This is a genomic window from Vibrio olivae (genome assembly GCF_042428525.1).
Lineage (GTDB): Bacteria > Pseudomonadota > Gammaproteobacteria > Enterobacterales > Vibrionaceae > Vibrio > Vibrio olivae.
The window spans coordinates 1-55,306 of sequence record NZ_JBHMEP010000004.1 but is presented as its reverse complement, the minus strand read 5'-3'; the positions used below and the strand labels follow the sequence as shown (position 1 = coordinate 55,306).

Annotated in this window: 47 protein-coding genes and 1 pseudogene; 21 read left to right on the top strand and 27 right to left on the bottom strand. The window is 45.7% G+C overall.

Going from position 1 to position 55,306, the window contains the following annotated elements:
- Positions 1-447, bottom strand: a 447-nt coding sequence (locus tag ACFFUV_RS14210) for a cation diffusion facilitator family transporter (protein ID WP_390194052.1), incomplete at its 3' end; no start/stop codon positions are given.
- 357 nt (positions 448-804) lie between these two features.
- Between ACFFUV_RS14210 and pstS the strand changes: the two genes are divergently transcribed.
- The 4 genes from pstS to pstB all read left to right on the top strand — a co-directional run bounded on the left by pstS (position 805) and on the right by pstB (position 4,495).
- Positions 805-1,842, top strand: coding sequence for a phosphate ABC transporter substrate-binding protein PstS (pstS, locus tag ACFFUV_RS14205; RefSeq protein WP_390194049.1), 1,038 nt, complete (start codon positions 805-807; stop codon positions 1,840-1,842).
- A 63-nt stretch (positions 1,843-1,905) separates the two neighbouring features.
- Complete coding sequence (gene pstC, locus ACFFUV_RS14200) at positions 1,906-2,829, top strand: phosphate ABC transporter permease subunit PstC (RefSeq protein ID WP_390194046.1); 924 nt, start codon at positions 1,906-1,908, stop codon at positions 2,827-2,829.
- 2 nt (positions 2,830-2,831) lie between these two features.
- Positions 2,832-3,671: a phosphate ABC transporter permease PstA gene (gene pstA, locus ACFFUV_RS14195; RefSeq protein WP_390194043.1), complete on the top strand. Its 840-nt coding sequence runs from the start codon at positions 2,832-2,834 to the stop codon at positions 3,669-3,671.
- A complete protein-coding gene (gene pstB / locus ACFFUV_RS14190; protein ID WP_390194040.1) occupies positions 3,668-4,495 on the top strand; it encodes a phosphate ABC transporter ATP-binding protein PstB in 828 nt (275 codons plus the stop codon). The genes pstA and pstB overlap by 4 nt, the downstream gene beginning before the upstream one ends.
- A gap of 142 nt (positions 4,496-4,637) precedes the next feature.
- Here the strand turns inward: pstB and ahpF are convergent, their stop codons facing one another.
- From ahpF to ACFFUV_RS14175, 3 genes are all read right to left on the bottom strand, one after another.
- Positions 4,638-6,206: an alkyl hydroperoxide reductase subunit F gene (gene ahpF / locus ACFFUV_RS14185; RefSeq protein WP_390194036.1), complete on the bottom strand. Its 1,569-nt coding sequence runs from the start codon at positions 6,204-6,206 to the stop codon at positions 4,638-4,640.
- 157 nt (positions 6,207-6,363) lie between these two features.
- Complete coding sequence (gene ahpC, locus ACFFUV_RS14180) at positions 6,364-6,921, bottom strand: alkyl hydroperoxide reductase subunit C (protein ID WP_390194033.1); 558 nt, start codon at positions 6,919-6,921, stop codon at positions 6,364-6,366.
- A gap of 278 nt (positions 6,922-7,199) precedes the next feature.
- Positions 7,200-7,745 carry a DUF3299 domain-containing protein gene (locus ACFFUV_RS14175; protein ID WP_390194030.1) on the bottom strand — a complete coding sequence of 182 codons (546 nt, stop codon included), beginning with the start codon at positions 7,743-7,745 and terminating at the stop codon, positions 7,200-7,202.
- 180 nt (positions 7,746-7,925) lie between these two features.
- Here ACFFUV_RS14175 and ACFFUV_RS14170 point away from each other — a divergent pair, with 180 nt between their 5' ends.
- The 6 genes from ACFFUV_RS14170 to ACFFUV_RS14145 all read left to right on the top strand — a co-directional run bounded on the left by ACFFUV_RS14170 (position 7,926) and on the right by ACFFUV_RS14145 (position 15,649).
- Positions 7,926-9,413 carry an alkaline phosphatase family protein gene (locus tag ACFFUV_RS14170; protein WP_390194027.1) on the top strand — a complete coding sequence of 496 codons (1,488 nt, stop codon included), beginning with the start codon at positions 7,926-7,928 and terminating at the stop codon, positions 9,411-9,413.
- Positions 9,414-9,994: 581 nt separating this feature from the next.
- Complete coding sequence (locus ACFFUV_RS14165) at positions 9,995-10,195, top strand: DUF1656 domain-containing protein (protein WP_390194025.1); 201 nt, start codon at positions 9,995-9,997, stop codon at positions 10,193-10,195.
- A gap of 8 nt (positions 10,196-10,203) precedes the next feature.
- Positions 10,204-11,070 carry an efflux RND transporter periplasmic adaptor subunit gene (locus ACFFUV_RS14160; protein WP_390194022.1) on the top strand — a complete coding sequence of 289 codons (867 nt, stop codon included), beginning with the start codon at positions 10,204-10,206 and terminating at the stop codon, positions 11,068-11,070.
- 2 nt (positions 11,071-11,072) lie between these two features.
- The gene (locus ACFFUV_RS14155) at positions 11,073-13,130 is read left to right on the top strand and encodes an FUSC family protein (RefSeq protein ID WP_390194020.1); all 2,058 of its coding nucleotides are present in this window, start codon (positions 11,073-11,075) and stop codon (positions 13,128-13,130) included.
- A gap of 141 nt (positions 13,131-13,271) precedes the next feature.
- Positions 13,272-13,967: a pirin family protein gene (locus tag ACFFUV_RS14150; RefSeq protein ID WP_390194017.1), complete on the top strand. Its 696-nt coding sequence runs from the start codon at positions 13,272-13,274 to the stop codon at positions 13,965-13,967.
- A 593-nt stretch (positions 13,968-14,560) separates the two neighbouring features.
- Entirely contained in the window at positions 14,561-15,649 is a 1,089-nt protein-coding gene (locus tag ACFFUV_RS14145) for an acyltransferase family protein (RefSeq protein WP_390194014.1), read from the top strand.
- Between the two features lie 71 nt (positions 15,650-15,720).
- Here the strand turns inward: ACFFUV_RS14145 and hutC are convergent, their stop codons facing one another.
- The 3 genes from hutC to ACFFUV_RS14130 form a co-directional block, all read right to left on the bottom strand.
- Entirely contained in the window at positions 15,721-16,485 is a 765-nt protein-coding gene (gene hutC, locus ACFFUV_RS14140) for a histidine utilization transcriptional repressor HutC (protein ID WP_390194011.1), read from the bottom strand.
- A 101-nt stretch (positions 16,486-16,586) separates the two neighbouring features.
- The gene (locus ACFFUV_RS14135; protein ID WP_390194008.1) at positions 16,587-17,249 is read right to left on the bottom strand and encodes a HutD/Ves family protein; all 663 of its coding nucleotides are present in this window, start codon (positions 17,247-17,249) and stop codon (positions 16,587-16,589) included.
- Positions 17,239-18,627: a formimidoylglutamate deiminase gene (locus tag ACFFUV_RS14130; protein WP_390194005.1), complete on the bottom strand. Its 1,389-nt coding sequence runs from the start codon at positions 18,625-18,627 to the stop codon at positions 17,239-17,241. Before ACFFUV_RS14130 ends, ACFFUV_RS14135 begins: the two co-directional genes overlap by 11 nt.
- A gap of 213 nt (positions 18,628-18,840) precedes the next feature.
- Between ACFFUV_RS14130 and hutU the strand changes: the two genes are divergently transcribed.
- Positions 18,841-20,520 carry a urocanate hydratase gene (gene hutU / locus ACFFUV_RS14125; protein ID WP_390194002.1) on the top strand — a complete coding sequence of 560 codons (1,680 nt, stop codon included), beginning with the start codon at positions 18,841-18,843 and terminating at the stop codon, positions 20,518-20,520.
- A gap of 163 nt (positions 20,521-20,683) precedes the next feature.
- The gene (hutG, locus tag ACFFUV_RS14120; protein ID WP_390193999.1) at positions 20,684-21,490 is read left to right on the top strand and encodes an N-formylglutamate deformylase; all 807 of its coding nucleotides are present in this window, start codon (positions 20,684-20,686) and stop codon (positions 21,488-21,490) included.
- Between the two features lie 56 nt (positions 21,491-21,546).
- On the opposite strand, the gene ACFFUV_RS14115 is transcribed toward hutG, so the two are convergent.
- From ACFFUV_RS14115 to arfA, 4 genes are all read right to left on the bottom strand, one after another.
- Positions 21,547-22,443, bottom strand: coding sequence for a DUF2569 domain-containing protein (locus ACFFUV_RS14115; RefSeq protein ID WP_390193996.1), 897 nt, complete (start codon positions 22,441-22,443; stop codon positions 21,547-21,549).
- Between the two features lie 75 nt (positions 22,444-22,518).
- Positions 22,519-22,872: a hypothetical protein gene (locus tag ACFFUV_RS14110; protein WP_390193993.1), complete on the bottom strand. Its 354-nt coding sequence runs from the start codon at positions 22,870-22,872 to the stop codon at positions 22,519-22,521.
- Positions 22,873-23,062: 190 nt separating this feature from the next.
- Entirely contained in the window at positions 23,063-24,160 is a 1,098-nt protein-coding gene (locus ACFFUV_RS14105; RefSeq protein WP_390193990.1) for an alpha/beta hydrolase, read from the bottom strand.
- Between the two features lie 459 nt (positions 24,161-24,619).
- Positions 24,620-26,113, bottom strand: coding sequence for an arabinosylfuranosidase ArfA (gene arfA / locus ACFFUV_RS14100; protein ID WP_390193987.1), 1,494 nt, complete (start codon positions 26,111-26,113; stop codon positions 24,620-24,622).
- Positions 26,114-26,590: 477 nt separating this feature from the next.
- On the opposite strand from arfA, the gene ACFFUV_RS14095 reads away from it, so the two are divergent.
- Positions 26,591-27,214 (top strand): TIGR04219 family outer membrane beta-barrel protein, encoded by a 624-nt coding sequence (locus ACFFUV_RS14095; protein WP_390193984.1) that lies wholly within the window; start codon positions 26,591-26,593, stop codon positions 27,212-27,214.
- 183 nt (positions 27,215-27,397) lie between these two features.
- On the top strand, positions 27,398-28,531 hold the full coding sequence (locus ACFFUV_RS14090) for an HD-GYP domain-containing protein (RefSeq protein WP_390193981.1): 1,134 nt from the start codon (positions 27,398-27,400) through the stop codon (positions 28,529-28,531).
- A 65-nt stretch (positions 28,532-28,596) separates the two neighbouring features.
- Here the strand turns inward: ACFFUV_RS14090 and ACFFUV_RS14085 are convergent, their stop codons facing one another.
- Genes ACFFUV_RS14085 through ACFFUV_RS14075 form a run of 3 tightly spaced genes read right to left on the bottom strand, consistent with a single transcriptional unit; the run spans position 28,597 to position 30,937 of the window.
- Positions 28,597-29,529: a 5-oxoprolinase subunit C family protein gene (locus tag ACFFUV_RS14085; protein ID WP_390193979.1), complete on the bottom strand. Its 933-nt coding sequence runs from the start codon at positions 29,527-29,529 to the stop codon at positions 28,597-28,599.
- Positions 29,526-30,206: a 5-oxoprolinase subunit PxpB gene (gene pxpB / locus ACFFUV_RS14080; protein WP_390194417.1), complete on the bottom strand. Its 681-nt coding sequence runs from the start codon at positions 30,204-30,206 to the stop codon at positions 29,526-29,528. Before pxpB ends, ACFFUV_RS14085 begins: the two co-directional genes overlap by 4 nt.
- Complete coding sequence (locus ACFFUV_RS14075; protein ID WP_390193975.1) at positions 30,206-30,937, bottom strand: 5-oxoprolinase subunit PxpA; 732 nt, start codon at positions 30,935-30,937, stop codon at positions 30,206-30,208. Before ACFFUV_RS14075 ends, pxpB begins: the two co-directional genes overlap by 1 nt.
- A gap of 249 nt (positions 30,938-31,186) precedes the next feature.
- Between ACFFUV_RS14075 and ACFFUV_RS14070 the strand changes: the two genes are divergently transcribed.
- From ACFFUV_RS14070 to ACFFUV_RS14055, 4 genes are read left to right on the top strand one after another with little or no spacing between them, the layout of a single operon-like run.
- On the top strand, positions 31,187-32,173 hold the full coding sequence (locus tag ACFFUV_RS14070) for a TRAP transporter substrate-binding protein (protein ID WP_390193972.1): 987 nt from the start codon (positions 31,187-31,189) through the stop codon (positions 32,171-32,173).
- A gap of 48 nt (positions 32,174-32,221) precedes the next feature.
- A complete protein-coding gene (locus ACFFUV_RS14065) occupies positions 32,222-32,773 on the top strand; it encodes a TRAP transporter small permease (RefSeq protein ID WP_390193967.1) in 552 nt (183 codons plus the stop codon).
- The gene (locus ACFFUV_RS14060) at positions 32,770-34,074 is read left to right on the top strand and encodes a TRAP transporter large permease (RefSeq protein WP_390193964.1); all 1,305 of its coding nucleotides are present in this window, start codon (positions 32,770-32,772) and stop codon (positions 34,072-34,074) included. Before ACFFUV_RS14065 ends, ACFFUV_RS14060 begins: the two co-directional genes overlap by 4 nt.
- Positions 34,075-34,078: 4 nt before the next feature.
- Entirely contained in the window at positions 34,079-34,603 is a 525-nt protein-coding gene (locus tag ACFFUV_RS14055) for a winged helix DNA-binding protein (protein WP_390193961.1), read from the top strand.
- A gap of 57 nt (positions 34,604-34,660) precedes the next feature.
- On the opposite strand, the gene ACFFUV_RS14050 is transcribed toward ACFFUV_RS14055, so the two are convergent.
- Complete coding sequence (locus ACFFUV_RS14050; protein ID WP_390193958.1) at positions 34,661-35,545, bottom strand: AEC family transporter; 885 nt, start codon at positions 35,543-35,545, stop codon at positions 34,661-34,663.
- Positions 35,546-35,714: 169 nt separating this feature from the next.
- The gene (locus tag ACFFUV_RS14045; protein WP_390193956.1) at positions 35,715-36,170 is read right to left on the bottom strand and encodes a DUF2798 domain-containing protein; all 456 of its coding nucleotides are present in this window, start codon (positions 36,168-36,170) and stop codon (positions 35,715-35,717) included.
- Between the two features lie 125 nt (positions 36,171-36,295).
- Between ACFFUV_RS14045 and ACFFUV_RS14040 the strand changes: the two genes are divergently transcribed.
- Together ACFFUV_RS14040 and ACFFUV_RS14035 are read left to right on the top strand one after the other, a co-directional pair.
- A complete protein-coding gene (locus tag ACFFUV_RS14040) occupies positions 36,296-36,664 on the top strand; it encodes a MarR family winged helix-turn-helix transcriptional regulator (protein ID WP_390193953.1) in 369 nt (122 codons plus the stop codon).
- A 102-nt stretch (positions 36,665-36,766) separates the two neighbouring features.
- The gene (locus tag ACFFUV_RS14035) at positions 36,767-37,903 is read left to right on the top strand and encodes a GNAT family N-acetyltransferase (RefSeq protein WP_390193951.1); all 1,137 of its coding nucleotides are present in this window, start codon (positions 36,767-36,769) and stop codon (positions 37,901-37,903) included.
- Positions 37,904-37,932: 29 nt separating this feature from the next.
- Here the strand turns inward: ACFFUV_RS14035 and ACFFUV_RS14030 are convergent, their stop codons facing one another.
- Positions 37,933-39,456 (bottom strand): EAL domain-containing protein, encoded by a 1,524-nt coding sequence (locus ACFFUV_RS14030; RefSeq protein WP_390193948.1) that lies wholly within the window; start codon positions 39,454-39,456, stop codon positions 37,933-37,935.
- 400 nt (positions 39,457-39,856) lie between these two features.
- Here ACFFUV_RS14030 and ACFFUV_RS14025 point away from each other — a divergent pair, with 400 nt between their 5' ends.
- Complete coding sequence (locus ACFFUV_RS14025) at positions 39,857-41,407, top strand: carboxylesterase/lipase family protein (protein WP_390193944.1); 1,551 nt, start codon at positions 39,857-39,859, stop codon at positions 41,405-41,407.
- 63 nt (positions 41,408-41,470) lie between these two features.
- Here the strand turns inward: ACFFUV_RS14025 and ACFFUV_RS14020 are convergent, their stop codons facing one another.
- From ACFFUV_RS14020 to ACFFUV_RS13975, 10 genes and pseudogenes are all read right to left on the bottom strand, one after another.
- Positions 41,471-42,478, bottom strand: a complete 1,008-nt coding sequence (locus ACFFUV_RS14020; protein ID WP_390193941.1) for a family 8 glycosyl hydrolase — start codon at positions 42,476-42,478, stop codon at positions 41,471-41,473.
- Between the two features lie 89 nt (positions 42,479-42,567).
- The gene (locus ACFFUV_RS14015; protein ID WP_390193935.1) at positions 42,568-46,386 is read right to left on the bottom strand and encodes a cellulose synthase subunit BcsC-related outer membrane protein; all 3,819 of its coding nucleotides are present in this window, start codon (positions 46,384-46,386) and stop codon (positions 42,568-42,570) included.
- A gap of 16 nt (positions 46,387-46,402) precedes the next feature.
- Entirely contained in the window at positions 46,403-48,625 is a 2,223-nt protein-coding gene (gene bcsB / locus ACFFUV_RS14010; protein WP_390193930.1) for a cellulose biosynthesis cyclic di-GMP-binding regulatory protein BcsB, read from the bottom strand.
- Entirely contained in the window at positions 48,625-50,730 is a 2,106-nt protein-coding gene (gene bcsA / locus ACFFUV_RS14005; RefSeq protein ID WP_390193927.1) for a UDP-forming cellulose synthase catalytic subunit, read from the bottom strand. The genes bcsB and bcsA overlap by 1 nt, the downstream gene beginning before the upstream one ends.
- Positions 50,731-50,753: 23 nt before the next feature.
- Positions 50,754-51,557 carry a cellulose biosynthesis protein BcsQ gene (bcsQ, locus tag ACFFUV_RS14000; protein WP_390193924.1) on the bottom strand — a complete coding sequence of 268 codons (804 nt, stop codon included), beginning with the start codon at positions 51,555-51,557 and terminating at the stop codon, positions 50,754-50,756.
- The gene (gene bcsO / locus ACFFUV_RS13995; RefSeq protein ID WP_390193922.1) at positions 51,557-51,943 is read right to left on the bottom strand and encodes a cellulose biosynthesis protein BcsO; all 387 of its coding nucleotides are present in this window, start codon (positions 51,941-51,943) and stop codon (positions 51,557-51,559) included. Before bcsO ends, bcsQ begins: the two co-directional genes overlap by 1 nt.
- A 445-nt stretch (positions 51,944-52,388) precedes the next feature.
- The gene (locus ACFFUV_RS13990; RefSeq protein WP_390193920.1) at positions 52,389-52,877 is read right to left on the bottom strand and encodes a GrpB family protein; all 489 of its coding nucleotides are present in this window, start codon (positions 52,875-52,877) and stop codon (positions 52,389-52,391) included.
- A gap of 65 nt (positions 52,878-52,942) precedes the next feature.
- Positions 52,943-53,479 (bottom strand): GNAT family N-acetyltransferase, encoded by a 537-nt coding sequence (locus tag ACFFUV_RS13985; protein WP_390193917.1) that lies wholly within the window; start codon positions 53,477-53,479, stop codon positions 52,943-52,945.
- A 466-nt stretch (positions 53,480-53,945) separates the two neighbouring features.
- Positions 53,946-54,902 (bottom strand): hypothetical protein, encoded by a 957-nt coding sequence (locus tag ACFFUV_RS13980; protein WP_390193913.1) that lies wholly within the window; start codon positions 54,900-54,902, stop codon positions 53,946-53,948.
- A gap of 45 nt (positions 54,903-54,947) precedes the next feature.
- A pseudogene (locus ACFFUV_RS13975) lies at positions 54,948-55,028 on the bottom strand (WG repeat-containing protein); the annotation flags it as partial.
- Positions 55,029-55,306 lie beyond the last annotated feature (278 nt).

Below are 55,306 nucleotides of genomic sequence, written 5' to 3'. Positions count from 1 at the left end.
GTGCAAGAGTAAAACACTGGCAAGATTAACCACCAAACCAATAACCGCCACAACTATCGCCTCATTAAATTGAATCGTTTGGGGGTTAAATAAGCGGTACGTCGATTCACCAAGCATCACTAAGGCCACAATACCCAGCGCGATAGCACTTGTATAACCGCCCATTACACTGACTTTTCCGGTACCAAATGAAAAGCGTTCGCTATCGTGGTATTTCTTCGCATAGCGATAAGTAAACAGGGTAATACAAAATGCAGCGGCATGTGTGCCCATATGCCACCCATCTGCGAGCAAAGCCATTGAGCCAAATACTGTCCCCGCAACAATTTCTATGCCCATGGTTACAACAGTTAACGCTAACACATAAAGTGTTCTGCGCTCACCTTGCGGATTGTAGGACACAAATTGATCACGATGCGTACATAACGGTGTTTCTTCGCTAGACATAATAACCTTGATTATCAAATTATTTGGCTACCAATTTAATTTGATAATCAAACTATGTCAACGCCGATTATACGCATATAGACACGTAAAAAACGAAGAATGAATAAGAATTTTTTGTGACGGAAAGATGTCAGTCTAGCGAACAGAGCAAACAATACAGACGTAAAATACCATGATTATCGGCACAACACGCTCAGCTATTACTCGCTTTATATTTCAATAATGTTGCAATAATCGGTGAAATTTGCACCATAAATGTAAAATTAGATTTAAAAATGAACGTTTATGTTTCTGAATTGGCTGGATAGTATTTTCTAGCGTTTTACAAATCAGTTCGCAAATTTTAGGAATGTAAACATGAAAAAATTCGCTCTAATGGCAGTCGCGTCGTTTGGCTTGTTCTCTGTCACTTCATATGCTGACACGATGATAAATGGTGCTGGTGCCTCCTTTCCCTATCCGGTTTACATGAAGTGGGCAAAAGCCTATCAGAATGAAACCGGTATTAAGCTCAACTATCAATCAATCGGTTCTGGCGGTGGTATTAAACAGATCACGGCAAAAACTGTCGATTTTGGAGCATCCGATGCACCACTCAGTGAAGACAAACTAGAGCAAATTGGCCTAGTACAGTTTCCAGCCGTTATGGGCTCGATAGTTCCAGTGGTCAACATCAAAAACATTAAACCAGGGGAGCTCAAACTCTCCGGTCAATTACTCGCTGATATCTATCTTGGTAAAGTAAAATTTTGGGATAACGATGCGGTCAAACAAGACAATCCCACCCTGCCCCTAGCGCATCAACCTATCGTTGTCATTCACCGCTCTGACGCATCTGGCACATCATTTAACTATACCGGATATTTATCGAAAGTAAGCGCAGATTGGAAACAACAAGTCGGTCAAGGCAAAGAAGTCGTTTGGCCAAAAGCCGCAACTGATTTAGGGGGAAAAGGCAATGCAGGCGTCGCCAACCTTGTGAAACGGACACCTGGTGCTATCGGCTACGTGGAGTACGCCTACGCTGAGCAAAATCAATTAACCTACACCGCAATGGAAAATCGCTCTGGTCATTTTGTCCAGCCAACACTCGGAACTTTCCAAGCGGCAGCGGCCAATGCCGATTGGCAACATGCACCTGGCTTTGCTGTTGATCTCAACAACCAACCGGGCGATCAATCTTGGCCAATGACAGCCGCAACATTTATCTTGATGTACAAAGACCAAGCCAACCCAGACACCGCCAAACAAGTTCTTAAATTCTTTGAATGGGGCTATGAACATGGTGAGTTAGCGTCACAGCTCGGTTATGTGCCTATGCCAAAAAGCGTGGTTTCAATGGTCAACACCATGTGGGAGAAAGACATCAAGTCAAACGGTAAAGCTGTTTACTAATGCTAGGACTAACGCCAAGAACATTGCTTGGCGTTAGCCTCTTTTCACAACACGATATGGCCCATGATGATAAATACTCACACCGCCTATGACCGCTGCTTCAAGCAAGCAAGCTTGTTTAGTGCGCTTTCTGTCACCGTGATTATGGTCGCTATTTTTGCGACTTTGGTGTTTGGTGCGCTGCCCGCGATTAAGCAATTTGGCATCGGCTTCATCTTCTCCACCGACTGGGATCCCATCAATTTGTTGTTTGGTGCGGGAAATGCGCTCTATGGTACCCTTGTCTCCTCAATCATTGCAGCACTTCTTGCGACCCCCATCGGCATTGCGATTGCTATTTCTTTGTCTGAATTGATGCCCAAATGGCTTTCTCATCCCGTCAGTATTGCGATTGAGCTGCTCTCTGCCGTTCCCAGTATCATCTATGGCATGTGGGGCCTATTTGTATTTGCCCCATGGTTTGCCAGCGGGCCACAAATTTGGATGCTAGAACACATCAGTCCCATTCCCCTCATCGGCCGGTTATTTAGTGGTGTTCCACTTGGGCAAGGCTTGTTAACCGCGGGAATCATTCTCGCCTTTATGATTTTACCCATCATGACCGCGCTGATTAAAGATGCCCTGAATACGGTGCCCGACGTGTTAAAAGAGTCCTCTTATGGGATTGGCGCTAACAGTTTTGAAGTGATCACCAAAATCCTCTTACCCTCGATTAAAAGCTCCATTTTCGGCGCCTTTATCCTTGCTCTGGGGCGCGCACTTGGAGAAACCATGGCAGTGACCTTTGTCATTGGTAATGCCCAAGCTATTAGCCAAGCGCTCTTTATGCCCGCCACATCGATTTCGGCCACCATTGCCAATCAATTTAATGAAGCCGATGGTATGAAGATGTCGGCACTGATGGCTCTCGGTTTGGTGCTTTTTATCGTGACCTTTCTGGTCATGGGATACGCGCGTATTCAACTGCGTAAAAGTGTGAGGGGTTAACCATGAGCATCAGGCAACTGAAAAACCATGTGTTCCGTTATAGCTGTTACGCGGCAACCGCCATTGGCCTGTTTATTCTTGCTGCCATTATGTATGGCCTTGTTGACCGCGGTATGATTGCCCTATCTTGGGATGTCCTGTTCAAATCCCTGCCTGCGCCTGGTGACGACGATGGCGGGCTTGCCAATGCGATTATTGGCTCGATGCTGATTAGCGGTGTAGGTATTGTCATTGCGATTCCAGTTGGTGTGTTGGCCGGCACCTGGCTTGCTGAATATGGGCAAGACTCAAAGGCGGCAGACACGATTCGCTTTTTGAATGGAATGTTGATGTCCTCGCCATCGATTCTAATAGGCTTGTTTGTATACCTCATCTTAGTCGAGCCTGTCGGCCACTTTTCTGGCTGGGCTGGCGCTATCTCGTTAGCCACTATTGCACTGCCGATGATCATCTCAACCACTGAAGAAATGCTCAAACTGGTGCCCACCAGCCTTCGCGAAGCGGGAGCAGGGCTTGGCGCTCCAGCATGGAAAGTGACCGTAAGCCTGAGCTATCGCAGTGTCAGTGCTGGCATCATCACAGGTATTTTACTTTCGTTTGCCCGAATTTCCGGAGAAACCGCACCGTTGCTTTTTACCGCGCTGAGCAACTCATTTATGTCGCTCGATATGTCAGGCCCAATGTCTAACCTCCCCGTAACCATATACAATTTGGCAATGAGCCCTTATGAAACATGGAATAACTTAGCTTGGACGGGTGCCCTTTTGATCACCGCGACGATTTTGGCGATCAATATACTTTCGCGTGCCTTGCCAACCTTATTGAAAAAGTGGAACTCATGACGACGATGATACACCCCCAACTCGCAGCCAAACGCGCACAAACTGTGGCGTTTCAGCGCACTTCGCCCTCTACTCGTATGGATATTGAAGGGTTAAACTTTTTTTATGCTCAGGATAAGCAAGCCCTTTTCGACGTCACACTGCCTATTTATAACAACCGTGTGACCGCGATCATTGGCCCGTCGGGCTGCGGCAAATCCACTCTGCTTCGAACCTTGAATCGAATTTATAAGCTTTATCCGCATCAGCGCGCAACAGGGCGTATCACGCTGGATGGAGACAATATTCTCACTCGAGACTGTGACCTCAACATACTACGTAGTCGTGTCGGAATGATTTTTCAAAAGCCAACGCCATTTCCAATGAGTATTTACGAGAACATTGCATTTGGTATTCGCCTGAATGAAAAATTATCCAAGGCTGATATGGATGGTCGCGTTGAGCAAGCGCTCAAACAAGCTAGGCTGTGGGAAGAAGTCAAAGAGACTCTTGGCAGTGATGCAATGGGGTTATCAGGCGGCCAACAGCAGCGCTTATGTATCGCCCGAACTATTGCTCTCAAGCCAGAAGTCCTTTTGATGGATGAACCCACGTCAGCGCTCGACCCGATCGCAACCCAAGGTATCGAAGACTTGGTGACCAAACTCAGCCAAACCTTTACCATTGTTATCGTGACTCACAACATGCAGCAGGCGAAACGTATATCCGATTACACCGCATTCATGCATTTAGGCAAACTGATCGAGTTTGCCTCGACGGAGCATGTCTTCAATTATCCTGAACACACCATGACCGCCGATTATGTTCAAGGGCATTTTGGCTAACCCATACCGTTTTTCGTTTCAGTGCACCAAAGCATCCAATGGTTTTTGATTCGCAAACGCCAAATAAAAGTGCGTTTCTCACAGACAAAAAGCCCTCGGCATACGCAGAGGGCTTTGGCTTCTTGGGCTTCTTGGTGTTTGATTAGCCTTGCTTACGAATCAGGTAATCAAACGCTCCTAGGCTGGCTTTTGCACCTTCTCCCATCGCAATGATGATTTGTTTATAAGGTACTGTGGTCGCATCACCGGCAGCAAACACGCCTTCTAGGCTGGTGTCGCCGCGGCTGCCAACTTCAATTTCGCCACGCGCTGAGAGTTGGACATCCGAATCTTTCAGCCATTCAGTATTCGGTACCAGACCAATTTGAACAAAAATGCCTGATAATTCGATTTGTTTAATTTCATCCGTATTGCGATCTTTATACTTCAAGCTCGTCACACGGGTGCCATCACCAACCACTTCCGTCGTTTGCGCCATGGTAATGATATCCACGTTTGGCAACGAGTTTGCTTTGTTAATCAATACTTGGTCGGCGCGAAGCGTGTCGGCAAATTCCAGTACCGTCACATGTTCAACGATACCCGCGAGGTCAATGGCCGCCTCAATACCAGAGTTACCACCACCGATAACTGCGGTGCGCTTACCTTTAAACAGCGGGCCATCACAGTGCGGGCAGTACGCCACGCCTTTATTGCGATATTCCTGTTCGCCCGGAACGTTCATTTCACGCCAGCGTGCACCTGGGCTCAAAATCACGCTCTTACTCTTAAGCGTCGCGCCACTTTCAAGTTGAATATGGATGAGACCATCTTCAGTATTGCTTGCGCCCATAAGTTTACTTGCTTGCTGCTCAGTGACGACATCCACCTCGTACTCTTTCAAATGTTCAGCAAGGTCGGTGGCTAATTTTGGCCCTTCTGTACGTTTGACGGAAATAAAGTTCTCGATCGCCATGGTATCCATAACTTGGCCACCAAAACGCTTAGCAACGACACCAGTACGAATGCCTTTACGTGCCGCGTAAAGCGCGGCTGCACTGCCGCCAGGGCCACCACCAACGACTAACACATCGTAAGGGTCTTTCTGATTCAAAGCCGCGGCCGCTTTTTCTTCTGCGCCATCATCGACTTTGTTTAGGATTTCAGCCAAAGACATACGGCCTTGACCAAACAGTTCACCATTCACAAAGACACTAGGTACCGCCATGATGTCGCGAGATTTCACTTCGTCTTGGAACAATGCGCCGTCAATCATCGTTGGACGAACACGTGGATTAATCGCCGCCATCATATTGAAAGCTTGTACCACATCAGGACAGTTTTGGCATGAAAGTGAAATGAAGATCTCAACATTGAGGTCTTTATCTAGCTGAGCAATTTGTTCAATTGTCTCCGCTTCCAATTTCATCGGATGGCCACCGGAATGCAGTAACGCCAAAACAAGGGAAGTAAACTCGTGTCCCATCGGTAAGCCAGCAAAACTCAGCGCTGTGCCTTTCTCAGGGTTGGTCACCATCATCACCGGTTTACGGTCGCTGGCATTGTCATCACGTTCAACCGAAACAAAATCGCTAAGCTCCGAAATTTCATTAGCTAGGGCCAATATGTCTTGTGCAGCTTTACTTTCATCTAGGCTGACCACTAATCGGACATCTTGTTTCACGTTACTGAGGTACTGTTGTAATTGTTGTTTAATCGCTTGCTCTAGCATGATCGATTACACCTTTAATATTGATAGTATGCTTACGCTTTAAATAGAGTGGTCACTCTGGATAATTCAAGGAGAGAGCATGCCGGGTGCGTAGGTCGTTAGGTACCACCCGACACACTCTCAAATGGGTTTTACTAATACGCAGCTAATTCGCGAATTAGATTTTGCCAACAAGGTCTAGAGAAGGAGCGAGTGTTTCTTCGCCTTCTTTCCATTTCGCTGGGCAAACTTCACCTGGGTGCGCTGCAACGTATTGCGCTGCTTTCACTTTACGAAGTAGATCTTCAGCGTCACGGCCGATACCTTCAGCGGTGATTTCCATCGCTTGAATCGTGCCTTCAGGGTCGATAAGGAATGTCGCACGGTCTGCAAGGCCTTGACCTTCACGCATAACACCAAAGTTGTTGGTGATGTTACCGGTTTGGTCGCCAACCATGTAGTAGTTGATTTTGCCGATAGTGTCTGAGCTATCGTGCCATGCTTTATGAGTGAAGTGCGTATCGGTAGACACTGAATACACTTCAACACCACGTTTTTGCAGCTCTTCGTAATGGTCCGCTAAATCACCAAGCTCCGTTGGGCAAACGAACGTGAAATCTGCTGGGTAAAAGAAGAATACTGCCCATTTACCAAGAACATCTTGTTCAGTGATTTCTACGAATTCGCCGTTTTTAAATGCTGTTGCGCTAAATGGTTTGATTTGAGTATTAATCATTTGGGTACTTTCCTTTAGGTTGTTTGTCTTAGCAATGTCTTGCTTTCGGAAAGTATATTCACATGCTGCGCGTCATTAGAAAAATCACTTGTAGCTATTCTATCAATAGGATTTTCCTATCATTTAAAACTGGACGTAACCAATTAATAGGCTATGACGATAAACCCTTCATCTATAGGTAATGACAGTTAAGAACAAAGTTGACGACGATCAGTCAGTTAACAATGGCAGCGCAATCACTGCCATTAAAAAGCATGGTGGCAATAGCAAAGTAGGAATTAGGAGCGCGGTTCGGAGTAAGTTTCAACGTTGACGCCTTCAATGAGATACCCTGCTTGACCAAGGTCGGAGTCAACTTTTTGGGTTCGAAGTGTCCCCACGATATACACGACATCCCAAAGTCCTTGTAACGGTGCGCCTTTATCAAACTTGACGTAAACAATCTGGTTTGGCGGCGGAGGCGGAACGTGAATACAAGCGCCAAAGTATGGAACAAGTAATAATTCGGTGACGGTTTTATCATCCCCTTCCAGCGGAATCACAAACCCTGGCATACGAACTTTTTGACCATCAAGGTCATCGCGAAATCCACCATATCTATTTTGTGGCGGCGTGTCTTTTTCATGATCTATCGGCGTGGTTCGTTGAGGAGGAATGGCATTACGCTCGGCTGGTGGAATTAAATCTATCCAATCAAGCGTCATGATCCCATTGGCATCAACTTTTTCCTGCGCACTAACCAACTGAAGTGACGACAAGAAAATCATAACCCACAGGGTCAAAACAAAACGGGCAGTACGTAATACATGATGAGTTGGTTGCATAACCTTACTTTTGGTAAATCCTTGGTTTTATCATCATGCTGCGTAGATAAGACAGTCCTATGACAGCCATAAAAACTTCATCACTCAGTAACAAATAATTCATCCAAATGTTAGCTAATAGAGTCAGATTCAATTAACTGACATTAAACGGAAACTCAAAAAACGAGATGGAGTCGCTTCGTGAAGAACAATAATTTTATGTTACTCAGTGGTATGGTCGCAGCCCTAGCCGGTTGTTCAGCGTCAACCTCAACCAGTGGCGTTGATGCGCCACAAAAAAATGATGTGTGGTTTCAACAAGCACAAGCGGATATTGCGAAAGCTAAGGCAAATAAACCCATAGATAAACCGGCGAAAAATGTCATTTTGTTTGTCGGCGATGGCATGAGTGTCGGCACGATTACTGCGGCGCGCATCTTTGAAGGTCAGCGCCGAGGGTTGCTGGGTGAAGAGTACAAATTGACCATGGAAACAATGCCAAACGTCGCCTTATCTAAAACCTATAACACCGATGCACAAACGCCAGACTCAGCAGGCACAGCGTCGGCGATGGTCACTGGTGTCAAAACCAAACAAGGCATTATCAGTGTTGATGACAACGTTCAACGTGGTTTTTGTAACACTCAAATCGGTCACGAAGCAAAAACCGCGTGGGAAATGGCTGCTGAAAAAGGGCTGTCTGTCGGCGTGGTTTCCACTGCGCGAATCACGCACGCCACGCCAGCCACCACCTATGCGCACGCAGCAGATCGTAACTGGGAAAACGATACAACCATGCCCAACATTGCTAAAAATCAGGGCTGTGTCGACATTGCTCAGCAGTTGATTGGATTTAACAATGGCGAAGGCATGGATGTGGTCTTTGGTGGTGGACGCCGTGAATTTTTACCCGCCACCGTGGTGGACCCGGAAGGTAAAAATGGTAAAAGGAAAGATGGGAGGAACTTAGTTGAGCAGTGGCAAACTCAGCACCCTTCAGGCCAATATGTTTATGATAAACAAGGTTTTGACAGTATCCCTAATAACGCAGCTAAAGTGTTCGGTTTGTTTGAAAGCAGCCACATGAAATACGAAGCCGACCGCCGCGACGGTGAACCCTCATTAGCTGAAATGACCTCAAAAGCCATTGATCTGCTCTCAAACAACCAACAAGGTTACGTATTGATGGTAGAAGCGGGCCGCATTGACCACGCGCACCATGATGGAAATGCGGCGCGTGCTCTTGCCGATACCGTCGCCTATGATGACGCAATTAAAGCGGCGCTAGAGAAAACCGACCCACAAGATACTTTGGTGATTGTCACCGCGGACCACGCACATACCTTTATTTCAAATGGCTATGCGCAACGCGGTAACCCTATCCTTGGTTTATCAAAAACTGGCGGGAAATATAATCTCGATGCTTACGGAAAGCGTTATACCACACTAAGTTACGGTAATGGCCCCGGCGCAGTGCCGAGCGCAGCAGATCGCCCTAATCCAACCGAACAAGAAGTTTTGGATCTTGATTACCGTCAGCAGTCACTCGTTAAACTGGACTCAGAAACACACTCCGGAGAAGATGTGGCTATTTTCGCACGCGGTCCTGAAGCGTACTTGTTCCAAGGCGCGGTCGAACAGAACTATATTTTCCACGTCATGAATGAAGCCTTGGGACTCACCCGCTAGGCGACATCACTTACAACGTCATTAGGCTAAACAAACCGGGGCTAACATGCCTCGGTTTTTCTATTTCAAGAATCATCACATGCCTTGGTCGACATACACTGCACAATTATTGCTCGAAATTATATCAAAACTCATCCAGCCACCTTGATTAATGAAAGATAAGAAATAGTTTAAGTCCAAAATTGTGTTCAATGTTTCCTTGCAGTGCAGGTCATACTATTGATAGTTTATATAAATTGCCATGTAGCCATACACCATTCGGTGTTGATCTTCATACCCTATTTCATAGAGTTACATTCCAAAAACGCGTCAGCGCAGTGCGAGAATGTGCCATATACTCTAGATTAACTCAGTATAAGGGGTGGTATACGCTGTTAAGCGTCATACTTAAGAACCATCATGGCTTTAAAACAATAATGTTTAACACTATTTTGTTTTTAACAATCACGAAATGTTAAAAACTACTGATACTTAAGCACATTCATATCTTAGGTCTTGTTATAACCTCAGTGTTGGATTGGATTTCATACGCAGTGCTTTGATGACGACACAAGCGGATAATAAGTTGAGAATCAATTTCTATGTTTGAAGAATTAGCTTTCGGTGGGTTGCTGTTTAGTCCACTGGTTATCTTTATGCCCATCGCATTTCTCCTGTCTTGGGGAACACGCGCGGTATTGCATAAAACTGGGCTCTATTCGAGGGTATGGAAAGTCGCTTGGTTTGAAGTCGGCCTCTATGTTTGTTACCTCGCTTTGGTCATTTATTTACTTGGGAGTTAAATACGTTTATGGGAAAAATTACACGCATCTCCCTAACGCTGGTCGTTTTGGTTGTCGCGATTATTTTGGGCCATTGGGTTTGGCAACACTACCTCTACTCTCCTTGGACACGAGACGGCCGCGTTCGAGCCCATGTCATTACTATCGCCCCTGATGTTTCTGGTTGGGTAAACGATGTCGAAGTGACGGACAACCAAAGTGTCAAAAAAGGAGATGTCATCTTCACCATTGATGATACACGCTATAAAGCGGCGATCGCTGAGCTAAAGGCGACTTTAGAAAGTAAAAAATACTCTTGGGATCTCGCTAAACATCGATATGCGCGCCGTCAAACCCTCACCTCGGGTCAATTAGTCAGCGAAGAAACGGCAGAAAGTGCCCGCATCAATACTGAAATCGCTAGATCGGATTACAATCTAACCAAAGCGCAACTTGCAACTGCACAGATAAACTTAGAGCGCACCAAGGTGTTGGCCCCAGCAGACGGCAGCATTATCAACTTAACGCTGCGTGAGGGTAACTACGTCAGCCAAGGTAATTCGGTATTGTCGTTGGTCAAAGCTAACTCATTCTATGTGACTGGCTACTTCGAAGAGACAAAAATACCGTTGATTCATTTAGGCCAAAAAGCGCGCATCACATTGATGAGTGGTGGCAAGCCTCTGAGCGGCGAAGTCATCAGTATTGGCGATGCGATTGCGGATACCAACACCACCAGCAATAACCAACTGCTACCGCAAGTTCAGCAAACCTTTAACTGGGTAAGGTTAGCACAGCGCATTCCAGTCGATATCAAACTGGATGAGCTACCAGAAAGTGTTCATTTAAGCGCAGGTATGACAGTTTCAATCCATCTAGAAGAGTCGGCTGAATAGCGATGCAAGCCCTATTTGAAAGCCTGTTTTTCCCTAGCCGTCAGGCGCTGCAGTTCGCAATAAAAGGCGTGCTGGCGATGGCTCTGTCCTTGTATCTTGCCATGTTCCTGAATTTGGATCGGCCTTACTGGGCATTGATCGGCGCGGTGTTCTTGCAAATTCGTCCTGAAGGCGGATTAGTGGTTGAAAAAGGCATTTGCCAAATTGTCGGTACGTTCGTTGGCGGTGTGGTCGGGATTGCGATCCTAAATTGGTTTTCGCCCTATCCCGAATTGGCACTTGGATTACTCGCATTGTGGCTCGGGATTAACGCAGGGCTATCGGCGCTCGTTCGTCGTCAGAACTTTGTTTACGCCTTTGCAATGGCTGGAATGACCGCCTGCTTGATTTCACTACTGGTCATGATTCAACCCGCCAGTGCCAGCAGTCAAACCATTTTTGCCGTGGCACAGGCACGTATTAGTGAGATCATCGTCGGTGTTATTTGTGCTACGCTCGTCAGCAAGCTAATTTGGCCAGTGAAAGTCAAAGATGGTGTTCAAGCCCACGCGAAAAACGTGATTAATCAAACCTTGGGCTATTTAGCCCTCGAAATCGACTCGCAAGGCTCACACGAAAAGCGCCATCAGAATATTGATACTATTCTCGAGTCCGTCACTATGCTCAGCGATGACTCAAGTGCGGTAGCGTTTGAAGGCCCTGAAGGGCCTGGTCAGAGCCGCGCAGTTAATGCCATTTGCAATAGCGTGCTGTCACTGCTTGCCTTAGTGCAAATCTTCGGCCGTCTTCAACGCCAGCATCCTGAGTTAATCGGCGATGTGCTAAGCCCTGTAATGGAAGAGATGCGCCAAAGCTTCACTCAGATGGCAGAAAGCCAAGACTACAACGAATGCTATCACATTGTTCAAAACCTGCGCCGTAAACAACTTGAGTATACCAACCTCAATATAGAAAAGACGCCGTTGCAAGCGCGTTTGGTTAAAATCTCTCTCGAGCTTAGCTCGGAATTAGTCGTTCTTTTGAAGGGCTACGCGAAATTTACCAGCAAAACCCCCGCGAAACTCAACGCTCCGCGTATTCAAAGCTATCGAGATCCTTTAGTCGGATTAACCACCGGACTTCGCAGTACGATTCTATTTTTAGTCGGCGCAGGCTTATGGGTCGGGACTGGCTCAAGCTCGGTCATGATGATCATGATACTGCCCGTGGTATTTTCAATCATGATGGCAAGGCTTCCTTCACCCATTTTGTCGGTTGTGTTAAAGCGAATTTTGGTCGGCATCGTGTTTGCCGTTCCCATCGCCATTTTTTATGCCGTTCCCCTGCTCGCCGCCAGCAGTCGTGATTATGAATTGTTGGTAATGATTCTTGCCGGCCCTTACTTCATTGGCTTGCTGGCTCTCGCCAACCGGCCGACTTTGCCATACGGCCTGGGTATTTGTATTCCGTTTACCATCTTTGTTATGCCAAGTAACGATATGACCCGCGCGCTGTCGATTGATTCGACGATAAGTAATGCGATGGCGATCTTTGTCGGCGTTACCGTGCTATTTTGGATTTTCAAAATGATCACGGGCCCTAGCCTTCCGCTGATGATCACACGATTAGTCAAAGCCACGTGCAGTGATTTAAGAGACATGACGGAGCATACAACGCCCGAGCAATGGTTTAATGCGCGAATGGGCGATCGCTTACTGCGAATCTCTACCTATGACAAAGCCAGTGGCGCGTCTCGAAATGTCACCGATCTTGCACTAACCGGGCTCAACTTAGGCCATGTTTCCATTCGTCTCGGGCGAATTGTACACCGTATTGCCGGTACAAACGTCGACGATGAGTTGCGTTACTGGCAACGCGCACTTGGTGATGCGTTTATGCAGGCGTTTTACGGCAAATATAACGCTGATTTTAAACAAAGCTGTGAGCGTTTGATCACCAAACTTGAGCCTTTTGATCTCAATGAAGAGCAAAAAGATCTACTTGAGGGCATGTTTATGCGTATTAGTTTAACCCTAGAGCGCAGTGCACAAGCGATCGCAGAGGAAAGAAGCGCACTTTAATAGCCGTAGCTGATTCAACACTACTTCAAGAAATTTGAACTTGGTGATCAAAGTGCTGTGATGATGTACTCAAACACGCCGCGTTATGATGAATGTAATCAAAGAAGAAACCTAACGTTTCTACTAATGCGGAGATTTGCAATGATTACAGTAAGACACGCAGCCGATCGTGGACGAGCCGATTTTGGCTGGTTGGACAGCCGACATACATTTTCGTTTGGTCACTACTACGATCCTAATCATATGGGCTTTTCTGCCCTGCGTGTGATTAATGACGACACCGTTCAACCCGGTGCGGGTTTTGATACCCATGGTCACCGTGATATGGAGATCATCAGCTACGTCTTAGAAGGTGAAATCGCTCACAAAGATAGTGAAGGTAATGTCAAAGTACTGCCTGCTGGGGAGTTTCAGCTCATGTCTGCAGGTTCAGGCATTTATCACAGCGAGTACAATCACTCAAGTGACGCACAACTGCACTTTTTACAAATTTGGATTCAACCCAACGTCATCGGAGAACCACCAGGCTATCAACAAAAAGATTTTGGCCAAAATAGTGGATTAACATCGATTGCCACTCCACATGGTGATAATGGCACGTTATCCATTAAGCAAGATGCGACGCTCCATCAACTGATCCTTGAACCACAACAGCATCTTGAATATCCGATCGCGGCAAACCGCAATGTGTATGTTCATCAAATTACAGGGCAACTGCTTGTCGATCAGACATTCCTACAGCCAGGTGATGGCGCGAAAGTACAAATGCAAACGTCAATTACGCTTGCAAACAATAGCGATCAGATCGTCAAAGCCTTGGTATTTGATCTGCCTTAATTTGATACCGCTTGCTACCAATACAGGTAGCAAGCTAAGTCATCACTCATGTGCGGATGGGTGAACACAAGAGCCCATTCGCTTTGCTAATTTATCTTTAAATTAGCGCTTAAGTTAATGCGATTAACTGTGTCATTAAATAATGCAAAGCCTTTTACTGCTCTAGAATCAACCAGCTAACACATCAATTTGATTTCCAAACAATTATTTATAGTATCGCCACTTCGATGATAACGGTTATGTTTAAGTTTCGAGGCTGGCACCTCAACGGTCAAAGTTCTTCTTCCCCACGGCCCCAAACCAACACGTTTCAAAATTAAGACGAGCAAAGGAAATATTCGCTGCATCAATACCTTGCCTATCTGATACTAAGGCTAAAACAACAGCTTAAATTATTGAAATATATAAAATAAATTTCAGACCTTTCAAGGCGGCCTTTTTTAATGAATAAAGAAACAATAAAAGTCATTGATTTTAATGGATTAAAATCAATGACTCAACTTTGAGGATATAGATCGATCTTTCGTGCATTTAACATGAAATAGATGATTTTTGCTGTAATAGCTGTTCCTAGAAACAAACTTGATTAAATAATGAACAAAAAAGCAAAACTTCGTCTGGACTGGGTCGATGCTATTAAAGGCATTACTGTTCTCTTAGTCGCACTCCATCATGGTTGGTTAGCACTCACCCTATATAACCCCAATTTGTATGAACAAATTGGCTCGGTCGCTCATACCTTTGAACGTGCAGATTTCTTTATCGGCCTAGCTCGTATGCCCGCTTTCTTCATCTGTTCGGGGATTGTGTTTAGCTTAGTAAGTCGAAATAAGTTCGAGTGGTACTTTACCAAGCGAGTCCCTTTTATCGTTTGGAACATCTTATTGTGGACCGCTTTTTCGTATGGTTTTGAACTTGCCGGAATTCACATGTATCCATGGAAAAGTCACCCATTCTTTGAGAACAGTGTGTTTGTATTTACCGCGCCCTACGGAAATTTGTGGTTTTTATACGCTATTTTACTGTTAAGTGGCTACGCTATCGTTATTTCCCGCTTTAGCGTGCAAAAGCAAATTCTTATCACCCTTGCGAGCTCGTTCATCCTGATGCTTTCAACTCGCTATTTCCCTTATCCGGACAATAGCCAAATGATGTTGGTAAAAAATCTCGCTTATAAGGGCCTTATATTCTTTATGTTTGGCGCCTGGTTTGCTCCAGCAATCATAGAGACGCTCAAACAAACTCGTAAAGTGTCGTTGCTTGCATTGGCTCTGTTTGCGTTCTTTATCATCATGCATCAGCTGTTTGGTGATATGAGCGGTTATATGCAGATATTCCTGCTAACATTCCCACTGACGATGGTGTTTATCTATCTCATCGTGATGGGCTCAAAAATGCCATGGTTTACCAAACTGTTCTCACACATTGGCGCGTACTCTCTTGAGATTTTTATTACGCATCAGTTCTTTATCGCTTACATTTACCATTTAGCACAAACACATAACCTACCTGATTCTCCGTACTTACAAATGGTGATCATCAGCGTTTTACCTGTTGTATTGTGTGCTATTACCTGCGTCGTGTTAGGCTCTTATGTGCGCCCATACCTGTTTACGCCTCCACAAGCCTTCAAGCTATTGGTAGGAAAAGTGACAACATTAAAACGAACTACGGCAAACTGATCATTTGAAGAGACAGCCATTCTGATCATCGCTTGTGTTCAGAATGGCTCGTTATCGGCGTTTAAATGTACCTACCCCAGATTGCGACCAAAATGCCCAAACAATTGGAAACGCATGCCCGGATGAAGTAGACGCGCGGCAGTAACAATATGCTCGCCAGACCACGTTCTACGTTTGATCTGCAAACACGGCTGTGAAGGGTCAATAGCGAGCTTTTGACACTCAAACTCTGTCGGAAGTACCGCTTCAACCAGATGTTCACCTTCACTCAACGGCGCAACGCTGGTTAAGTATTCATAGGCGGTTTTATGGGTAAAATCTTGTTTGGCGTAATCAGGAGCAAGATCGCCATTGACGATACGCTCTTCGAGCTGAATAGGAAGATCGTTTTCAAAATGCAAAATGGTTGAACGAAAAATGGGATGCCCAGTACGTACACCGAGCATCATCGCTTCTTCGACCCCTGCTCGTCCGGCTTCCAGTAAAAGTTGCTCAGCGCAGTGATGATGCCCACGCGAAGCAATTTCTTCCGCGATGCTATGCACTTCAAACAGCGCCGAGTGAGATTTCTTTTCTGCTACAAAGGTGCCAACACCCTGCTGGCGAACCAATACCCCTTCAGCTGTTAATTCGCGCAACGCTCGATTAACCGTCATACGGCTAACCTTGAGAGCTTTAACCATATCGAGTTCCGAAGGAACGCGTTGATTTTCTTGCCAATCACCATTTTGTATTTTTTGATTGATTGCCAGCTTTACTTTGGCATAGATTGGCAATGGTTCGTCAGGTAAACCATCAAATAAACCTTCCAGCATTGTCATCGTTATTTCAGACACCGTTTTTTCCAAAGCCATTGATAATGAGAGAAATTATACACTGAGAGCCGCATACAACCCTAGAACTAAGCACCAAGTCAATGCCTTGCATTGAGGGCGATTTACAGATAACGCCGATATTTTCCATAACTGGGTAATTGTTCGGTACTAAATTGCACAAAGACTCCACAGCCTTTGATAAGTTTCATTTCTACCGCCTCATTAAACTCAAGTGTTTGTCGACTCCCGACACTCACCTTTGTGACATTGTCACTTCCATCGTTTACCAAACAGGAACGAATCAGCACATCACACCCTTCATTCGCATAAAAGCACGCATAATTTGATTGTGGTTGGCGTAGAGCGAACACAGACATCGATGGCGTTACAATCTCCACATATGAAGAGAGCTGTCCTTCACTTGCCATGATATTGAGTACTTCAACGCTTCCATCGAGAAGTGTCGCACTCGTTTCATCACCACCATTGAATCGAGCGACAGACAGTGGGGATTTAAGCTCATGAACGACGTCATATCCACGCTGCGTTTTGTGCTTTAAGCTAACGCCCATCCCTTTTAGCAGCACTAAGGTTCGTTGCTGACCGCTAAAATCAGAAAATTGGCTATTATGATGAATGGTCGCCTGACTAATACGATAAGACGTGTTTTGGTTGATGTGCGCTTGAATAATATGTCGAGTTTCGCCTTGTCCGTTTTTCCAACGTGAAGTTCGATACTGTTCTCGCGCGCGAATTCGATAACGTGTTGGGGTTTCAAATGTCATAAACTACCTCTTTAATGACGCGAATAAATGCTTGCCGAATAGGCTCTTCATTTGGGTGATGTCCTTGGCTAATCACGGGCTTAGCAGCAACGTAAACATCACGGATAAGATTGATATTCGATGCAAATAACCAGCGGTTTAAAATGTCCTCGGCTTGGCTGGCAGCAATAAATGGGTGGCTTGAATCCAGCGTCATAAAGTCTGCGCGTGCGCCAACTTGAATACCTAAGTTAACCCCACATCCTTGGTTTCCACCATTAAGCGCATGCTGATAGAGGCTATCTCCGACATAGGGTTGTTCGGGGCGGGAAAGACGATTTCGTTGCTGTTGTTGTAAGCGTTGGCTGTACTCTAAGGTTCGTAATTCATCAACAATCGACAAGCTGACATGACTATCAGAACCTATGGCCCAACGACCTTTTTTTTGCTGATACGCTGCGGCAGGAAATATACCGTCGCCAAGATTAGCTTCCGTAGTCGGGCACAATCCCACGACGGCGCCGCTTTGCGCAATAGCATCGATTTCGTTGCTATTTAGGTGAGTCGCATGAACCAAACACCAGCGTGAGTCCAAGCCAATCATCCTGTTTAACCATTCAACCGGACGTTGCCCACACCAATCCACACAATCTCGCACTTCTTTTTGCTGCTCGGAGATGTGAATATGAATAACATCCCTTTGCGGGAACGCCGCCATCACCTGTTCAATTTGATGTTGAGTGACGGCACGCAACGAGTGAAAACACAGACCAAGGTTGTGTTTTTCAGAGCCAGACAGTCGCTCTTCACTTTGTTGCTGCAAATTAAGGTAGGAATCAACGGAATGAATAAAACGCTGCTGCCCCAACGAAGGGGGTTGACCTCCAAAACCAGAATAAGAATACAATACCGGAAGTAGCGTCAAGCCTATCCCTGAATCCTGCGCTGATGTATAAATTTGTTCAACCATTTCAGCGGGGTTAAAGTACGCATGCCCGCTCCTATCATGATGTAAATAGTGAAACTCACCGACTTGCGTATAGCCCGCCTTTAGCATTTCAATATACAAATGAGTGGAGATAATTCTCACTTGATTTGGTGTCAGTTTCGCAACGACTTTGTACATCAAATCGCGCCAACTCCAAAAGCTATCATTGGGATTTCGACTCACCTCCGCTAACCCGGCCATCAGGTGCTGAAAAGAATGCGAATGAACGTTAGCAATGGTCGGTAAAACCGGCCCTTGAAGTAAGGTAGCCTGTGGTGTGGGCAATGCATTAGATTCAATGCGAGTAAAGTGACCATCTTCAACGTCAAGCAATACATTGCTTTGCCAACCAGCATCAGACAGCCACGCGCACGGTGCAAAAAACTGTTGACGCTCAACCTTCCTAGTCATAAATCAAACTACTTCCCTGTGGTTTATTTAAACGAGTGTAACCAAGGCATTATTGTCTAGACAAATCTATTTTGTAAGCAAATAAGGATAAAACATATTGCTGTGAGGCTTCGCAACATTCCAATTTAAAAAATTGGTGTCAGCTTGCTATTGAAAATTTTAATCGCTAACCTACTTGTATATACATGTAGTTACAAGATAAGGATTATCCTCATGACTCAAGTTTTTAACCGTCACCGAAAAGGTGTCATAAAAGCACCAACGGGTACCACTCTCCATACCAAATCTTGGTTAACAGAAGCACCACTTCGAATGTTGATGAACAACCTAGACCCTGAAGTGGCTGAAAATCCTGAAGAACTTGTTGTCTACGGCGGGATTGGCCGCGCCGCTCGTGATTGGATGTGTTTTGATCGTATTGTCGATTCTCTCAAACACCTTGAAGAGGATGAGACCTTATTAGTTCAGTCTGGCAAACCCGTTGGCGTATTTAAAACCCATAGCAATGCGCCGCGCGTTCTAATAGCCAACTCCAACCTTGTGCCGCACTGGGCCAACTGGGAACACTTTAACGAGCTCGATGCCAAAGGCCTTGCCATGTATGGTCAGATGACGGCAGGTTCGTGGATCTACATCGGTAGCCAAGGCATTGTTCAGGGCACCTATGAAACCTTTGTCGAAGCTGGTCGTCAGCACTTTGGTGGCAACCTGAAAGGTCGTTGGGTATTAACCGCTGGCCTTGGTGGCATGGGTGGCGCGCAGCCGCTCGCGGCAACACTTGCCGGCGCTTGTTCATTGAACATTGAATGTCAGCAAAGCCGCATCGATTTTCGTCTTAAAACTCGTTACTTGGATGAGCAAGCCAGCGATTTAGACGACGCACTGGCGCGAATCGAAAAATACACCAAGGCCGGCAAAGCGATTTCAATTGGTCTTTGCGGCAACGCGGCAGAAGTTTTGCCCGAATTGGTACGCCACGGCGTTCACCCAGATATGGTCACCGACCAAACCTCGGCTCACGACCCGCTTAACGGTTACTTACCTATCGGTATGAGCTGGGAAGAATATCGAGATAAAGCCCAAACGTCGCCAAAAGAAGTAGTAAACGCAGCGAAACAGGCGATGGCAAAACACGTTGAAGCCATGCTCGCGTTTCACGCCAAAGGCATTCCAACCTTTGACTACGGCAACAACATTCGCCAGATGGCACTGGAAGAAGGCGTAGAAGATGCATTTGCATTCCCAGGTTTTGTACCGGCTTACATTCGTCCGCTCTTTTGTCGTGGCGTGGGCCCATTCCGCTGGGCAGCGCTGTCGGGCGATCCTGAAGATATCTATAAAACCGATGCCAAAGTCAAAGAGCTGATTGCCGATGACGAGCACCTGCATCACTGGCTCGATATGGCGCGTGAACGTATCCAATTCCAAGGTTTGCCTGCGCGTATCTGCTGGGTCGGTTTGGGGCAACGTGCCAAACTCGGTCTCGCATTTAACGAAATGGTCAGAAGCGGCGAGCTTTCGGCGCCAATCGTGATTGGCCGCGACCACTTAGACTCGGGCTCCGTTGCCAGCCCAAACCGAGAAACCGAAGGCATGAAAGATGGCTCAGATGCGGTATCGGATTGGCCGCTGCTCAATGCACTACTCAATACCGCATCGGGCGCGACTTGGGTTTCGTTGCACCATGGCGGCGGCGTCGGCATGGGCTTTTCTCAACACTCTGGCATGGTGATCGTTTGTGACGGCAGCGACGAAGCCGCAGAGCGCATCGCGCGCGTACTGCATAACGACCCAGCAACGGGCGTTATGCGCCACGCAGATGCGGGTTACGACATCGCCGTTGACTGCGCTATCGATCAAGGCCTGAATCTGCCGATGATCACGGGGAAATAACCTCGCTCTCGGATAGCCACTCAGGTGGCTATCCTTGTTATCTTTGCCAGTTTCTGTGGTCAACCGAAAACCACTCGCGAACCTCTATTTTCATAGCAAACGTGAGTTTCAACTAACCCACTATTCTCAAAGCAATAATTTCGAGCAAGGAGCGCTGCGTTTTATGTCCCAAATTGCCTCGCCATTTGAATTTCACTCTGGCAGTGTGCCGCTACTGATTAGCATGCCTCACTCTGGCACCCAATTAACCCCAGAAGTCGCACAAGGTTTAACCCCTGCCGCCCAAGCATTACCCGATACCGATTGGTTCATTCCAACCCTGTATCAAAGCGCTGAAAAACTCGGTGCGAGCGTGATTTCGGCTAACTATTCGCGCTATGTGGTCGACCTTAATCGACCTGTCGATGACAAGCCGCTTTACACCACCAAAACCACTGGGCTGTTTCCTGAAATCTTGTTTGATTCAACCCCCGTATTTACCGAAGGCAAAGCGCCTAGCGCGCAAGATCGCGAACGTTACAAACAGCAAATCTGGCACCCCTATCATGACCAAATCGCCAGCGAGCTTGAACGGCTTAAATCAGCGTTTGGCTACGCCATTTTGTTTGATGCTCACAGTATCGCCGTACGCGTACCCATGCTATTTGAAGGCAAACTGACCGATTTTAACTGGGGCACCAATCAAGGTGACTCGTGTCAGAAAAGCCTAGTTGATGCGGTAACCAGCATCATCACCGATGAATATTCCCAAGTGGTCAATGCCCGCTTTAAAGGCGGTTTTATTACCCGCGGCTTTGGCAACCCCGGTAGCAATATTCATGCGATTCAGCTTGAATTGTCACAAGATACCTATCTAAATAATGAAGCATTAGCACAAGGTCGCTATGAACTTGATAGCCAAAAAGCGCCAGCGATTCAACGCCAAATTAAAGCTATCCTAAAGGCGGTTTTGGAAGTTAAATTACCATGAATGACGGGTGTATATTGAAACGAACATATACACCCTATTGACGACGCACTCTTAACCTATGCGCAATCGCTGCTGTCTATACGGATCGCGGTCAAATCAACACCAGAAGTATCTGTGTAGGAATATTTAATTTTAGCGCCTATATTAACCAATTGTTTGATCATCGGGTTGTTACAGGCCGCCTGAGTCATTACTGTTTGAAACTCATCATTTTCAGAGAATGGATTTGTCGTTGAATTTAATAAGGTGTAACGAAAATATAACGTGGTTCCAGAAACATAGACTTCATCAAGTCGCATTTCTTGATTAAGAGTCACGGGCAAATCTTGTCGAATCTCCGAAGAAACAGATTTGAGATAATGATTTAATCGATATTTGGATGAATTTTTATTGACGAACATAAGATAAGAGCAAAAGCCAATCACCAATACAATACTTAATATCGCCGCTGTCTTACTCGCCGCCTTATAACTGTGCTCCTGATTAAACGTATTTTTAACCCGTTGTGATTTCAGCATATAAAGAATCCGCACGACACCAAATGCAACACCTATCACTAATAGCTTGAGACTCATGTTCGGATGGTCACCGATATGGGAAAAATAATAGGTTGAAATAAAGCCATCTGCGACATAGATAAAAATCGCAAGTAACTGACAAATAATAAAGAACCTGGGAAATGTCACTCTCTTTTTGAAAAATAAGTTAATCAGATATAGAGACATGGCAAGTAATAACAAATTGACGATTAACTCAAAATACGCCGAAAGAGCAAACCCAGAGATATAGTGTTCAGATTCTGGGTTGGTGATTAACTCCCAAGAACCATTTCTAAATAAAGGCACATAATTCTGTATAAGCCCTGATATCAAATTAAGTGGAGTGATCACGAGCCCGCACCCAACAAAGAATAACCAGCCAGATAGCCCTCTTGGTGGTGTAATCACTCTCATCACCAACCTCCTCCATTAACGACCAATACAGACACTGAAAACGTGAGATAGCGACCCATAAATAGACGTTACTATTTATTGAGAACACGGTCTTAAATCGTGCTCTTTGAACCCACAGATAACAGGATAAATTCGGGCATGTTCTTTAGTCGGCTCAACACTTAAAATAATCTCTTTAAAATTTCGCCAACCGTGCCTTGCCATAATTTCACAATATTCCGGATTCGAATCGTATTGGCATTGGTCTTTGGCTCTTTGGTAAGCGATTTGTTCTATCTCACAAGATTCAATTTGTTGTGATTCGACAAATGCAGAAGAGCAGTAATTTGCATCTGACTGATGTTTTTCAAGTTCACTCCAAGACACAGAACTCGAGCATCCAGATAATATAAGTGCCCCAGCAATGAGCGCGATAGACGTTTTCAACATTTATCCGTTCCTTTTCATGATGACATTTCTGTTACTATGCTTGGTAGGCGACCTAAGGATGAAGAGAGTTAACTAACCCGCGAAAGTTACACCGATAAAATCAGGGAAAGACCTATTGATATTTATTAACCGGCAAATAAAAAAGCGCCCATAACAATGAGCGCTTTAAAAAATGATCGTGGATTTGGGCTTAGGCAAGGTTCTTATTGAAGAAATCTGTGATTTTATCAAACGGAATCACATCCATTTGATCATACAAATCAGTGTGAGTCGCACCAGGAATGATCATTAACTCTTTTGGCTCAGCCGCATTCTCATACGCGGTTTCACTAAAGTAACGTGAGTGCGCTTTTTCACCGTGAATCAACAGCATTGGACGTGGTGAAATTTCATCAATGTAGGTAAGAATCGGCATATTCATAAATGACAGCGGATTGGTTACTGTCCATGCTGCATTTGAGTTGATCGCACGTGGGTGGAAACCACGCTCCGGCGATTTGTAATAGGCTGCGTATTCAACCACAAATTGAGGTTCACCACCTTCAAGTTCAAGCGAAACAGGGCCGTAAGCTGGCTTACCATTTTCTGCATCTTCCCAGCGCTGCTGACCAAGTTGCTCAAGCGCTTGTGTACGCTGCTCTGGCGTCGTACTGTCAAAATAACCTTTCGACATCACGCGAGTCATGTCATACATAGTGCTCGCCACAACCGCTTTCACGCGTTTGTCGATAGCCACAGCGTTGAGTGCCATCCCACCAAAGCCACAAATACCAATAATACCAATGCGCTCACGATCTACGTTTGACTGCAGGCCAATAAAGTCGACCGCAGCACTGAAATCTTCAGTGTTGATGTCTGGAGAAGCAACATTGCGTGGCTCACCGCTACTTTCACCCGTATAAGAAGGATCAAACGCAACCGTGACAAAACCGCGTTCCGCCATGGTTTGTGCATAAAGGCCGGAAGACTGCTCTTTCACCGCACCAAATGGACCGCTAATCACTAAGGCAGGTAATTTACCGCTGCTATTTTTAGGTTGGTAAACATCGGCTGCCAAGGTAATGCCATAACGGTTAGGAAACGTCACTTTTTTATGGTCAACTTTATCGCTTTTAGCGAATGTTTTATCCCATTCATCCGTCAACTTTGGCGTTGAACTGGCCGAAGCAGAAGCGCTGGCGAGAGAGCCGACGCCCAAGGCAACTAACCCTGCTCCCGTCATTTTCATCATATCACGGCGACCAGAATTGGGGGTATCCGCCTCTACGGTAGTGTTTTGCTTAGTCATGACAATATCTCCTAATAAGAACAATTAGCCCTGGCGTACGAATAACGCTGACGTATTAAAGCGCCACCCGCTTTTCCTACAATATAAGTTCGCGGCCCAACACAGTGTCATGCGCTAGAGGTTCATCGTACTTACAAACCATTCAATTCCGCGTTTATTGAGCTCGCTGAGTGACTATATTTGCCATTTTTATATTTTTTCGCTATTCCATTTGTCTTTATTTATTGCCTAATTGTCTAAACTCATAATATTTGAGGAGATAATTATAATGTTCAAAAAGAGGGTTTTATAACCAAATTAAAAATCAACAATAAAATTGTTTTAATATGTAACAATTAAATAAAGTTCATTAATACTCACTTAATACAATTGCTAATAAAAGGATAATTTACTGCAAGTCTATGTTTATTAAAACAAGCTTCGTTTAGCCGATATTAAACGAAGCTATACATTCAACCGTTATGCTCTTTTAAATCTTAACATGGTCCAAGATGCTTTAGGTAAAATAAAAGAAAAGGACGTTCCGACCGGTTTATCGACGTCTATATGCTGTGGCACTACCTTATTTGGATTTTCAAAACTGTTGACCGCAAACAAGTCCTCACCGGTTAATACCTGTTGCTCTAATAACATTAACTCACCAAACTCTTCTAAGCGTAATTGTAGGTCAATATCCTCCTCAAGATGGATATTAAGAACAAAAAACGCCAGTTCATTGGTTTGTGAGTCAAAGGTGGTTAACGTTGCTAACTCAGCAACTTGACCGTATTTGTCCGTCTCAATGCAATCGCACACAACCCTGTTCTTATACACCTCTCCTCGGCCATAATTGCTGACTTGCTGGAACGGATAATACGTCGCGTGACGAAGTACCCCTCCTTGAGGGTCGGTATGAATTGGCGCTAACGCATTCACTAACTGAGCGAGACATGCCATTTTAACCCGGTCGGCATTATTGACGATGGTGGTTAATAAGCCACCAACAACCAAGGCATCCAACAGAGAATAGACATCTTCGGCAATGGAAGGAGCCCACTGCCAACGTTTGGTGTCCATGTGTTTGATATACCAAACATTCCATTCATCAAGGCTAAGCATCATGGTTTTATCGCTGCGATGCTTAGCCTTGGCGTAATCAGCGGTCGCCTTAATGGTCGTGATAAAGTCATCGAGATCGTGGTAGGCCGCAAGAAAGCTCGCTTTATCACCTTCATACTCATAGTAACGGTGTAGAGAAATATAATCGACATGCTCATAGCACGCTTCAAGCACGGTTCGATCCCACTCGGGAAACGTCGCCATCTCCTTTGAAGAACTGCCACAGGCCACGAGCTCAATATTGGGATCCACCCACTTAAGGATTTTGGCGGTTTCTCGCGCTTTATCAGCATATTGCTCAGCGGTCAGTGCGCACGTTTGCCATGGGCCATCCATTTCATTACCTAAACACCAAACCTTAAAGTTATGTGGTTGTTGATACCCATGCTCGCGACGCTTGTCGCTCCAATACGTCCCTTGTTCAATGTTGCAATATTCCGCTAAATAGCCAGCCTCTTGCGGCGTTCCACTGCCTAAATTGACAGCAATCATGCCCTCTGTACCCGCTTTGCGGGCCCAATCAGCAAACTCATTGATACCAAATTGATTGGTTTCAAGTGAAAACCATGCATAATCCAACCGAGTCGGTCGTTCCTGCTTTGGACCAATACCGTCTTTCCAATCGTAACCTGAGACAAAATTACCACCAGGGTAACGAATAATCGGCACATTCAACTGCTGGATGGTGTCAATAACATCATGACGAAATCCTTGCTCATCTGCCGTTGCATGCTCAGGTTGATAAATTCCTGTGTATACTGCGCGCCCCATATGCTCAATAAATGATCCATAAATGCGCTCATCAATAGCTGAAATTTTGAAATGCTTGTTGACGATACATTGTGCTGTTTTCATTCGACTTTATCTCCATAACTCGACCTAAGGGATAGCGCTAGGTTTGCACCAATTCTCCCTTTGAAACCGATATTGATTATTTCGCCATCCGTTTGTATTCAACGCATTATGAGACTCGTCTGATGTCCCCACTATGTATAAAAACGCTAGAAAGCTGCAACTAAAAGGCGTTTTTGTCATTCTGAGCGCTGAGCAAATTCTCAATACGCTTGAACAGTAAGTTTGTGAATCGACCACTTTCACGCAGCGAGACGTTTAAAATCGATGGCAAATTCGACGTTTATTATCAAGCGCTGAAGAAACCGCCGAGAATCGCTCATTCTTTGAACCTACTTATCAAATTGACGGTGATTCACTGGGACTAAAATGCTTTAATGCTAGGGTAATGATTTAGTTAATGCTTAAACTCAGACGCATTAACAAAAGTATGAGTAACTTATAGGCCAATCAGGCTTATTATTCGGAAAGAAGATTGTCATGAAAAAAACTGTTCTAAGTCTGCTTCTAGCAGCAACTGCGTTCTCCTCACACGCCGATATGCTTTTAGGCGCAGATGTAGAAATGAATCTTTGGCAGCAAGATTATCAATTCAATGGAATCGATAATGGCGATGAAATGACTTACACGGTAGAAGCCTCCTTAGAGCACCCAATTCCACTGGTTCCAAACGTCAAACTTGCTCAATCTTCTGCGGATGCAGACAACTTTGAATACACCAAACAAGACTTCACTTTGTACTACGAAATTCTCGATAATGACTTGGTGTCGATTGATGTCGGTGCAGGGTTAACCCGCTTATTCGATGCCAAAGTGAACACTCAGACCTTTGATGGTTACTTGCCGCACGTATACGGCGCTGCTGAATTGGGAATTCCTGCCACGCCACTGTTCTTGTTTGCTAAAGGTTGGGCGTTCTCTTATGACGATTACGACATGAGCGATCTTTCTGCCGGCATTCAGTACGAGATTGGCATGGGCTTGTTCGATATCGAGCTGCAAGCCGGTTATCGTGTACAAAAATTTGATTTAGATGATTTTGACCATATCAATCTTGATAGCGAAGCCAAGGGCGTATTCGCAGGTGTCAATCTAGATTTCTAATTTCATGATGTAAAACGATAAAAAAGCGAGCCTCTAGGGCTCGTTTTTTTTTGTGTTTGTGCGCAACCCCACCGAGCATGATAGTGACGTTGATCACGTCAAATTCGAATGTCATTCGAGTACTGGAGAATTTGGCTACACTAAACCTTAGGACGATCAAAACAACAATGATGGACGCTTCCTATGTACGCACAGCAAAACAACGTCACGTTATCACCGACCGATGTCTCTCATTCACTCTCTGAGCGTTTGCAAAACTTGCATGACTCTATTCTTGAACGCATGCCGGGCGTGTGTCGCATCGCCTGTGCGCTGTATGACAACCGAACCGACCTTTTAAAAACTTTTATTAATAGTACCCGTCAAGGGCATGCTATCGACCGCTACGAATACCCTTTGGCCATGAGCTATGAACTTAGCGAGCTAAAACGCACCAATCAATGTCGCGTCATTAACAGCATTGCTGAGCAAGTGGCAAATGGCTCGGAGCATTCCAAGTGGTTGCTGGAACAAAACTATCGTTCCTCGTTTACCATTCCCATGACAAATGGCCAACATTTCGTGGGTTTTATCTTTATTGATAGCGTGGAAGATGGGTATTTCGTTGAGCCAATACAACGTGATTTATTGCTGTTTACCAAGATGATCACGCTGACTATCGTCACTGAAATCTCGACCGTCCATGCACTACTCGCCACTGCTAAAGCAGCGAAAGAATTTGCAGGGCTGCGCGATTTCGAAACGGGCATGCACCTTGAGCGTATGGCGCAACTGTCCCGGCTTATAGCCAAAACCATCGGGGACAAATACCAGTTTAGTGATGAAACCATCGAACACATCTACTTGTTTGCACCGCTGCACGATATCGGAAAAATAGGAATTCCCGATAACATCTTACTCAAACCGGGAAAACTTGAGCCACACGAGTATACGCTCATGAAGGAGCATGTGATTAAAGGGGTGCAAATCATTACCCAAGTGCTTGAAGATTATGAATTGTCGCATCTTGATGACTCAAAGCTGATGCGTAATATTGTGGCATATCATCATGAAATGCTTGATGGAAGTGGTTATCCCCACGGTTTAAAAGGCAACGAGATTCCAATTGAGTCACGCATCATTACGGTGGCTGATATCTTTGATGCCTTGACCAGCACTCGCCCCTATAAGAAGCCGATGCCCATTGATGATGCGTATCAGGAACTCACCAAAATGGTAACTGCTGGTAAGATTGATCCCGATTGTGTCCAAGCACTGTTTGACCATCAACAGCACGTTGAAGTGATCATAACCAAGTTTGGTGATTCCCCCGATTAACCCGTCCAATAAAAGCAAAGCGTCCACCACTGCCGTTGCGGTGATGGACGCCTTAATCCTCATATTTACAGTCCAAAAAATTGAGCAAACTGGCGATAAGCAAGACGCTCTTGGGCCAAATCAGTGGGATAAAATTCGATTTCAACTCCCGGTCTGGCTTGCCCGAGACGCATCAAGCTCATTTTTGAAAGGCAGCCAAGTTTGGGATAACCGCCTAACGTTTGTCGGTCGTTGCTCAGAATGATCGGTTGACCATTCGCTGGGAATTGAATTGAACCAGGGGCGATACCTTCTGAAATCACGCCATTTTGGGCTGGATGTATAGCTCGTCCTTGCAGTCTAACCCCCATGCGGTCAGTCTTGTCACTAACGGTATAAGCACTCTGATAAAACATCGCTTTTTGCTGCTCACTGAATAACGTATGTTGGTACGTCTCTAATACTCCGAGCCGAATATTGGACGGGTATTGCCCAACATATCGCGAAGCGACGGCTTGGCTCGGACGCATTGTGTGATGCTTGAGCACACTGGTGAGTTCATCTCCTTTACTTAAAGCACGTCCAGGCTCATTTTCAAGGCCACCGATGCCATTTCGCACCACGGTTGATGCACTCCCAAACCACCGAGGCACATCAAAGCCGCTCTCTATCGCCAAATAACAGCGAAACCCTTGCCGAGCATACCCAAATTTAAGCACTTGACCTTTTTCTAGCCACAGCGTTTGCCAGTTTTCAACTGGCTGCCCATCAATCGAGAGTGGCATATTTGCACCCGTCACCGCTAACATGACATTTTGCTTCGCCTTGAACGCAACTTGCCCAAGGGTAATCTCCAATACGGGTGCCCGACTATCATTACCCAATAAACGATTAGCCCAGCAATAAGCATGAAGATCCGCTGGCCCACCTTGACTTAAACCAATATGTCCAACGCCAAAGCGACCCAGGTCTTGAATCAGAGTTTGAACGCCAGGTGTGACGACTTCGAGATGAGTCATAATTGCCCTCCGAGTTCAATAAAACGTTCACGTGTTATTGGCGTAAACTTCACCGTGTCACCCACTGTAAATGGCGTCATTGGGGTACGATTGACATCAAATAGATCCAATGGACAATTACCGATAACTTGCCAGCCACCTGGCGATGCCGCCGGATAAACTGCTGTTTGCTGATCCGCAATACCAACACTGCCTTTCGCCACTTTCAGCCTCGGCTCGGCATGACGTGGCGCCGCAATACGCTCATCCACAGCCCCCAAAAACGCAAACCCCGGCGCAAAGCCAACGGCGCACACCGTATATTCTTGCTGACTGTGAATGTCGATCACTTGCTGGCGGCTTAGCTGACAGCGTTTAGAGAGCGGGTCTAAATCTGGTGCGACTTGGGGGTCATAAAACACCGGCAGCTCGATCAGTTGGCTCGCTTGGCGCACAGCAAAATCATCAAAACTAACCAGTAACCGCTCAAGTTCGCCAATCAATACGCTGACGTCTGTTTTGAGCGGATGAAACTCAATCATCAAACTGGTATAAGAAGGAATAACATCAATCAAATCAGGAAATAGGCGCTCGACGTGCTCTCGTAACATCGCCATTTTACTGGCCTGCGTAACATCAATATGCTCGCCGATATACACCATTAAATGGGTTTCAGAGAGCGTTATGATCTGTTTCATCATTCACCCAGCGCTTCCCTTAATTGAGCGATGGTGGCCACCGACTCATCATTGTCACCGTGCACACAAACTGTATCGGCGTGCAGCGGGATATCAACCCCCTCAAGCGTGGTGATCGTACCTTTTTCTACAAGCTGTTTGACCTGACGAATGATGGTATCTGCGTCATGATACACCGCCCCTTCTATGCTGCGTGCCACCAGCTGCCCTTCAACGGTATAGGCACGATCAGCAAAGGCTTCAAACAGTAACTCGACGCCATGCTGGTCAGCAATCGCTTGATAAGTTTGGTTATCACTACGGGCAAGAATCATTAGGGGAATGCGCATGTTAGCCTGTGCCATCGCTTCTACAAGCGCCAAAAATACGGCTTCATTTGCCATCATGTCATTATACAGCGCGCCATGTGGTTTGATGTAACCAATCTCGGCACCAAACAGACGACACATGCCTTGCATTGCGCCAACTTGATAAATGAATAAATGTTTTAGTTCATCATGCGTGTGAGGAATGGAACGGCGGCCAAACCCTTGCTTGTCTTGATAGCCTGGGTGAGCGCCAATCACGACATTATGCTTGATGGCGCTTTGGATGGTTTGGGCCATGACGTCTGGGTCGGAGGCGTGAAAACCACAGGCAATATTGGCCATATCAATATGCGGCATAACCGCATCATCACGCCCTATCTGCCATATGCCATAGCTTTCTCCTAAATCACAGTTGAGCTTCATCCTTGCTTCTCCTTGAAGTGATTACTTACGTCCTGTTCAAATTGAAATCAATAAATACAATTTAAATGCAATTTATATCCTATTCGCTTTTCAATTGTTGTCAATTCGTTTACATCTCGTTATTGTATAAATAATGCTCGTAAATTCATTTCATCGATAAAACTCGAAATGGGTCGCGAGCGACCACGTAAACAGGGACATCGTAGTGGTTTACGTTTCACTAAGAGCCAAGGAATAAGGATACAGGCTATGATAAAACATCTGATTCGTCCGTTAATGAAACACTCGTTGATAGCGGCAACACTACTGACTTCAGCGACCAGCATGGCATCTACACGCTGGGATATGGCAACCCCATACGTCGATTCAATCCATCACACCCAAAACATCATTCAATTTGCCAATGAGGTAAAACAAGCAACGGATGGCGAATTAGACATTGTCGTTCACTCAGGGGCTTCGCTGATCAAACATACGGAAATTCCTCGTGCCATTCGAACACGCCAAGTGCCAATTGGCGAGGTCTTCATCGGTATTCTCGGCAACAGCGACCCCATCTACAAACTCGATAACATTCCCTTTTTAGCCACCAATTTTGAACAAGCCAAGGCGTTATACCAAGCGTCGAAAGCAACATTAGAGCGCAAATTAGATAAAGACGGCATGATGCTGCTGTACTCAGTACCTTGGCCACCTCAAGGTATCTACAGCCAATCCCCCATTAACACCATTGAAGATATTAAAGGCGGAAAAATGCGCGCCTATAGCCCGACTCTATCGCGCTTGTCTGTGCTACTTGACGCCACCCCAACCACAGTGCAAACCGTTGAAATTCCACAAGCGTTCTCGACGGGTATCATTGATATGATGATCACGTCACCGACCACCGGCGTAAGTAGCCAAGCATGGGATTACCTTGATAACTATACCGACGTACAAGCTTGGATTCCGAAAAACATGGTTATTGTCAATAAACGCGCTTTTAAACGTCTACCCAAAGACATTCAAACCGCCCTGGTTGACGCCGCCGCTAACGCCGAACAGCGCGGCTGGGAAATGGCTCAAAAAGAAACCACCGAAAAAACTCAACAGCTTGCTGACAACGGTATTGCTGTGGCCGAGCCAAGTGATGAATTGATGGAATCCCTAAAATCTGTCGGTGATGTCATGGCCAAAGAGTGGGCACAAGAAGCAGGGCAAGAAGGCAAAGCCATTTTAGACGCTTACCAACCGTAATTCGCCGTCTACTCACTCAATAACAATACGCGAACAGGGAGTTCATAAATGCGCACTACTTTGGATAAATTGTACCTAGCGGCAGGAGCGATCTCCGGCCTATGTATTGTACTGATTTGTTTGGTTATCCTGACTCGAGTCATTGGTCGTTGGTTTGGCGTGGTCATTCCCTCAAGCGATGATATCTCCGGATATTTGCTTGCAAGTGCCAGTTTTCTTGCTCTTGCCTATGCATTTCGAAGTGGTGCTCACATTCGCGTGAGCCTATTTACTTCAAGGCTTTCGGATAACGTCGTTATTTGGATTGAACGTGCTGTGCTGAGCGTTGCCTCTCTGTTCGTTTCCTTTCTTGGCTATCAATTGGTGTATATGGTGTGGGAGTCGTATGAATTCGACGAGGTCACTTCCGGTTATATTCCGATGCCGCTTTGGCTCGTACAACTACCAATGGCAATTGGCGCGGTGATTTTTGCGCTAGCCATCATTGATAGCGCCGTTGGCAGCTGGCTATTTTCAACTCGAATACCTAAATCAGAGGAAGAAACGTTAGCTGAATCGACGCCTGTCGAAATGCCGCTCAACAAGGAGAGCCACGGATGAATGAATTGTGGATTGGCGCGATCTTACTGGTCGTGTTGTTTACTTTGCTCGCCAGTGGAACTTGGGTTGCACTGTCTTTAGTCTCGGTCGCGGCAGTTGGTATGTTGCTGATCGGAAATGATGCATTCGGTTTGATTTATGCGACAACGACATGGGGCGCAGTCTCTGACTGGTCATTGGCGGCGCTACCTCTGTTTATCTGGATGGGCGAGATTTTGTTTCGCTCACGGCTATCCGACGATCTCTTTGAAGGCTTAACACCGTGGTTAAGCCGCATACCGGGCGCACTGTTTCACGTCAACATTCTAAGCTGCGGGATCTTTGCTGCGGTCTCTGGCTCTTCCGCTGCAACGGCGGCGACAATCGGCAAAATGACCTTACCCGAACTCAAGCGCAAAGGCTATGATGACCACATGGCAATCGGCACGCTTGCAGGTTCAGGGACACTGGGCTTGCTCATCCCTCCATCGATTATCTTAATTGTGTATGGGGTTTCTGCCGAGGTCTCCATTGGGCGTTTATTTATCGCTGGGGCGATACCTGGCTTAATGCTGGTTGCGCTGTTTATTGGCTATACCGTTTTTTGGTCACTCAAAAACAAGCAACGTATGCCTGTAGATGATACTCACTACAGCCTAGCAACTAAGTTCAAAGCCATCATTAAGTTAGTCCCTGTGACTTGTTTAGTCTTATTTGTTCTTGGCTCAATCTACGCCGGAATAACAACACCAACAGAAGCCGCATCATTTGGCGTCATTGGCTCGTTAATTCTCGCACTGACTAGTGGGTCACTCACTTGGCAAACGTTCCAACAAAGTTTGATGGGCGCCGTTAAGACCTCATGCATGATCATCTTTATCTTGGCTGGGGCAGCTTTTCTCACGGTGGCGATGGGCTTTATTGGCTTACCACGAATGTTAGCGGAGGAGATTGCTTTGATGGCGCTTTCTCCCTATATGCTATTGCTCTGCTTAACCATTCTATTTGTGATACTTGGCTGTTTCTTAGATGGGATTTCTGTCGTCGTGCTGACGACCTCCGTTGTCCTACCGATGGTAATGCAAGCCGGCATTGACCCACTTTGGTTTGGTATCTACATTGTGCTGGTGGTAGAAATGTCACAGATTACGCCGCCAGTCGGCTTTAACTTATTTGTGATTCAAAGCCTGACGGGTAAGAATATTCTCTATGTGGCGAAGGCAGCATTGCCCTTCTTTTTCCTATTAATGGCCGCAGCCGTTATGATTACAGCTTTTCCACAAGTCGTTACTTGGCTGCCAACGACCATGACACAAGGATAATGCGATGAGCGAAGAATCTTCTCCTTCAAGTCACATGCCCATTGTCTCCTCCTCGCACTTGGCGAGCAATGAGGCAATGGCACTCAGCGAATTTGAATACGCATTGACCATGATGAACAATGCGTTTCAGCGCTGGATGCAATCTTGCAGCTCAACCTCAGGTATGCCTGAACTGAGCCCACTCGATATTCTCGTCGTGCACAATATCTATCACCGAAATCGTCCCAAACGTATTGCCGATGTCGCCTTTACACTCAACATTGATGATTTACACACCGTCTCTTACTCGGTACGGAAATTGGCTAAGTTTGAGTTAGTTGAAGGTATGCGACAAGGTAAAGACACTTTTTATAGCGTGACGGAAAAAGGTGAGCAGTTTTGTAATCAATACAGAGACGTTCGTGAGCAGTGTTTAGTTGACGCCCTAAAACACATGCACCTTGACGACCAACTCGGTGACATCGCAACATTAATGCGAACGCTTTCAGGATTTTACGACCAAGCATCACGCGCAGTACGTTCCCTATAGCTCTTTGCAATTACTTAAATAGCAGCCGTATCATCACAGCTGCTATTTAAAGCACCATCAGGTAATGATAAACAGCTTAATCACCACCAACGCGACCAACGCGGTTGGCAAGGTTAAAAACGTCAGTCCGGCGACGTCATTAACGGGGCCGTTATAGCGAGTCGCAAAAATATAGTTAAGCACCGCAACCGGCATGCTGCATGCGATCATCAGGTTAGCGGTATGAAGCGGTGACAGCCCCCAAAGAACGGCGGCCATCCAGCCCATCGCGAGCCCTATCGCTGGACGATAGAGCGACAAGAAAAACAACCTCACCCAGCGCGTATCGTAGACTCGCATGTGAGCAAGGGAGCGCCCAAGCATCAGTAGCATCACTGGCACTGTAATACTTCCCAGCATATCAAAGACTTGAAGTAAAAATTGCGGAATCGGTACATTAAGTCCAAGCAGCGCGGCACCAATCGCAAGCGCGATAACTGGCGGGTTCGCAATAATTTGCCGCGGTGAATAACTGCCCGACATCAAGCCTATTCCGAGCGTAAAGTGACTGATTTCTATAATAGAGGAAATGATCACCGCGCCTGCTAAACCTTGCTCGCCGAGCAACGCATACGCGATTGGAATCCCCAAGTTCCCCGTATTTGGGTTAACCAACACGGGTAAATAAAAACGAATCGGTAAACGCATGATTTTGAGTAACACCAGTGAGCACACAACCATCGCTACCAGAGTACACACACTCGCAAGAACCAATTTTCCCATACCGAGGAAATCGATATGCTCACCCAGCATTGAATACAAAAGCAGGCATGGCATACCGACATTAACAATTAACTTGGGAAGATTGGGATCATCGAGATACGCCGTTTTTCGGCTTAATATCGCGCCAACGGAGGCAATAATGAGCACCGGTAAAATCGCGGCTACGAACGCAGTAAACATGGGTTTCCTTACACCGTTTCAGGGCAAAAATACACAAATGACAGACGAGAAAAGACACCAATAGCCCATTCAATATGCGTACTTTAAATTAAAGATTGGCGAACAAAAAGAATAATTTACCGCGCTTTGCTCTTAACTACAAACCTTCCTTAGTCGCTTATTTTACGGCTTAATTTGCCGCAACCAAACGCGCCATCGCATTTTGAATTCGCGGTTTCACAATAAACACCATCAGCATGGCAATCAGATAACCTAAAGGTAGCGCTCGAATCAGGGTCGCAAACCAAATAGCAATAAAGCTCGAGACATCGTTGGCCGCCGTGGTGCCGAATGTTGAAACTGCCGCCAAAATGGACTCCAGACTCAAAGCAATCATTCCGCACTGCAATAGTTTTTGATACAGCGGTCTTAAATTAGGCAACCGCGTTTCAACATAACGTGAGATCTTCATAATCAATAATCCGGCAATCGGCACGATAACCAGTAAAGAAAACAGAAATGCTTGCAGCCAATGGGTCATAAACTGGCTGGTGACACCATGGTTGAGGTAAGTCATAAAGCAACTTAACGTTGCAACAATGCAGATAGGCGCCGGTAAAGTAATCGCGGCTTTTTTTAATTTCATTTGCGAAACCCAGTTAATGGTTGATATAGTCAACTATATGGAAAGTAGTTGACTATATCAACCATATGAAAAGTAATGTTTTGGACCTAAACATCGCCGACTTAACGCAATTAATGCGAGTACGGATGACAGAAAAAATGCACGCAGAGCGACTCTCTGTGAGTTTTTTTCAAGCGCTGGTGCTTTTGGCGATTGGGCGTTTTGATGAATGTACCGCTCACGATATTGTCGTTGTGATGAGAAAAGATAAAGCGCAGATCACTCGGCTTATCAATGAACTCATTGCGCTTGAAATGGTTACCCGCACAAAGTCTGAAAAAGATCGACGTCAATCACTCCTGCATTTAACCGCCGCTGGTCAACAATATTTTCAGCGACTCACCGACATACGAACGCAGTTAAATGCCGATATGACACAAAGCCTGACAGCGGAGCAGCAGCGCATTATGCAAGAAGCGCTGACAATCATGAGGGACAATTTATCACCTCGCTGAGCGAGATTGACTTGATGCTCGGGCTTTGTTGAATAATTTACATTTTGGGGGTGAAGGAATAGGATATTTCATTGTCGTGAATAGATTGATGACTCATCCTACATGCCTAACTTACGAATCCATCACCAAATCTCTGAGATCAATGCTGAGCAATGGGATCGCCTACGGGGCGATGACTACCCTTTTCTCAAACACGCATTTTTAAACGCGTTAGAACAAAGTGGCTGTGTCTGTGAGGATTCAGGATGGCATCCGGTTCACCTAGTTGTTGAACAGCAAGGTGAACTTATCGCAGCGATGCCGATGTATCTTAAAAGCCACTCTTGGGGAGAATATGTTTTCGACTGGTCATGGCAAGAGGCTTGGGAGCATGCTGGACTTGAGTATTTTCCCAAGTTGGTCACCGCGATTCCTTTTACCCCGGCAACGGGCCCACGTATTCTTCACAACACACAGCATCTAAGCTTTGAAACGGCCCTCAGTATCTTTGCGAATGCGATACGTGAACTCTGTCATGAGCACCAGTTCTCAGGTTGGCATGGTTTGTTTGTCGAAGAATCACAGCTTACGCAGTACCAAGCGCAGCAATTGATGGCCCGCCAAGATTGCCAATACCACTGGTTCAATCGCGATTATCAAGACTTTGACCATTTTCTGCATAGCTTCACCTCACGCAAACGTAAAAATGTACGCAAAGAGAGGCAGCGTGTTCGTCAGCAAGGCATTGTCTTAACCCGTTATGAAGGTAAGAAGATCACTCACCAATTAGTCGACACCTTCTTTGATTTCTATCAGCTCACTTATCTCAAACATGGGCATCACGGGCATCTGAATAAAGCCTTTTTCCAGCAATTGGTCGCCGTGATGCCTGAGCAAATCGTTTTGGTCATGGCGTATCACCAGCATAAACCGGTGGCGGCTGCTTGGTCGTTTAAAGATGCAGAGACTCTATATGGTCGATACTGGGGCTGTGATGAGGAGTTTGATAGCTTGCATTTTGAAACTTGTTACTATCAGGGCATTGATTACTGCATTGAACATGGCCTAAAGCATTTTGATCCCGGCGCTCAAGGAGAACATAAAATCCAACGTGGTTTTGAGCCTATCAGTACTTGGTCAGTTCACTGGATAGAACACCACGAATTTCGCCAAGCCGTGGCACGATTTTTAGGTGAGGAACGTGAGTATGTGGAAGCGCGCATCGACGAACTAACGACATACCTACCCTTTCATCAGTAATGCTCCAGCACTCCTCACTTACATATCCATTAGCTCAAATGAGATAACAATTGTGCTTTGGGCATCGACTTATAGAAATACCACCCCTGAACAATGGCTGACGGGTTGGTATTAACAATCAAATCATACTCGACCTTATTTTCAACCCCTTCAAACACCACTTGCTTGTTCAAGCCCGATACCAGATCCATAATCGGCATGACTAACGCCTGCTTAAAGTCGCTATTTAACGCTTGAGTAAATACGCGATCGACTTTGATCTCGTCAAAATCGATTTCCGTGAGCCAGACTAAATTAGACACGCCAGTGCCAAAATCATCAAGCGAGACTCTGAATCCATAACGCTTTGCGCGCTGTGAAAATTCGGATAACTCCTGCAACGACACTTCGATTCTTTCGGTAATTTCGATTTTTATCTGCTGAGCATGGACATCATTTTTAAGTGCAATGCCTTTGAGGACATCCAAATATTCGGGGTTTAAAATTTCGTAGGTATTAATATTGATCGAGAGCGTAAAACTTCGATCCGCAACCAACACCGAGGCCATTTCTTTCACTGAACAATCGGCAGTAAAATGGGCGACTTGGGGATAGAGCGCGATTTTTTCGGCCAAACTAATAAACAGTTCGGGGGAAACTCGGCCATAGGCGTCATCGTGCCAACGGATTAACCCCTCCACACCGACAATCTTTTTCGTTGCCGCACACAACAAAGGTTGGTACTCCATATACAGTGAACGTTCACTAACGGCTTTGGTTAAGCGAAACTCCATCGAACGTTTGCGATATATAATCGACTCCACCCCATAGTAAACAACGAACCCGAGGAGCAAAAAAGCCAAAAAGCTGGCAGCCGGAATTAAGTTTCCATAATAGAACAGCCCCGTCCGGTTACTATGGCTTTCAGCGCAATACGCATAAATTTTGCTACAACTGCGTGTCTTCAAGGCCATAAAATCAAACAGTTTAGAAGACAACCAACTCTGCTGGTTAGTGGCTTGATACTCAAGCATGGTATAGCGGCCTGTCTCTGCGCGAATCGAAAATGAAAATGGTTTTTTACGATCGAGGAACTTACCGTGCACATCAACCGGGACGAATACCAAAGCGTCAGCCAGGCGAGAGATGTGTAAGGTAATATCTGTTGGAAATAAATCAGAAACATTCGAATAGAGAACATACGGCCCACTCTTGGAGTGGAACTCATCGGGTTTGGGCAATCTTGATGCTTGCTTCATCTTGCCCCAGTTAGCGGTACACAGAATCTGGTTGTTTCTCACTAAGCCCACATCGTATACATACGAGTAGCGATTAGAAATAACACGCAGTTTATCGATCGTTGCTTCGTCACACTGATTTAAGCCTGCCTTTATCACCTGATTAAGCGATATAGCTAATTCGTTGGTCACTAAATCAGAATGATGAAGCAGCTCCTGTGTAAAAGCATGTTGTGCCTCACGCTGGACGTACCTAGTTACCACGTTGGCTATAACAAACAAGATCACCGCTATCATCAGTGCGATAATCATTTTGCTCAAATTTGGTTTGGTCATTCACTGCTCATTATTAATCAGTCGTCTGTATGAACCTATCGAAGTAGCAACCATTCGTTACAACGATAAACGTAGCAAGACTATTTAGTCATATATCAATAAACTAGCATAAACTTTACCATGGCGAATACGCTATATATATCCGACCTGTTATCAAGATCACGTCTAATCAGCGGGGATTGTCTCTAAGATGCTCATTGATATGAAAAAAATTTCAAACACAATTGATTCATAATGACAGCTTAAAGTATGGTAATTATTGTATAAATTTCGATTCCATCGGCGAACATTATATAAACGCAAATCCACTTTCCCCCGATAACAGAGCGGGCTGATTTCACAACACTCAAGCTCGAAAGTGAATATTATGAACAAAATACGGTTAGGTTTAGGAGTTTTAATGAGCTCAATCGCTTTTTCATCCGGGGCCACCCCCTCCCCGATTACAGAAACAGAATCCGGACAAGTACAAGGTATTACCCAAGAAGGTATTAATATTTACCGCGGTATTCCTTTCGCCGAACCTCCGCTTGGTCCACTTCGTTGGCGTGCACCACAACCTAAAACGCCTTGGTCTGGCATCTATCAGGCCACTGAATTTAGCCATGATTGTATGCAAAAACCTTTCCCTAGTGATGCCGCCCCGCTTGGCACAGAGCCCAATGAAGACTGCTTAGGGCTTAACGTCTGGGCACCGAAAAGCCGCACTGAAAAGCCGCTACCAGTCATGGTTTGGATCTATGGCGGTGGCTTTGTGAATGGCGGCTCTTCAACCCCGATTTATGATGGTCAAGCTTTCGCCCAAAATGACATTATTGTCGTCAGTTTTAACTATCGTGTCGGCCGTTTTGGTTTCTTTGCTCACCCAGCACTCAGCGCAGAACCACATGGTGATGAACCACTTGGCAACTACGGGTTTATGGACCAAATCGCTGCGCTCAAATGGGTAAAAAATAACATTCACCAATTCGGCGGTGACGCCAACAACATTACGCTCGTCGGTGAATCTGCGGGTGGTTTTTCTATTCATACACTGCTCACGTCTCCTTTGTCTCAAGGCTTGTTTCAACGCGCGATTATCCAATCCGGTGGTGGTCGTATTGGTATGAACCAACGCTTGATCGACAAAATGAATGACCAAGGCGTGCCCTCTGCCGAACAGATTGGTGAGAACTTTGCTAAACGGTTCAATATTCAAGGCCAAGACGCCCTTGAAGCGCTGCGTCAACTAAGTGCAGAGAAAGTGACGAGCGGACTGAATATGAATTCAATGGGCGATCCGACCTATTCGGGACCGATGTTGGATGGGAAACTGGTCGTCAAACAGCCTCAGGATTACTACGTTAAAGGTGAGCGCTTAAGTGTCCCTTTGATGATGGGCACCACTGATTTTGAAATAGGCTTTGCAGGCCCGGTGGACTCGATGTCAGACGCACTTGAACCCTTCGCTGAACTCGAGGTCGATCAGAAAAAAATCGCTAAGGCCTATGCCGACAATGGTGTCACGAAACCACAAGATGTGGCTCAGCGTATCGCCAGTGACGCCCTGATGGTGGAACCCACCCGCTATGCACTAAGAGTCGCAGACGAGCATAACCAAACGGTATACGGGTACCGCTTTGCCTATGTAACTGAATCTGAGAAGGAAGCATGGCCAGGCGCTTTTCACGCCACCGACATTCCATACGCTTTTAATACCGTGGCCACCCGTTATGGCGAAAAGCTGTCTTCTGAAGATCAAGCCATGGCTGATCTTGTCCATCAATATTGGGTTAACTTTATCAAGTATGGCAACCCAAATGGCGACGACTTACCAACCTGGCAACCGTACGATGGTCAACAAGATAATTTAATGTGGTTTTCCAACCAAGGGGCGAAAGAGAGTGTCATGCGCACAGACCCATGGAACGAACGCTTAGACTATATTAAGTTACTCCAGCCACAGCCTTAAACACAACGCCGATCTCTCATATTGGAGAGATCGGCGTTCACATAGGCCTAAACTAACGTCAAACTAAAAAGCGAAGCCTTCATCCGCCAGCGCGCTGAGTAACTTTAAACTCGCCGAATAATAGTCATCACTGGTTTTAATTTTTGTCGCCTCTTGGCTCAGCTGCCCCATCGTGTAATCTCTGACGGCCAATAAGCCCCCGCGCATTGGATAGTTTGCGACTTGATGATCAATCATGTTTTCCCAAGCAGGCATCGATAACCTTGAATAGCGAGAAAACCATGATTGCCAGCGACTTAACAGCGGATTATTGGCTTGATCCCACTTCATGTAGAGCGGCACTCGAATCGCATCGTAACTGACTCTCGCAGGCCATTTTTTGGCTGGCGCGGTTTTGCCGTTCGCATAGAGCGTTATCCAATCGGTGGGAATCTTCTCCCTTCCCCAGTCAATCTCAGCGAGTAGCTGTTGGGAATCGTCAATTAGCGTCCATAAATTGGCAAGATAACTGCGTTTGGCAAAATCACGCCAAGCAGGAAAAATAAAGTAAGAGGGATTAAGAGTAATCGAATCTTTGGCAGTAAAACCATGACGTCCGGGTAACATCACTTTGTGGTGAGCGAAATCAATCACCGTATGATCGAGCAACGCCCTGACAATACGGTCAGATTCCGCCAAATAGGCTTTATTATCCCATCGCGTTCCGGCTTTGAGCAGAGCCCAAGCAATCAGAATATCGCCATCGGACGCATTATTTTTATCTTCTATCGGGTCAGCAATGATGGGGTTGTAGCGCCAGTAAAACAGCCCGGTTTTGGGATCATTGAGATGAGTTTTAGTCCAGCCCCAGATCTTATCAAATGAAGCCTTATCATTGGCAGCGACCGCGAACAACATTGAAAAACCTTGGCCTTCGGTATGGCTGACATTGTGATTGCCAGTGTCCAAAATACGCCCATCACTCGCCATAAACCGCGTTTTGAACGGCTTCCAATCTAATGAGGTTGCCAACGCGCTCGGTACCATGACCATCACGATCAAAAGTACTTTCATCACATGTTTATAAACCATGACCATCGCCCATTATCCCTGTCATTCAAAAAAGTAAAGAATGCCCCACGGCACTCTTTACTTATGCATTAAAGACCAACACCATTCGATTAATAATCATGGAAAGAGTGGCGAAGCGACAACTGCGCTTTGGACTCATTGTAATCACCGAAGGTGTCATAGGCGACACGCGCTTCAAGCATCAAATCACGTTTAATTTTATACCCTAACCTAGCTTGGAAGCTGTACCCAATGCCATCCGTGCTTTCTGCACTATACCGAGCCTCTTCAACCAACCCCGCAGTCGCATAACCATCCAATGTGGATTGGAGTGCTGAATGCCCAGGGAAATAATCTGCCTCATCTTGGCTGTAAGATTGATAACCTAAAGCACCGCCAACCGAAAAACTTAGCTTAGACAATTCCTGAGTATATTCAACAGGAAAGGAGACACTGACATAGTTTTGCGGGCTAAAGTAACCCCCATGCCCATAGCTGTAGTAGCTCAGGTTATCGTCAAAGTCTTGATAGCTCAGGTGCGAGCCAATTTGCAGCTGACGGCTATCGGTTTTGTAAGGGCGAAGGTACATACCAGCGCCGACTTTGACCGCATTGTTATCCTCAACATTGTGGCCAACATAACGCCAAGCGCCCGCATTTGCATAGTAGCCAACTTCACCATCATCATAATTTAGCTGAATACTCAGGCCATTTTGTGTCACCTGTCCCCAGTATTTACCAGAGAAACTGTCTTTCATTCCGACATAAGAGAGCAAGCTATCTTTGACCGCTCGACGCTCTGCTGACAAAGACAAATCAGTATAATCTCCCAGAGGCGCAATAAGCGTTATTCCTCCGACAAGCGTTGTTTGCTCCAAACCAAGCGGTGTCGTGCCGATATCCAGCTGATAGTGTTTATCTCGCAGTGACATCGCAAGTTCGACACCACTCTGGCTTTGTGCGCCTTGAGAGGCAACGTCAGGCAAAACATCACCATCAAGTGATGAGACGCCTTCGGCTAACGCCACTTGCCCCTGAATCAATGCCCCAGTACCAAAGCGGCGATTAGCATCCGCAGAGGTCGTGCCTGAATCGAGGGTGACGGCATCAATATTGAGTGATAAGCGCGCATCACCAAACGGTACTGTCGACCATTCAAGCGGCGCTCGTGCTTCGGTCAAACGGCTTAAGCCATTCTCTCCATCGCGACCTCGAACTTCGATACCACCTTGTACCCAGCTCGACGTTCGCTCGGTAATCTGCAGGATTAAACGATTCACATCCGCCAACGTTTGTTGCTCTGCAGTTGGCTTCGGTAAATCGGTACGTTGATTTATCGTCTCACCATTTAATGACGTTTGCGTATTAACCTGCCATGGCATCGTTTCACCATATACAGAATACGTTTGTGCAGAGTGAACCGTAGTTTGACTGCCCGCAAAAGGATTATCTGCCATGACGAGCCCACCCACCATTGGAGACGTGCTGGCATAATTCGCTTTAAGCCCAAGAAGTTTAGATCGCGCTTGACGCAAATTGGCCATCGCTTGAGCGTGTTTGCCTTGCGCTTCATCAATGCGCGCGAGCAGTAACAGGCGTGATGGAGAGCTGACTTGTTGCAGCTGTCCGGAAAGTTCACGCGCTTTGCCCGCTTGGCCTTTTACTAAGGCGATATTAATCGCACCCACCAGTGCATCTTGCTCTGGAGTATCTTTTTGGTTATCAAGAAGATACTGATAAACTATCAAGGCTTGTTCGTTGAGCTTGCCGCTTTGATAGAGTCGCCCCATCGCCAGCATCAAGTCACGGTTAGTCGGATCAACCTGCAGCGCCGCGGTCAACATGTCATAGGCAGGGGCGTATTGACCTTGTTCTCGTAACGTATCCGCCTGATTAATCACATACACGTGTCTAGCTCGAGCCAATTGCAGAGGCGTGCTATTGGCAATAATCTGCGGATGATTCAACAAGCTTTGCGCCTCTTGCTGCAAGCCAGCTTGGTAAAGCACAGCGACTTGGTCAGCATAATCACCCGCATTGCCTTCAATACCTTGCTCTTGGTTGGCATGAATAACCTCAATGGCGCGGTTCACATCCCCCGATTTAACCAACAGCTGCGCCAATTTTCCCGACCACAGAGGATTGGTGATCGCTTGGGCTTGCATTGATTGTAAAAGCGCTTGCTCCTGCGAAGTTTGGCCTTGCGTCAAGTAAGAACGTGCCAAATCCAAATTTAAATAGAATTTCGATTCAGCATACAGCGTACTAGCTTGCGCGCTTCGCTGCGACTGAGGAATACGTCCCAGCAAAATATTGGTTTGCTTCCACTGCTCTTCCCCAGACGCAAAGAGCGCAGCAACGTATAGATCTTCAGGCGTCGCTTGCGCGGTTTGTAGTGGAGCCATCACCTCCTGAGCACGCACATTGTTATCTTGCTGCTGATAGAGCCTTGCTAGCTCAAGCCGTAACCAAGGGTTATTCGGCAATCTTTGTAGCCCATTGTCTAAAATAACAATCGCGGTTTCTACATTACCTGCCTCAACGGCTTGTTTTGCCAGGTCACGCATGTTGCTGTAGCTGTCTTCAGACCGAATACGACGCTGTACTTCCTGAGGTAAACTGGCTAATAAACGTGTCGCCTCATCCGTTTGGTTTTGCTCTATATAGACATAGTAGAGTGATTCTTTTGCTGCCTGATTCTTTGGTTGCTCCTTTAACACATTAAGGAGCAACGATTCGGCTTGTGCATAATCGCCATTATGGCGTAGTACATCGGCGCGAAATAGCTTCGCTCCGCGACCGACTTCACCTTTGCGATTCATCAGTGAAGCACTTAGCTCTAAAGCTTGCACGGTGTTGCCCGCTTGGTACGCTTGCTGGGCTTGTTCCAATTGTGCTAAGAATTGCGCTTCACTCGCTTGTTGACGACGTTTTGTCGCTTGATTTCCACCCTGCGCGGCGGAGCGCTTTAAGAAGTCAGCGGCTGAAGCATAATTGCCGCGGTTCAATGCCACATACCCCATACCGGCAAGTGCATCAGCGTCGTTTGGTGACTCATTCAGTACACGCTGAAACTCGCTCTGTGCTTGGCTCAAGTTTCCGCGATTAAGTTCGTTGAACCCATTGCGCTTTTTCTCTCCCCCCACTGCCGATTGATAATGCGCCAGAACACTCTTGTCCTGTGGGTGGGCCAGCGCCCAGCGCTGATACATTGGTTGGTCTGATGCTTTAGGCTCAAGCCACAGCAAAGCTTGACGCAACGCATCCGAGGCATTTTTATTTTGCGGAGCATAAGATTCAAGTTGGCGAATACCTTGACGACGAGTTGCCTCTCGGTACGTTAAGACCTGACCGTAAGCAATACCCACCGAGCTATTGGTAGGATTTTGCTTGGCCAACTTTGCCAAACCAGATACCGCTTGGTTATACATGCCCTTATCACCAGACATGGTCAGATAATACTCAGGCGCCAGCGCCATTGGCGGTGGATTACCTTGAAACAAGGTATTCCAAGTCGCGATAGCGCCTTGGATATCTCCCGATTGAGCCTGACGACGGGCTTGATCGATCCCCGTTTTAGGCAGTTGACTCAGCGTTTGTGAGCGGCTTAACTGTTGCAATTGCGGTGCGTTAGGATGCGCCTTTTCTAGCCGCGCACGCCATTGTGCGCTTTCTGCACTCTGCCCATTTTCTTGTGCCCACAAAGACATAAGATAGAGCGCTTGAGGCTGATTTGGGTCGACCATTAATACTTTCTGTAACGACTCTTTCGCCAACCCATCGTTCGACTTCTCATGCCAATATTGCGCTTGTTCAAGCAACGAGTCTAAAGCTGGGTCTTGCGCCCATGCTGGAGTGGCTGCAGTTAACTGCAGCGCTTCTAATAAAACAAAGGTAGAAAACAGTTTTAACGCATTATTTTTCATCATTATTCGTCCTGAGCCTTTACGCTTCATTCAAGCGCTGCTCGGCTTTGCGCTCCAATCGACGGTACACAGCCAACCCTAAAATCAACGAGATGAACAACGTCAGCAAGGCAAAAACCGCACTGTGCTGGTTGGCATACCATATCGCCATCTTATACCAAGGTAGCTGACCTGAAGGGAATTGTGGTGCAACATTGAAACTTGTTGCGCCGTTTTCATCAGTAATCACGGTGGCATCACCACGAATCGCTGCGTTGATGCTCAGCACTTTAAGATCGTGCTCGATCTTCATAAGCTGTTCATCAGACGTCGCAGTGGCGACAACCACCGTACGTTTCTCACTCCAAGGCGATTCAAAACTGATAAAACCGCGCCACACCTCATTTGAAGAGAAGTATCGCTCAGCCTCGAGTGCAGTAAGTCCCCAGTGCCCTTGAAGCCACGTCAATAACTTTGCACTCCAAGATTGAGGATGAACATGCAACGTGTTGTCGCGCTCGTGAAACGGCGTATTGCTCATTAACAACCGATTAAAACGGGTTTCCACCATCGAGCTAACCGCTAGGATATCTTTGCCTTCAAGCACCGAGTTATTGGTGGGAGCGCCAAGCAGCACTTGGTTACGAAAAATAGCGGTTCCGGTTGCCGCCCCGGAACGAGCATTCAGGCTAAATAGCGTTTGCAACTGCGCGGCAGTTGGCTCACTTGGCAACCATAACAAGGTCTGTGAGTAATCCGCTAAGCGTGAAAATGGGAAAGACGCACCGACAAAAAACGACAAATTAGGCAGCAAGGAGAAGTGCTGAGTCTCAGTCAAATCAATGGTTGATGAGTTTTGAATTCGGCTGCGAATATTGCTATCCAACGCTGCGCCACAAGGGGCATCGGCTTGCGGTTTAACGTTAAAATACAGGGATAATTGGTTATCGCCATAAATCATGTAAGGTTGAATCGGAAGTTGGGCGGCTTCTTGACGGGCATCGCCACCGAGACGTCGCCAAAGTTGCTCCAGTACTCCACGTTTGTTGACCGGAAGGTCATCCAGAAACTGCCCGTTAAAGACCACATTCAAGAAAGATTGTTCAGGGTCAATCCATGAGTCAGCAGGAAAACGGTAATCGATATTTAAAGGAATGGTTTCCCCATCCCACAGGAATAGATCGGGTGCAGCTCGAAATGAGAAATCAAGCGAATTATGCCAGATTCCCTTGGCTACCATATTTTCGCCTTGAGAACTTAACTCACTAAGCGGCACGGGTGCAGAAGTCGAAATCCAACGCGGCGCATCATAAGGCGCACTTTGAGCGGTCGTTTGATGTTCAACGATATATTGAACCGTTTGCATCGCAAAATTTTGACGAGTTAAACGATGCACTGCGCTGCGTATTCCCGCATCATCATTGGCGACAACCAGCAGCAACTTGTACAGCGGGTCCATCGGGTTGGGCACCACTTGCAACAGAGGTTTGTCCGTTTGAGGTAAGGTTAAACGCCCAATTTTCTCGCCCGGCATACCAAACACAATTGCATTGCTCATCGGCAATTGCCCTTTTGACACATCAAACGAAACCCCACGATAACTCGCTTGCACGCCAAACCATGACGACAACGCTGCCGCGGCACTCACTTGTGAGGGCGTAACCTTATCAGCGAAAACAAAACGAATTGGGGTATCGAGCATATCTTGCACATCCCAAAACGGCTGAGGGAAATAGTGTAAATCCGCTGCTATATCCAATTGCTGCGCATTCAACTGTAACTTCGAGCTTGATAGGATTTCGATTTGCTGTGACTGACTGCCTTCGTCTTGATAACACAAACTCTGATCATCGCTGGCTAAGCTAAAGCTAACCGTATTGCGAGAGCTGACTAAAAGCGCAGGCACATTTAACTGATAGCTGGTTTTCTGCTCATTGACGGATGAGAGTGGGATGGCACCAATCACCTGCCCGTTAACGCGAATACGCAATGCCATATCACTGCCCAGCAATGAATCGGAAGCTCGCAGATCCAAAGTCATTTGTGCTTGGGTAACAAGTTGATCAATCGGTAAACTAAACCCAACACCAGCATCCATTTGCCCGCCACGAAACACTATCCCTTGCGTAAGGCCCATATCGGCTAAAGTCATCGTATTACGATAGTGCGGTGTTGCCGTTAAATCTTCCTCGGCAGCAAAGACGGGCCCACAGAACCACACAGAAATCGCCACCACGGTTACGGTTAGTAATCGCTTTAACATTATGCTTGCTCTCCGCTCACTCGTTTGGCTTTCTCTAGGCTTCGCTTTTGACTAATACGACGCGCTTTTAGCGACTTAACCACCACTTCCCATATACAAGATGCAATCATAGCCAATGAACGTAGAGGACGATCTTTCTCTCTCGGTGGACGCACCCAGGCATCCGCACGAGACAGGACAATTCTCACCAACTCACGGCGGTGAGATAACGACACGTCACTGAATTTAAGGCGATATCCTTGTTCACCGACACCAATCTGCTCGACGGGAATAGCTATCGCGCCGGAATGAAGTTGTAACTCTATCGCTTCTACCGCGTCATCATGCTGCTGAGCAGGCAAAGCAACCAAGCAACCGCCCATCGACAGATCAACCGTGTGAGTGCGAGACAGTACACCGCTGGCATAGTGAATCACCGCAGGAATTTTTACGTCCAAACGAATGGTTTTGCGCACCTGACGAGTTTCTCGACCAGCGGCAATCGCGGCTAAAAGGAAAAATAAGCCATAGGAAGCCCAACCAATATTGAGCGCAACAACCATAGGATCAGCCATAAACGAAGAATGGCCGAGTGCACGATAAACGCCCCAGCCAATCGCGACAGTAAGCAGTGCTGCTGTCAGCATATGCGGCTTCACGATATTGGCATCAAAGTAAGTTTTATCTAGCAACGCGCCTTTATCGGTCACGTTAAACTTGCCGCGCTTCGGGAAAATCATGGTAATAATGGTTGGCAACGCAAGATGAAACGCCAATGCCATGTCGTAAATATCGCCCCAAAAGCTATATCGAGAACGTCCGTTTAAACGCGAGGAGACAAACATCGACATCACAAAGTGAGGCAACGCATAGGAAAAGATCAAGCTCGCTGAAGAGTGAATAATATTGAGGTTAAACAGCAAAAATGCCAACGGCGCAGTCAAAAACACGATTCTTGGTAACGGGAATAAGAAATAGAGCATCGCACTCAAATAACAAAGGCGCTGCTGAAACTTTAATCCTTTACCAAGCAGCGGGTTATCCAAACGGAATATCTGTACCATGCCTCTCGCCCAGCGGTTACGCTGAATCACATGGAGCGCAAGACGCTCTGTCGCCAACCCACCAGCAAGCGGTATGGGTAGATACGCGGTGTTCCAACCCAAGCGCTGCATTTTCAACGCGGTGTGCGCATCTTCGGTGACGGTTTCAACAGCGACACCACCAATTTGCTCAAGGGCGCTACGACGTAAAACAGCACAGGAACCACAGAAGAAAGTGGCATTCCACATGTCGTTGCCTTGCTGAATCGGCCCATAAAATAACTCCCCCTCATTGGGGATATCATTTTTCCCATAAAGGTTACGTTCAAAAGGATCCGGCGAATAGAAATGATGCGGAGTTTGCAATAAGGCAAGATTAGGATCTTTTAAGAAAGCACCCACGGTTGACTGCAAGAAGACTCGTGTCGCTACGTGGTCACAGTCAAAAATGCAGATAAGATCGCCCTTGGTCTGTTTGAGCGCATGGTTCAAGTTCCCTGCTTTTGCATGGGAGTTATCCGAGCGCGTAATATAACCGACGCCCGCTTTCGCAGCGAACATCGCAAATTCTTTACGTTTACCATCATCCAGAACATAGACTTTGATCTTGTCTTTCGGGTATTCAATACACTGCGCCGCAAGTACGGTATCTCTCACCACATCAAGCGATTCATTGTAGGTAGGAATATAGACATCAACGGTTGGCCAAAGTGATGTATCTTTCGGCAGCGGAACAATCGGACGATTTAAAGGAAAAGTCGTCTGGATATAACCAAGAATCAACATTACCCAAGAGTAGAGTTCGGCCACAAATAAACCGATGCCCAGGATAGCTTCGATCATCGAATCGAAGTGTAAGGTTTGATCAGCACGAAAATACAGGTAGCGTGTCGAGGTCAGAATGGAGAATAGCACCATCACAACGGATATATCTCGACGCTTACTGAAGTTTAATAAAAACAGGACTGCCAAGCTGACAATCGCAAAGACAAATTGCTTGTCACTGTCCATTGGTGTGACAACGACCATCGCTGCCAATGGGGCCATCAAGATGACCAACAAATATAAAGGAAGCTTATTCATTTCAATTCTTTGAGCAATGGAAGTTACGCGAGATGAGAAGCTGGAGGGGAGAACATGGAACCATCGGTGGTCACCAACCCGAGCTTTTCTGCCAGTTTCTTACTGATCACTTCGATATCGAACCCAGCGACTGAAGCGTGATTCGTCTCCATGATCGAATGCTGAGCAGCATTCGCTTCAGCGACACTCTCATCACGGTGGATAATACCAAGCAACCTGTCATTCAATCGTTGAGTCATAAACCCTTCAACATCTTTGCTGATTTTACGGCGATAATCAGCTTGGTTAAGTACAACAAAGGATTCTGGCTGACGTTCATGCGCAGCAATGTCATCGAAAAGGGTTTCAACCATAGGCAAAAGTGACAATGACGCCGTATCAGCAAGAAGCGGCGTGAGCACAACATCGGATACTGAAAGCGCAGCTTGGAGAATAGTCGGTTGTCCAGCAGGTAGATCGGCAATAACAATCACGTCAGGCTGAGAAAGCAACGCTTGAAATCCGCGAACTACCGACAAAGGCTCACGCGCAAGGTGACTTTCAAATGCAAGACGTTGCTTGAGATTTGGGGCGCCATAAGGCAATACAAATACATTATTGCGCGTAGGAACCAGCTGTTTGCTCCAGATAGCCGACTCTGGCGCTGAAGCCGCAAAGCCTGATTGATCCGCGAGTGAAATACCAAAATGTAAGCGCAATGCATTTTGTGGGTCAAAATCCACTACGACCGTTTTCAGCCCCAAAGAGGAAAGCGAATAGCCTAAGTTTGCAGCGAGCGTAGTCTTACCAACCCCACCTTTGGGTGAATAAATAGAGATAAACGGCATTAATTGCTCCCTACTAGCGCAGCAGCAGGCAACACCGCACTTTCACTCTCCGTGACTAATCCCGCAGAGTGAAGTAAGCGTTCAAGTGACTGCTTCGACGAAACTTCAGATACTGAATCAAAAATAGGCGCTTCTGATCTTTCTGCAAGTTTAGATACTTCGTTATGTAATACAGAAGTTACTTCCAAATCCGCTTCAAAGTCGTTCAATTTATCAAAACGAGATACCGCTTGGCTTTGCTGAGCAAAATGCTCGGTAAGCTGATTAAAAATTTGGTAACCACTGTGATTTAATTCGTGGCCAATAGACGTATCAAACTGTTGAAAATCAATATTTTTTTGTTGTATTTGTTGCTTAAAACGCTCTAAATCATCATAGATATCCATGCTACTTCCGCCAAGCATTGGTGATATTTTTATATAGTAAATTAATTAAATTTTGGGAGCAATATCCCAGACCCATTTTTAGGACATGGCGTTTAAATAATCAAAAAACGTCTTGTCAAATTAATAGCGCGGTAGTATGTCAATATTCTGTCAAATTAGCAACATAAGTGACAGGGTTATTTTTATATAAAACTAACTAACATTGATCACATTTATGGTATCTAAGCATTACTTAACATTTAACCTTTAGATTGATAACGGTATTCCATAAACATAGCGATGGTGAATACGTTACCCCTAATGCCTGCTACCTCCATCTCAACGTCGGAAAGCACTTAATACAAAAACATGAAATTGGACAGAAAACCAAACAACCCGCTTATTTAAGCGGGTTGTTTGGTTAGGCACATTTTTTGTATGGCGGGCCGAATTGCCTGTAGACCTATCATTTTATATATCGCGAGTCATCTCCCAACACTTGCGCGATAAATATTGCTTTTCTGTCACGATACTCATCATGCTCCATGCCTTCACATCCGCGCTTTAGTTCATTGTAACGCTCAACTAAACGAGGCGTTGCTATGAGCTTATCTCTAAACTCGATATAACATTCAGATTCAGAACCGTTTGCCACTACCTGAAGCGCCACGTCATTCACGATCTGGGACTCAAGCATACATAACTCCGGCGTTCTTAAGGTATCTTGCTTCTCTTGGAAACCCAGTTTTTGTAGTGTCCGAACGCTCACTTCCACATATTCAGGGTCAACACCGACAAAAATATCGAGATCGCCTTTGGATAGTGCACTAGGAACAGAAGATGCACCGATATGTTCGACGCGAGCATCGGGCAATAGGCGTTTGATTTCCAATGTATACTGTTCATACAACTGAAGGCATCGAGGTTGATATTGCTCTGATCGAAAAAATTTCATCTTCACTCAATAAAGTAGTAAGTTATTAATTCAAAAAATACCGTGGCAGCGACTGGCTTGCTCAATTAGAGCCCTTGCCATTCAGCAGAAAGTACGGACATTAATACCTTATCGACAAACTCACCATTGCGAAAACCAGACTGACGCATTATTCCTTCATGCTGGTAACCCGCCTTCTCATACGCTTTTATCGCGCCTAAATTTAGCGCGCTAGCGGTTAGTTGTACTCGATGTAACCCCAATGTCGAGAACGCGTAATGCGTCACGATCTTCGTCACTAATGTACCAATACCTCGTCCCCAATACTCTTTTTCACCGATAAGAATAAAGTATTCGCCACTCCGATTTAAATAACTTATCGCAGAGATTCCTGCATAGCCGATTAACTGATCATTGGATTTACTGCATATCCCAAATGAGACCGTTTTCGACGACGAATTAATACCTGAAAGCCAATGCTCGATGTCAGATTTTGACTGAGGGTAAGCGTAAGAAGAAAGGCTATATAGTGTCACTGATCGATCACAGGACCATTTGTAAAACTGCTCAGCGTCTGTGATATCTAGTGAGCGTAAATAATAGTTTTCCGAGTCTAGTCGCATGGGTTTCCTTATCAATTTTGACGTTCATAAAACGCTGGACTTTGGGGGAAGAAGCTTTGTATCCACTGATAGTCACTTTTCCTGACTATAGATACAGAAAAAGTGGCGGAGGCATAGGAAATTGAAAGCCATCTCAATCACTTTGAGCTTTTGATACTAAAATATTTTTCACATCCCCAAAGTCAATTAAACGAAGTTGATATCCATCAAACCAAAGATAAACTGATTTAAAAAAAACGATTGTGACAGGATTTATACAAGTTCCAAAATACTCACCTTACTTCATCAACTCATTGTTGTGAACTCGGGTACTCTTTAGACTCTAAAACAAAATTGGACATTTCCAATTTACAACTTGGCCAAATTTCTACTCTATCGATAAGTTTTATATTCCAAAATGAAGAACGGCACCATCTAGCGAGGTGCCGAGAATGAAAGACCGCTATCTTGTAATTGGATTTGAATTCTAAAATAAGTTTGGAGATTGCACCACAATGCCATGTTGGTAGTATGTGTTTCGTCCTGTCGGGGCAAAAACATATTTACCAGTTTTGAAGTTCACAATGCCAAACTCATCGGATACTCTTGTAATAGCTAATTGGTCAGAGATAATATCGATTGTTCGACTGTCGCTCTTGTAGATAACATTATAGTCTTCATCTAATATGATGGTTCCATCTTTTGTTATTGCTGCGAAGTAACCGTATTTTTTATGTCTTATTGAGTAGACATCTTGGAACATCTGCGTTTCTCCAGTTTGAACATCGTACAAACCACACTCTTTTTCTTTTTTAAAAGGAATAAGTTTTCTATTTTGGTTTTTGAAGTAATAAGGTAATACAGAGTATTCAGCTAAAGGCGAGTCTATGATCTTTTCTTTCTTGATACTGTAAAGTTTTGAAACTCGTGACAAAGTATTTTTAGAATCGAAATACATTAGAGTCAGGTAGTCATTAGAGTACATACCAATATCTTTGTATTGACCTTTGATAAGGATGTTTCCATCGTAATCTAGTAAGCCATGTTTTCCATCAATATCGAAGACAATTCGCTCTATATTCCCATAAGCAAACATATTAATTTTAATTCCCGATATAATTGGCTTCAGGTTGTTATCAACTAGAGAGTCGTAATTGTATCTATAAGTTGCAATAAATCGCTCTTTAGAAAGAGGGGTAAACCTTATGAATTTTGAAGAAAGGGTAGCCAGAACCTCACCCGAAGAATCTATGGCTATATGATCTTTTGCCGTACTGATAACGTCAATGCCTGGTATGCCACTAGAGAAGGCTTTTTTTTGCTGACTTGTGTATTTTAATTTGTTGCCTTGGTTGTCATAGTAGGTCCAAGCAGAGAATGGGGTCCGCTTAATCGCAATAATTTTGGTTTTTCCAATATCAAAATTGTCTATGCCTTTAAACACAAGAACCTTTCTAGTAAGGTCTAGTAAGTCAAGTTTTCCATGGTTAAAAATACCAACAAATCCATCATTGAAATTTGTAATCTTTTCATAGTTTGGTTCGAGTACAATTTCACCAGATTTACTAATCAGTCCCCACCCCGTTCCATTATAAAATCGAGCATACGGGCCATGAAATTCATCAATCTTTACGTAATACGGGGTAATATTTTTTCCTTTATTATTGATGATTTTTCCCCCCTATCTCCTTCTACCACGAAAGCGTCACTATCGAGAATATGTCGAACACTCGTATAAGTTTCGTTATTAATGTAGTGGCATAGTGAATTTGGCCACCTGATTAGAGGTGTTAAGATACACCTCATAGCATGACAGGTGAAACTATGACTAAGCGTACCAGACGTACT

What these genes read in the sequence shown, in the direction of transcription:
- pstS (WP_390194049.1), top strand. Translation starts at nt 805, where the DNA reads ATGAAAAAATTCGCTCTAATGGCAGTCGCGTCGTTTGGCTTGTTCTCT.
- pstC (WP_390194046.1), top strand. Translation starts at nt 1,906, where the DNA reads ATGATGATAAATACTCACACCGCCTATGACCGCTGCTTCAAGCAAGCA.
- pstA (WP_390194043.1), top strand. Translation starts at nt 2,832, where the DNA reads ATGAGCATCAGGCAACTGAAAAACCATGTGTTCCGTTATAGCTGTTAC.
- pstB (WP_390194040.1), top strand. Translation starts at nt 3,668, where the DNA reads ATGACGACGATGATACACCCCCAACTCGCAGCCAAACGCGCACAAACT.
- ahpF (WP_390194036.1), bottom strand. Translation starts at nt 6,206, where the DNA reads ATGCTAGAGCAAGCGATTAAACAACAATTACAACAGTACCTCAGTAAC.
- ahpC (WP_390194033.1), bottom strand. Translation starts at nt 6,921, where the DNA reads ATGATTAATACTCAAATCAAACCATTTAGCGCAACAGCATTTAAAAAC.
- ACFFUV_RS14175 (WP_390194030.1), bottom strand. Translation starts at nt 7,745, where the DNA reads ATGCAACCAACTCATCATGTATTACGTACTGCCCGTTTTGTTTTGACC.
- ACFFUV_RS14165 (WP_390194025.1), top strand. Translation starts at nt 9,995, where the DNA reads ATGTTTGAAGAATTAGCTTTCGGTGGGTTGCTGTTTAGTCCACTGGTT.
- ACFFUV_RS14160 (WP_390194022.1), top strand. Translation starts at nt 10,204, where the DNA reads ATGGGAAAAATTACACGCATCTCCCTAACGCTGGTCGTTTTGGTTGTC.
- ACFFUV_RS14155 (WP_390194020.1), top strand. Translation starts at nt 11,073, where the DNA reads ATGCAAGCCCTATTTGAAAGCCTGTTTTTCCCTAGCCGTCAGGCGCTG.
- ACFFUV_RS14150 (WP_390194017.1), top strand. Translation starts at nt 13,272, where the DNA reads ATGATTACAGTAAGACACGCAGCCGATCGTGGACGAGCCGATTTTGGC.
- ACFFUV_RS14145 (WP_390194014.1), top strand. Translation starts at nt 14,561, where the DNA reads ATGAACAAAAAAGCAAAACTTCGTCTGGACTGGGTCGATGCTATTAAA.
- ACFFUV_RS14135 (WP_390194008.1), bottom strand. Translation starts at nt 17,249, where the DNA reads ATGACATTTGAAACCCCAACACGTTATCGAATTCGCGCGCGAGAACAG.
- ACFFUV_RS14130 (WP_390194005.1), bottom strand. Translation starts at nt 18,627, where the DNA reads ATGACTAGGAAGGTTGAGCGTCAACAGTTTTTTGCACCGTGCGCGTGG.
- hutU (WP_390194002.1), top strand. Translation starts at nt 18,841, where the DNA reads ATGACTCAAGTTTTTAACCGTCACCGAAAAGGTGTCATAAAAGCACCA.
- hutG (WP_390193999.1), top strand. Translation starts at nt 20,684, where the DNA reads ATGTCCCAAATTGCCTCGCCATTTGAATTTCACTCTGGCAGTGTGCCG.
- ACFFUV_RS14115 (WP_390193996.1), bottom strand. Translation starts at nt 22,443, where the DNA reads ATGAGAGTGATTACACCACCAAGAGGGCTATCTGGCTGGTTATTCTTT.
- ACFFUV_RS14110 (WP_390193993.1), bottom strand. Translation starts at nt 22,872, where the DNA reads ATGTTGAAAACGTCTATCGCGCTCATTGCTGGGGCACTTATATTATCT.
- ACFFUV_RS14105 (WP_390193990.1), bottom strand. Translation starts at nt 24,160, where the DNA reads ATGACTAAGCAAAACACTACCGTAGAGGCGGATACCCCCAATTCTGGT.
- arfA (WP_390193987.1), bottom strand. Translation starts at nt 26,113, where the DNA reads ATGAAAACAGCACAATGTATCGTCAACAAGCATTTCAAAATTTCAGCT.
- ACFFUV_RS14095 (WP_390193984.1), top strand. Translation starts at nt 26,591, where the DNA reads ATGAAAAAAACTGTTCTAAGTCTGCTTCTAGCAGCAACTGCGTTCTCC.
- ACFFUV_RS14090 (WP_390193981.1), top strand. Translation starts at nt 27,398, where the DNA reads ATGTACGCACAGCAAAACAACGTCACGTTATCACCGACCGATGTCTCT.
- ACFFUV_RS14085 (WP_390193979.1), bottom strand. Translation starts at nt 29,529, where the DNA reads ATGACTCATCTCGAAGTCGTCACACCTGGCGTTCAAACTCTGATTCAA.
- pxpB (WP_390194417.1), bottom strand. Translation starts at nt 30,206, where the DNA reads ATGAAACAGATCATAACGCTCTCTGAAACCCATTTAATGGTGTATATC.
- ACFFUV_RS14075 (WP_390193975.1), bottom strand. Translation starts at nt 30,937, where the DNA reads ATGAAGCTCAACTGTGATTTAGGAGAAAGCTATGGCATATGGCAGATA.
- ACFFUV_RS14070 (WP_390193972.1), top strand. Translation starts at nt 31,187, where the DNA reads ATGATAAAACATCTGATTCGTCCGTTAATGAAACACTCGTTGATAGCG.
- ACFFUV_RS14065 (WP_390193967.1), top strand. Translation starts at nt 32,222, where the DNA reads ATGCGCACTACTTTGGATAAATTGTACCTAGCGGCAGGAGCGATCTCC.
- ACFFUV_RS14060 (WP_390193964.1), top strand. Translation starts at nt 32,770, where the DNA reads ATGAATGAATTGTGGATTGGCGCGATCTTACTGGTCGTGTTGTTTACT.
- ACFFUV_RS14055 (WP_390193961.1), top strand. Translation starts at nt 34,079, where the DNA reads ATGAGCGAAGAATCTTCTCCTTCAAGTCACATGCCCATTGTCTCCTCC.
- ACFFUV_RS14050 (WP_390193958.1), bottom strand. Translation starts at nt 35,545, where the DNA reads ATGTTTACTGCGTTCGTAGCCGCGATTTTACCGGTGCTCATTATTGCC.
- ACFFUV_RS14045 (WP_390193956.1), bottom strand. Translation starts at nt 36,170, where the DNA reads ATGAAATTAAAAAAAGCCGCGATTACTTTACCGGCGCCTATCTGCATT.
- ACFFUV_RS14040 (WP_390193953.1), top strand. Translation starts at nt 36,296, where the DNA reads ATGACAGAAAAAATGCACGCAGAGCGACTCTCTGTGAGTTTTTTTCAA.
- ACFFUV_RS14035 (WP_390193951.1), top strand. Translation starts at nt 36,767, where the DNA reads ATGCCTAACTTACGAATCCATCACCAAATCTCTGAGATCAATGCTGAG.
- ACFFUV_RS14030 (WP_390193948.1), bottom strand. Translation starts at nt 39,456, where the DNA reads ATGACCAAACCAAATTTGAGCAAAATGATTATCGCACTGATGATAGCG.
- ACFFUV_RS14025 (WP_390193944.1), top strand. Translation starts at nt 39,857, where the DNA reads ATGAGCTCAATCGCTTTTTCATCCGGGGCCACCCCCTCCCCGATTACA.
- ACFFUV_RS14020 (WP_390193941.1), bottom strand. Translation starts at nt 42,478, where the DNA reads ATGGTTTATAAACATGTGATGAAAGTACTTTTGATCGTGATGGTCATG.
- ACFFUV_RS14015 (WP_390193935.1), bottom strand. Translation starts at nt 46,386, where the DNA reads ATGATGAAAAATAATGCGTTAAAACTGTTTTCTACCTTTGTTTTATTA.
- bcsB (WP_390193930.1), bottom strand. Translation starts at nt 48,625, where the DNA reads ATGTTAAAGCGATTACTAACCGTAACCGTGGTGGCGATTTCTGTGTGG.
- bcsA (WP_390193927.1), bottom strand. Translation starts at nt 50,730, where the DNA reads ATGAATAAGCTTCCTTTATATTTGTTGGTCATCTTGATGGCCCCATTG.
- bcsQ (WP_390193924.1), bottom strand. Translation starts at nt 51,557, where the DNA reads ATGCCGTTTATCTCTATTTATTCACCCAAAGGTGGGGTTGGTAAGACT.
- bcsO (WP_390193922.1), bottom strand. Translation starts at nt 51,943, where the DNA reads ATGGATATCTATGATGATTTAGAGCGTTTTAAGCAACAAATACAACAA.
- ACFFUV_RS13990 (WP_390193920.1), bottom strand. Translation starts at nt 52,877, where the DNA reads ATGAAATTTTTTCGATCAGAGCAATATCAACCTCGATGCCTTCAGTTG.
- ACFFUV_RS13985 (WP_390193917.1), bottom strand. Translation starts at nt 53,479, where the DNA reads ATGCGACTAGACTCGGAAAACTATTATTTACGCTCACTAGATATCACA.